Here is a 47,885-nt window from a genome sequence, read left to right as displayed (position 1 = left end):
GGGCGAACGAGATGCCCGAGGCGGGGCAGGGGCCGGCGGTCGGTGAGGTCACCATCCACAACCTGAGGACGAGCGACAACGCCGTGACCGCCGCCGGCCGGCCACCACCGGCGCCCGTCCACCGGCGCGGCCCGGCACCGCCGCCCGTCAGCGCCACGCCAGGACGTTCGTCCGTCCCGGGTCACGCTTGTGTCACAGAATATCGACAAACCCCAATTGTTTTCCGGCCCGCGACACGCCCGCCGTTCAAGCGCATTGGAATCCTTTCCGAAGCCCTCTGCCGAACCGCTGGAATTCCGGTGGGAGATTGCCACGGGGCCGCTGGACCAGACCAGATGAATCCCCCTCAGGTCCGCCACATTTCCTTCACCTCGGCCGCTCCACGGCCCGCCCCAGCAGATCCCGCGCGGCCCTGATCCGATCCGACAGCTCCGGCGGCTCGACCACTTCGAACTCACAGCCGAGCAGCATGATGTGAATCACCATGACGTCCAGACTGACCGCCCCGGTGCGCAGCAGGCAGCTCCGGCCGTCGACCGGTTCCAGTACCCCGTCGCTCGGTCCGACGGTCCGGGCCGCCTCCTCCGCGGAAACCATCAGCCGCACCACCGCCCGGGCCGCGTACACCCGCTGGGACACGCCCTGCGAGACGTACGCGGCGAGGTCCGCGGCGGGCGGCTCGCGCGGGGTGAACCGCGGTCCGTGCGGCGCCTTGGGCTCGATCCGGTCCGCGCGGAAGGTCCGCCAGTCCTCCCGGTCCAGGTCCCAGGCGACCAGGTACCAGCGCCGCTCGGTGCACACCAGCCGGTGCGGCTCGACGGTCCGGCGGGTGACGTTGCCCTCGTGGTCGCGGTAGCCGAAGCGCAGCCGCTCGGTGTCGCGGCACACGGCGGCCAGCTCGGTGAGGACCGCGGGGTCCACGGTGGAGCGCTCGGCCCCGCGCAGCATCGGCACGGTGAACTCGTTGAGCGCGGACACCCTGCGCCGCAGCCTCGACGGCAGCACCTGCTCCAGCTTGGCGAGGGCCCGTACGGAGGCCTCCCCGATCCCCTCGACACCGTTCCCGGCGGCCGTCCGCAGCCCGACCGCGACGGCCACGGCCTCGTCGTCGTCCAGCAGCAGCGGCGGCAGCTCGGCCCCGGCCCCCAACTGGTACCCGCCGCCGGTCCCGGGGCTGGCGTTGACCGGGTAGCCCAGCTCCCGCAGCCGGTCCACGTCCCGGCGTACGGTCCGCGGCGTCACCCCGAGCCGGTCGGCGAGGTCCGCCCCGGTCCATTCGCGGTGGGCCTGCAACAGGGACAACAGGCGCAGCAGTCGCGCGGAGGTCTCGAGCATGCCCGCAGTCTGCCAGCGCGCCCGCCGGCGGGTCGCGGCCGTCCCGGAGCCCGGTACGGCGGCGGGCGGGGCGCCGCGGTCAGCAGGGGCTCAGCAGACCGGTGTCCTCGCTGCCGCTGAGCTCGATCAGCGCGCAGAGCGTCTTGGCCGACACCTTCCAGACGCCGTCGTCGAGGACCGCCGTCCCCTCGGTCTCCGGCATGACCGGGACCCCGCCGAGCAGCAGGTCGTAGGTGACCTGCGCCTCGGTGGGCGCGGTGAAGGCCACGTCCGTGACCTCGGCCGAGGACACGGCCGCGTCCGTGTTGCCCGCGAAGCCGCTGAGCAGCGGCTCGAGGAGCTCGCCGTTCTCCAGGACCTTGGCCTTCTCCTCGACGGAGACCTTGGAGTCGAAGAAGGCGGCCCAGTTCTTCTCGATCTCGGCCTTGGCCGCGGCCGGGTCCGCCGGGCCGTCGACGGCGGGCGCGGCGGCCGCGACGGCCGCGTGGGGTGCGGCGGGCACGCCCGCGGAGGTCGTCGTACCGCTGCTGCCCCGGTCCGCGTCTGAGGAGCATCCGACCAGGGCGGGCACGGCCGCCAGTACGGCTGCCGCCGCCCACACTCCGATACGAGGGTGTCCGCCCAGGTCCATCTGGCTCACCACCGGTCTCCGAGCGAGCCGTTCGGCTCCTTGGTTCCAGGGTCGACGCCTTCGGGGCGGAGTGCAATCGGGGTGGAGCGGGGATGCCGCGGGTCCCGTGCCCGGTTGCGGCCGGAGCGCCGCTGTGCGGGGCCGTCCTCCGCCGCCCCCGCCCCGGCCCTTCCCGGCCTCCCGGCCCGCCAACTGTGCGGCGGAGCCCACGGGTTGGTTCAGCGGGGACGCTGCGCACCGACCGAGGCACCGGCGGAGGCACCCGCGGAGGGAACCGCCGACGGCGCGGGAGCCGGGCCGGCCGGCTCCGGCTTCGGGCTGGGAGCCGGGGTGGGCCGCCCCACCGGGGCCGGCGGGACCGTCGGCGCAGGTTGCCCCACCTGGGCGGGCGGCGCCACCGGGGCCGGCGGGTCCACCGGCCGCGGCGGGCGGGTCGGCTCCTGCTCCGGGATGACCAGCATGGTGCCCAGGACCAGCGCGGCGGGCCGGGCCCCGACCACCGTCCGGTTCGCCTCGTACAGCGCCTGCCACCCGCCCCGCACCCGGTGCTTGCGCGCGATCGACACCAGCGTGTCCCCGCTCCTCACCACGTGCATCCGCCCGGCCAGCCCGTACCGCTTCGAGCACGTCGGCCAGGCGTCCCAGCCCTGCGCTCCCAGCACGTCCTCCGCCACCCGGATCTGCTGGACCCGGCTCGCCAGGTCGGCGCGCGGCGCGAACACCAGCCCCCCGTAGCCCTCCCACGTCGGCTGCCAGAACTGCAGCCCGCCGTAGAAGCCGTTTCCGGTGTTGACGGCCCAGCGCCCGCCGCTCTCGCAGTCGGCGACGCAGTCCCAGGGCCACTCGCCGCCCGGTCCGCAGTCCCCCGGCCCCGTCCCGATCACCCCCGGCGAGCCGGGGTGCGCGGCCCCCGCCGGACCGGGCGCGGGCGGCGGCGGGGCCTGGGCCGCCGCCGCACCGGCGGGGAGTACGAGGGCCAGCGCGGCGGCGGCGGCAGCGGCGCCCAGACGGGCCCTGGCCCGTCGGCACCGGATCCGGAGGTGGGGCATCGCGTCACGCTACGCAGCGCCCTCGCCCCTCCCGGCCCGGCGCGCCCGGCGCCCTCCCGCGCCCACCCGGTCGGCCGACCGGCCGCCCTCCCGCAAACGGCCAATCACGACCATCAACTGCGCACAAGCAGAAAACAGTTGGCACGAATCGAAGCCCCGGCCGGACGGTTCACTCATACGGGGGCCCGGTTCGAATCCGTTCCCTCCAATGGCGTGACCCCGGCCGCCGCTCCCCCGTTGAGCCCGGCGAGCCGGGAACCCCCCGGCCCCTGCACCTATGCCGAGGAGCCACCCCGTGCCGCGCATGCTCGACGTCAGTGATGAGGTACGTGCCGAGATCGGTGACGAAGAAGCCGACAGGCTGCTCGTCGGCGAGGACGCGCCGCGCAGTTACGACTGCACTTCCTGCCGCACCCCCGGCGACCCCGAGAACGACCGCACCAGCACGGTGCTGTTCGTCGGCGAGGAGACCGCCGTTCTCGCCTTCGCCCACGCCACCTGCATCCCCTCCCAGGTGGTCAAGGTCTCCGAGGAGCAGCTCCAGGGCGCCGTCGCCAGCATCACCGGTGACAGCCCGGCATCGCCCGCCGCCGGTGACGGCCCGCAGAACGTGCCGGGCGGCCAGGCCGTCCTCGGCATCACCAGCGGCCTGGTCCTGATCGGCGGTGAGCTGCACCCCGCCCTGGTGGTCGAGCCGACCGCGCCGATCGCCCGCCCCGGCAGCGACGGCCCCGGCGACGACTTCCTCCCGCTCCTCATCGAGCAGGGCTTCATCCCCGTCATGGACACCGCGCAGCTCCCCACCGCGCTGAGCGGCTGGTCGGTCCTGCTCGCCGCCGGACAGCTGCACGCCGTCCTCCAGCCGGGCCCCGACGGCGGCCGCCCGGTCGCCTGGTGGCAGGCGCACCAGGCGCTGTCGGTCACCGACGGCTGGCGCAACGCCGTCAACAAGACCCAGCGCGTGCTCATCTACGCCGCCCCGGTCGGCTCCATCGGCCAGCAGCCCCGTGAGGACCTGCTCCGCGACGCCCTGGACAAGGCCGCCGCCGCGGGCAAGCTCGTGGCCGCCTCCATGCCCCTGGCCGGCACGCCGGGCGCCTGACCCGCGCACCGCTGATCGCCGCCGGGGAGGCCCCGGCGGCGATCTGCGTTTTCCGCCCGACACCCCGCATCCGCAGGGCGCCGGTTTCGTTGGCTGATACGTGCATCCATACGACTCCTCCCGCGCCCCGTCCCGTACGAGCCCCGTCTCGCACACCCCGATCTACGACGCCCTGTACTCGGAGTACCTGCGCGCCTTCCGGGCGCTGCCGGGCGACCGTACGGGCGAGGAGGACCTCGGGTTCACGGCCTTCTCGTACGGGGGCGGCTACACCGGCACGGGCGGCTCGTACGACAGCGGCTGGAGCGGCTCCTCGTGGCAGCGGACCGACGGCTGGCAGCCCACGTACGTGGCGCAGCCCCAGCCGGCGTACTCGTACGCGGGCGGCTCCGGATACGCCGACGGGCGGCCGCGCCAGACCGGGATGACGCCCATCCCGGCGGCCCTGCCGCCCGCTCCGCGCCGGGGCTACTGACCCCGGGACCGCGTACCGCCCGTACTACTTCTTCTTCTTGTACTGGGCGCCGCGCTTCTCGCGCACCCGCACCGAGATGTGGATCGGGGTGCCGTCGAAGCCGAACTCCTCGCGCAGACGACGCTCGATGAAGCGCCGGTAGCCGTGCTCCAGGAAGCCGGAGGCGAAGAGGACGAACCGCGGCGGCTTGCTGCCCGCCTGGGTGCCGAACAGGATGCGGGGCTGCTTGCCGCCGCGGATCGGGTGCGGGTGGGCCGCGACGACCTCGCCGAGGAAGGCGTTCAGCCGGCCGGTGGGGACGCGCGTCTCCCAGCCCGCGAGGGCGGTCTCGATCGCCGGGACCAGCTTCTCCATGTGGCGGCCGGTGAGCGCCGAGACGTTCACCCGGGGCGCCCAGGAGACCTGCTGCATCTCGGTCTCGATCTCGCGCTCGAGGTAGTAGCGGCGCTCCTCGTCGAGCTCGTCCCACTTGTTGTACGCGATCACGATCGCGCGGCCCGCCTCGACGGCCATGGTGATGATGCGCTGGTCCTGGACGCTGATCGTCTCGGTGGTGTCGATCAGGATGACCGCGACCTCCGCCTTCTCGACGGCGGCGGCCGTGCGCAGGGAGGCGTAGTAGTCGGCGCCCTGCTGGAGGTGCACCTTCTTGCGGATGCCGGCGGTGTCGACGAACTTCCAGGTGACGCCGCCGAGCTCGATCAGCTCGTCGACCGGGTCGCGGGTGGTGCCGGCCAGCTCGTTGACGACGACACGGTCCTCCTTCGCGACCTTGTTGAGCAGCGAGGACTTGCCCACGTTCGGGCGGCCGATCAGCGCGATGCGGCGCGGACCGCCGGGGGCGGCGCCGCCGAAGGTCTGCTCGGGGGCTTCCGGCAGGGCCTCCAGCACCGCGTCCAGCATGTCGCCGGTGCCGCGTCCGTGCAGGGAGGAGACCGGGTGCGGCATGCCGAGGCCCAGGGACCACAGGGAGGCCGCGTCGGACTCGCCGCTCTGGCCGTCGACCTTGTTGGCGCACAGGACGACGGGCTTGCCGGCCTTGCGCAGCAGGCGGACGACGGCCTCGTCGGTGTCGGTGGCGCCGACCTTGGCGTCGACGACGAAGACCACCGCGTCGGCGGCCTCGATGGCGTACTCGGCCTGGGCGGCGACGGAGGCGTCGATGCCGAGGACGTCCTGCTCCCAGCCGCCGGTGTCGACGACCTTGAAGCGGCGGCCGGCCCACTCGGCCTCGTACGTGACGCGGTCGCGGGTGACGCCGGGCTTGTCCTCGACGACCGCCTCGCGGCGGCCGATGATGCGGTTCACCAGGGTCGACTTGCCGACATTCGGCCGGCCGACGACGGCGAGGACGGGGAGGGGGCCGGCAGCGGCCTCCTCGAGGGCACCTTCGACGTCCTCGATGTCGAAGCCCTCTTCCGCGGCGAGCTCCATGAACTCCGCGTACTCGGCATCGCCAAGTGCTCCGTGGTCGTGCTGGTCGTTCATGAAGTCCGTTCCTCGTCGTTCGTGGTGATCGGTGGTACCCGCGCAGCGCGGTTCCACTACTAGGTCAAGTCTCGCTCAGCGCCCGGTGAGGCGCTTGGCGTCGGCCAGGTGGGCGGTCAGCCGGTCCTGGATGCGTACGGTGGCCTGGTCCAGGGCGGTGCGGGTACGGCGGCCACTGCCGTCCCCGGCGTCGAAGGCCGAGCCGAACACGACGTCGACCCGGCTCTTGAAGGCGGGCAGGCCCTTGACGAGCCGGCCCTTGGTGTCGCCGCTGCCGAGCACGGCCACCGGCACGATGGGCGCGCCGCTGCGGACCGCGAAGTACGCGAGACCGGCGCGCAGCGAGGCGAAGTCGCCCTCGCCCCGGGTGCCCTCGGGGAAGATGCCGAGGGCCCCTCCATTGTCGAGCACGCCGAGGGCGCGGGTGATCGCCGCCCGGTCGGCGCCGGTGCGGTCGACCTTGACCTGCCCGATCCCTTCGAGGAAGGGGCCGAGCGGGCCGACGTACGCTTCCTTCTTGATCAGGAAGTGCAGCGGCCGGGGCGCGGTGCCCATGACCATCGGGCCGTCTATGTTGTGCGAGTGGTTCACGGCGAGGATGACGGGGCCGGAGGCGGGCACCTTCCAGGCGCCGAGCACGCGGGGCTTCCACAGCCCGTACATGAGCCCGATGCCGATGCGCCTGCCGACCGCCGCACCCTTGAGGGAGGGCGCTTCGCTCACTTGCGGCCCGCCCGCTTCTCCTCGACCAGGGTCACGACGCACTCGATGACCTGCTCGAGCGTGAGCTCGGTGGTGTCCACCTCGACGGCGTCGCCGGCCTTGGCCAGCGGGGAGGTCTTGCGGCCGGAGTCCGCGGCGTCGCGCTTGATCAGCGCCGCCTTGGTGGCCGCGAGGTCGGCGGCCTCCTTGCCGCGGAGCTCACCGCTGCGCCGGGCCGCGCGGGCCTCGGCGGAGGCGGTCAGGAAGACCTTGAGGTCCGCGTCGGGCAGCACGGTGGTACCGATGTCGCGGCCCTCGACGACGATGCCGTCGGCCTCGCCGGCCGCCTTCGCCGCGATGGAGCGCTGCAGCTCGGTGATCAGGCTGCGCACCTCGGGGACGGCGCTGACGGCACTGACCTTGGCGGTGACCTCCTGGGTGCGGATGGGCCCGGCGGCGTCCAGCCCGTCCACGGTGATCGTGGGCGCGGCCGGGTCGGTGCCGGAGACGATCGACGGCTTGCCGGCGGCGACGGCGATCGCGTGCGGGTCGTCGGTGTCGACGCCGTTGGTGATCATCCACCAGGTGATGGCCCGGTACTGGGCGCCGGTGTCGAGGTAGCGCAGCCCGAGCTTGGCGGCCACGGCCTTGGAGGTGCTGGACTTGCCCGTGCCGGAGGGACCGTCGATGGCGACGATCACGGCTGCCGGAGCTGCGGTTTCCACGGTGCGGGCACCTTCCTGGTTGCGCGTACGTGTCCGGGCGCACGAAAACGCCCCTCCTCCAGGTTACCGGCCCCCGAGACCCCCCGTCCCCGCCTGCCCGGCCCCCGCCTCCACCAGACACCGCCGGCACCCCAGCCCTGCCCGGCACATCCAGCCCCGCCGGCCAGATCCAGCCCCGCCGGCGTTTGAGGCGCGGGGTCCGGGGCGGAGCCCCGATGCGGGGCCCCCGCCCGACAACCCAGCCCCACCCGGCACATCCAGCCCCGCCCGGCACATCCAGCCCCGCCGGCCACATCCAGCCCCGCCGGCGTTTGAGGCGCGGGGTCCGGGGCGGAGCCCCGATCCGTGACCTCCGCCCGACACCCCAGCCCCACCCGGCCCATCCAGCCCCGCCGGCCACATCCAGCCCCGCCGGCGCTTGAGGCGCGGGGTCCGGGGCGGAGCCCCGATGCGGGGCCCCCGCCCGGCGGCCCGGGGCGGAGCCCAGGCGGCGGCTACTGCTGCCGCAGCGCCCAGCCCCGGTCCCGCAGCTCGGCCGTCAGGCCCGCCGCGGCCCGCGGCTCCACCATCAGCTGCACCAGCCCGGCCTGCTGCCCCGTCGCGTGCTCGATCCGCACGTCCTCGATGTTGACCCCGGCCCGCCCCGCGTCCGCGAAGATCCGCGCCAGCTCCCCCGGCTGGTCGGAGATCAGCACGGCCACCGTCTCGTACTGCGTCGGCGCCGCGCCGTGCTTGCCCGGCACCCGCACCCGCCCCGCGTTCCCGCGCCGCAGTACGTCCTCGATGCCGGCCGCGCCGCCCCGCCGCTTCTCCACATCCGCCGACTGGAGCCCCCGCAGCGCCTCGACGGTCTCTTCCAGGTCGGCCGCGATCCCGGCGAGCACGTCGGCGACGGGCCCCGGGTTCGCCGACAGGATCTCCACCCACATCCGCGGGTCGGAGGCCGCGATCCGGGTGACGTCCCGTATGCCCTGCCCGCACAGCCGCACGGCCGTCTCGTCGGCCTCCTCCAGCCGCGCGGCGACCATGCTCGACACCAGCTGCGGGGTGTGGGAGACGAGCGCCACGGCCCGGTCGTGCGCGTCCGCGTCCATGACCACGGGTACGGCCCGGCACAGGGACACCAGCTCCAGGGCGAGGTTCAGCACCTCGTGGTCCGTGTCCCGGGCCGGGGTCAGCACCCAGGGGCGGCCCTCGAAGAGGTCCGCGGTGGCGGCCAGCGGCCCGGACCGCTCCTTGCCCGCCATCGGGTGCGTGCCGATGTACTCCGTCACGTCCACGCCGAGCGCCTCCAGCTCCCGGCGCGGCCCGCCCTTGACGCTGGCCACGTCCACGTAGGCGCGGGCCGCGCCCCGGCCGATCGCGTCCGCCAGGGTCGCCGCCACGTGGGCCGGGGGCACGGCGACGATCGCGAGGTCGACCCGGCCCTCCGGGGCCTCGTCCGTGCCCGCGCCGAGGGCCGCCGCGGTGTGGGCCTGGGCCGGGTCGTGGTCGACGAGGTGGACGGTGATCCCGCGGGCGGTCAGCGCGAGCGCCGCGGAGGTGCCGATCAGTCCGGTTCCGATGACGACGGCGGTTCTCACGAGGCACTCCAGGGTTGCGTTCGGCGAGGTGACGGGCTGTCGGGCCAGGGTAGCCAGCCCGGACGGCGCGAGGGCCCGGCGCCCGCCCAGTGGGACGGCGGCCGGGCCCCGGCGGGCAACCCGCGTCAGAGCTGCTGGGCCTTGATGATGTCCTCCAGCGAACCGGACGGCACCGAGCCGTTCGGCGTCAGCTTGTCGACCGCGGTCGGCAGCGACTGCGCGATCTCCGCCGCGGCGGCGTCCGGAGTGACGCCCGCCTGCTCGGCGACCTTCTGGAGGGTGCCGTCCGGCAGCGCCTCCTTGATCTGGTCGGCGCTGACCGGCTGGTTCTGGCCGGTGCCGACCCAGGACTGCGCCTGGTCGACGAGGCCGGACTTGGTCAGCATCTCCAGCAGGCCGGCGAGCGGGTTGTTCGCGGCGCCTCCGGCCGCCTGCGCGCCGCCCGCTCCGCCGCCGCCCATGAGGGCGCCGAGCAGCGAGCCGAGGATGTTGCCTCCGCCGCCGGCGCCGCTCTGGCCGCCGCCGAGGATGCCGCCGAGAAGGGAGCCGAGGTCGTTACCCGCCATGGTCCTGCCTTTCGCAGAGGGACCGGGCCGCGCGAAAGCGGCGTACCCGGCTTCGAGACACGGACAATGTCACCCAACCCGGGCATGGCCGCCACTTGGCGCACACGCCTCCGGCCCTGCGGTAGAACGATCGGCATGATCTTCCACCTCGTTCCGCTCGCCGACTGGACCGCCGCACCCGAGCGGCCGTACGCCCCGCCCTCGCTCGACTCGGAGGGTTTCGTGCACTGTTCGGCCGACCGGCCCACGGCGCTCGCGATCGCCGACGCGCACTACCGGGCGGTACCGGGGATCCTGCTCGCGGTGGAACTCGACGAAGGTGCCCTGACCGCCGAGGTCCGCCGCGAGAGTGAATCCGACGGCCGCTACCCGCACGTCCACGGCCCGTTGAACCGGGAGGCCGTGATCCGCGTGTGGGAGGTGCTACGCACACCCGGCAGCCCTGCCTCACTGGCACCTTGGGACCCGGGCCACCGAAACGGCGCGGCAGGCTTCTCCTGAGGCCCGCCGCAGGCCAGGATGCTCTCGCCGATCCGGCCACGAAGCGAGGAGAAACCATGAGCGACCCCACGCGCACCGCCCGGCGTACGGTACTGACGGCCGGCGCGGCCGCCCTGGCAGGCGGCGCGCTCACCGCGTGCGGCGGCGGTGACGGCGAGAAGACGCCCGCGAACGGGTCGGCGTCCGCGCCCGCCCCGTCGGCGTCCCAGCCGGCCACCTCCCAGGAGCCCGCCGGCGCCGACAAGGTCATCGCCAAGGCGACCGAGGTGCCGGTGGGCGGTGGCAAGATCCTCAAGGAGGAGAAGCTGGTGATCACCCAGCCCACCGCAGGGAACTTCCGCTGCTTCTCGGCGGTCTGCACCCACCAGGGCTGCCTCGTGAACAAGGTGGCGGACAACACCATCGTCTGCCCCTGCCACATGAGCACGTTCGAGGCCACGGACGGAGCCCCGACCAAGGGCCCGGCCACCAGCCCGCTGCCGGAGAAGAAGATCAAGGTCGCGGCGGACGGCGGTATCTCGCTCGCCTAGCGGCGAGGCCCGCGCCTAGGCTCCCCGGATGGACGAACTGACACTGGTACGGGACCACACGGTCTACCAGTGCGTGATGGGCTCCCGGGCGTTCGGGCTGGCGACGGAGGCGAGCGACACCGACCGGCGCGGTGTCTACCTCGCCCCGACGCCGCTGTTCTGGCGGTTCGAGAAGCCCCCCACGCACGTGGAGGGCCCGCGGGACGAGGAGTTCTCGTGGGAGCTGGAACGCTTCTGCGAGCTGGCCCTGCGCGCCAACCCGAACATCCTGGAGTGCCTCCACTCCCCGCTGGTCGAGCAGGTCACCCCGGTCGGCGAGGAGCTCCTCTCCCTCCGCGAGGCCTTCCTCTCCCGCCGGGCCCACACCAGCTTCAGCCGGTACGCGGCCTCCCAGCACGGCAAGCTCCTCGCGGACGTCCGCATCCACGGCGCCCCGCGCTGGAAGCACGCCATGCACCTGCTGCGGCTGCTCCTGCCCTGCCGCGACCTCCTGCGCACGGGCCGCCTGACCCTCGACGCGGGCCCGCACCGCGACCGCCTCCTGGCGGTCCGCCGCGGCGAGCTCACCTGGGCCGAGGTGGACACCTGGATGTCCCGCCTGACCTCCGAGACGGACGCGGCCCTGACCACGACCCGCCTCCCCGAACACCCGGACCACGCCCGCGTGGAGGACTTCCTCGTCCGCACCCGCCGCGCCTCGCCGGCCTAGTCCCAGAGCGCGCCGAAGGCCAGCAGTTCCTCGCGGTACTCGATGCGCCCCTCCCAGTCGCGGGGCCAGACGTCCGCGCCGAGGTGGGCGCCCGCGAAGGCGCCGGCCAGGCAGGCGAGGGAGTCCGAGTCGCCGGCCGTGCAGGCGGCGCGGCGCAGGGCCAGGAGGGGTTCCTGCGGGAAGAGCAGGAAGCACTGCAGGGCCGTGGCGAGGGCTTCCTCCGCGATCCAGCCCTCGCCCGTGGTCAGGCAGGGGTCCGTCTCCGGGGACGGGGTGCGCAGGGCCGCGGCGAGGCGGTCGAGGACGGCCAGGCACTCGTCCCAGCCCCGGGCGATGAAGGACTCCGGGGAGGTGTCACTGGCCGTCCGCGCCCAGAGGTCGCCGAGCCAGCGCTCGTGGTAGCGGGTGCGGTTCTCCAGGGCGTACGAGCGCAGCCGCCCGACCAGGCCCGTCACCTCGGTGCCCTGCGCGAGCAGGTGCACCGCCCGCGCGGTGAGGTCGGAGGCGGCGAGAGCCGTCGGGTGGCCGTGGGTCAGGGCCGACTGGAGCTGGGCGGCCCCCGCGCGCTCCTCCTCGGTCCAGCCGGGGACCAGCCCCACCGGCACCACCCGCATGTTCGCGCCGCAACCCTTGGAGCCGAGCTGGCTGGCGTCCCGCCAGTCCCGCTCGGGGTGGTTCAGCAGCGAGCAGGCCTTCAGGCAGGTGTTGCCCGGGGCCCGGTTGTTCTCCGGCGAGTGGTACCAGTCGACGAACTCCTCCCGGACCGGGCGGGCGAGCCGCAGCGGGCCCACCCGGCCCCGGTCGGCCGCGGTCCGTATGCCGCGCGCCAGGGCGAGCGTCATCTGGGTGTCGTCCGTGACGATGGCCGGCCTGGGCAGCTTCATCTCGCGCCACGGGCCGGTCTTGGCGAGGATCGACGGCACGTCGTTGAACTCGGTGGGGAAGCCCAGGGCGTCCCCCAGGGCGAGGCCGATCATCGCGCCGGTCGCCGCGCGCTTCGGGGTCGTCGTCATGGTGTGCTTCCTTCCGAGGGGCGGAGCAGGGGCGGGTGCAGGGCGGTCGCGGGGCCCGGCCGGTACAGCGCGGCCGGCTTGCCGCGGCCTCCGGTGAGCCGGGCGGCTCCCGGTACGGCCTCGACGAAGCCGGGTGTCGCCAGGACCTTGCGGCGGAAGTTGGGGCGGTCCAGGGCGGTGTCCCAGACCGTCTCGTAGACGGCCCGGAGCTCCCCGAGGGTGAACTCGGGCGGGCAGAAGGCGGTGGCCAGGCAGGTGTACTCGAGCTTCGAGCCGACCCGCTCCCGGGCGTCCGCCAGGATCACGGCGTGGTCGAAGGCGAGCTGCCCGGCCTCGGCCACGGGCACCCAGCGGGCGTGCGCCGCGTCCCCGCCGCCCTCCGCCGCCGGCTCCGGCAGGTCGGCGACCAGTGCGGTGAAGGCCACCGAGACCACCCGCATCCGGGGGTCCCGGTCCGGCTCGCTGTAGGTGCGCAGCTGCTCCAGGTGCAGGGCCGCCACCAGGTCGGGCGCCAGCCCGGTCTCCTCGGCCAGTTCGCGCCGCGCGGCGTTCTCCGCGGACTCGCGCGGCGCGACGAAGCCGCCGGGGAGCGCCCAGTCCCCCGCGTACGGCTCCTGCCCGCGCCGGATCAGCAGTACGTGCAGCCGCCCGCCGCGCACGGTGAAGACCGCGAGGTCGACGGTCACCGCGAACGGGACGAAGGCGGAGGGGTCGTAGCCCGGGGGCGGCGCCGCGCTCATCGGGTCTCCGGCAGCGGATCGGCGAAGTGCCGGCCCTCGGCGAGCAGTTCGTCGACCGCCGCCACCGCGGCCGCCAGCCGCTGCTCGCGGTCGCCCCGTACGAGGAGGAAGCGCCTGCCGGTGCTTTCCAGTTCCTCCCTGAACCGCCCGGTCATCCAGGGCCGCAGGTGCGGGCCGTCGCGCAGTCCGTCGTCCTCGAACGGGACGTCCGCGTGGTCGGTCAGCAGGTACAGGTCGCGCCGCGTCAGGGAGGCGGTCTTCTCGACCTCCTCGTTGCGCCCGCCCGTGTACCGCTCGTGCCAGATGCCGGTGGCGAAGGAGTCGGTGTCGCAGAAGAGCACCGGCGAGCCCAGCCGGGCCTGCCTCTCCTCCTCCGCGTCCTGCCGCCGCGCGATGACCGGGAACTCCTCCGAGGCGAAGGTGATGTCCGCCCAGGTGGCCGCCGGGTCGGCGGCGCGCGCGGCCGCCAGCTTCTCCTCGCTGTAGCGGCGCCCGTACTCCGCGACCCAGCCCGTCCCGGCCCACACCCCGCCGCGTCGCCGGTAGTGCTCGGCCAGCGCCCGCGACAGCGTCGTCGTGCCGGTGGACTCGGCGCCGAGTACGACGACCCGCCGGGCCAGGGCGGCCCGTACGGCCGGTCCCAGGTAGTCCCAGCAGCCCACGGGGTCGGCCCGCACCGCCGTCCCGGAGACCGGGTACCGCGTCCGCGCCGGGTCCACGCAGACCTCCTCGGCGCCGAACCGCCGCGCGAGTTCGGCCCCGTACGCCTCCGAGGTGAAGACGGCGTCGACCGGCCCGGCGACCGCGCCCCGGAAGACCGCCATGTGGGCCTCCCAGACCGCCGGGTCCGTCAGGTCGACCGGGATGTCGTCGACCGCGCCGACGACGTCCGCGCCGGGGTGCTCCTCGCGCATCCAGGCGACCCGGTCGGCGAGCGGCACCGACTCCACGGAGGCCGCGCAGACCAGTACGGTCAGCCGGTCGCAGCGGTCCTGCGCGGTGCGCACCAGGTGGTGGTGCCCGGCGTGCGGCGGGTAGAACTTGCCCAGCACCAGCCCGTGCCCGTAGCGCTTCACGCCGTCGCCCCCAGGGCCGTACGGGCGCCCGCCGCGGGGAGCGTCCGGCGCCAGCCGGCCAGCCCGGCCGCGCAGAGCGCGAGGAAGCCGACGTAGAGGGCGGCGGTCAGGTAGAGGCCCTTGTGGGCGTAGAGCGGGATGTACACGAGGTCGGCGGCGATCCACAGCCACCACGACTCGAGGAGCTTGCGGCACTGGCCGTAGGTGGCCGCGAGGGAGAGACCGGTCGTCAGGGCGTCCCAGAAGGGGACGGTGGAATCGGTGGCGCGGCTCAGCAGCAGGGTGAGGGCGAGCACCCCCACCGCCCCCGCCGCGGCCAGCCAGACCCATTCGGTGCGCGTGGTGCGGCGCACCGGCAGGGCTTCGGCGGTTCCCGGTCCACCCCCGTGGGTCCAGGACCACCAGCCGTACGCGGCGAGGGCGATGAAGACGATCTGCAGCCCGGCGTCGGCGTAGAGGCCGGCCTGGGCGAAGAGAACGATGAAGAAGACGTTGTTGGCGATGCCGATCGGCCAGTTGGCGATGTGCTGGCGGGCCACGAGCCACACGCACAGGGCACCAGTGGCGAATCCGAGTACCTCGGTCCAGCTCATGACGAGCCCCCACTCCCTTTAATAGTCAGGTTGACTATAAACACTCCGGGGGGCGCCGGGCAAGCGAAAAGCCCGCAGCGCCGGAGGGCACTGCGGGCTTTTCGACCCGGGATCGGGGGTACTACAGACCGACCTCGCGCATCAGCATGCCGACCTCGGTGTTGGTCAGGCGGCGCAGCCAGCCGGACTTCTGGTCGCCGAGCTCGATCGGCCCGAAGGAGGTCCGGACGAGCTTCTCGACCGGGAAGCCGGCCTCGGCCATCATGCGGCGCACGATGTGCTTGCGGCCCTCGTGGAGGGTCACCTCGACCAGGTAGTTCTTGCCGACCTGGTCGACGACGCGGAAGTGGTCGGCGCGGGCGTACCCGTCCTCCAGCTCGATGCCGTCCTTGAGCCGCTTGCCGATCTCGCGCGGCAGCGGGCCGGTGATCGCCGCGACGTACGTCTTCTTCACGCCGTACTTCGGGTGCGTGAGGCGGTGGGCCAGCTCACCGTGGTTGGTGAGCAGGATGATGCCCTCGGTCTCGGTGTCGAGCCGGCCGACGTGGAAGAGGCGCGTCTCACGGTTGGTGACGTAGTCGCCCAGGCACTGGCGGCCGTCCGGGTCCTCCATGGTGGAGACGACGCCGGCCGGCTTGTTCAGCGCGAAGAACAGGTACGACTGGGTGGCGACGGTCAGGCCGTCGACCTTGATCTCGTCCTTCGGCAGGACGCGCTTGCCCTGCTCCAGCACGATCTCGCCGTTGACCTCGACGCGGGCCTGCTCGATCAGCTCCTCGCAGGCGCGGCGCGAGCCCATGCCGGCGCGGGCGAGCACCTTCTGCAGGCGCTCACCCTCCTCCTCGGCACCCGGGAAGGTCTTGGGGGTCTTGATGACCGGCTTGTCCGCGTACCGGTCGCGCACGCGCTCCTCGATCCGCGCGTCCAGCTCGCGCGGCCGGGACTGGCCGCTGCGGCTGCCGGGGCCGCGGCGCGGGCCGCCGGCCCCGCCGATGCCGGGGGTCTTGGCGGGCTTGGGGCCGCCCTTGGCGCCGCCGCGCGCCGCCGCGCCGCGGGCACCGCCGCCGCCGGCCTTGGGGCCGCTGCGGCCGGAGCGCTCGCCCTCGGGGCCCACGTCGTAGCGGCGCTCCTCGGGGCGGGGGTTGCGGGGGCGCTGGGGAGCCTGGTCGCGGTCCCGGTCGCGGTCGCGCGAGCCGGAGCCGCCGCCCTGGTAGCCGCCGCCGGAGGAACCGCCGCGGTAGCCGCCGCCGGAGGAGCTGCCGCCCTGGTAGCCGCCGCCGGAAGAGCCGCCGCGGGAGCCGCCCCCGCCGGAGGAGCTTCCGCCGCGGGAGCCACCACCGCCGGAGGAGCCGCCGCCGCGGTAGCCGCCGCCGGAGGAGGAGCTGCCGCCGCGGGAGCTACCGCGTCCGCCACCACCGCCGCCGCCGCTGTTCCTGTTGCCGCCGCCGTTGCCGTTGCTTCGCATCAAATGTCCGTCGTCTTGTCGTCGTCTTCATCAGTGTCCGGTGCGTCCGGATCGAACGACGGCACACCTTCTTGCGTCTCGGCTTCGATCGCGTCCGCCTCGGGGAGGAAGGGCGCGAGCTCCGGGAGCTCGTCCAGGCCGCGCAGGCCCATCCGCTCCAAAAAGTGGTTCGTCGTCCTGTACAGGATCGCACCTGTTTCGGGTTCCGTCCCCGCCTCCTCCACCAGACCCCGCTGGAGGAGGGTCCGCATGACCCCGTCGCAGTTGACTCCACGGACCGCCGACACCCGGGAACGGCTCACCGGCTGGCGGTACGCGACGACCGCCAGGGTCTCCAGCGCCGCCTGGGTGAGACGGGCCTGCTGGCCGTCCAGGACGAAGCCCTCGACGGCCGGGGCGAACTCCGCCCGGGTGTAGAACCGCCACCCGCCGGCGACCAGGCGCAGCTCGAAGCCGCGCCCCTGGAGCGTGTACTCGTCGGCGAGCTCGCGCAGCGCGTCCGCGACCTCCCGCGGGGTGCGCTCCAGCACCTTGGCCAGGTGCGCCTCCGTCGCGGGCTCGTCCACGACCATGAGGACGGCCTCCAGCGCCGGCTTGAGGGCCAGCACGGCCACGTCGCTGCTCATTCCTTGGCCTCCACGATCTGGTCGAACTCGTCGGTCACGGTCGGCATGCCGTCGCCGTCCCCGCCGCTCCAGCGCACGGTGAGGGTCTTCAGGGCCTCCTCCTGGTCCAGCACCACCGCCTTCTCGCGGTAGAGCTCCAGGAGGGCCAGGAAGCGGGCGACGACGGTGAGGGTGTCCCCGGCGTCCTCGGTGAGCTCCTGGAAGGTGGCCTCGCCGCGGGCCTTCAGCAGCCGCACGACGAGGGCCGCCTGCTCGCGGACGCTGACCAGCGGGGCGTGGATGTGGTCCACGTACACCTGGGGCTTGGCCTTGGGCTGCATGGCCTTGACGGCGAGGCGGGCGAAGCCCTCCGGTCCGATGGTGATGACGACCTCGGGCAGCAGGTCGGCGTGGTGCGGCTCGAGGCCGACGGTGCGGGGGTAGCGCCGGCCCTCCGCCTCCGCGCGGTCCTCGAAGATCGTGGCGATCTGTTTGTACGCCCGGTACTGCAGGAGGCGGGCGAACAGCAGGTCCCGCGCCTCCAGCAGGGCGAGGTCGGCCTCGTCCTCGACCTCGGCGGCCGGCAGCAGCCGGGCCGCCTTCAGGTCGAGCAGGGTGGCGGCGACGACGAGGAACTCGGTGGTCTGGTCGAGGTCCCAGTCGGGCCCCATGGCCCGGATGTGCGCCATGAACTCGTCGGTGACCTTCGACAGCGCGACCTCGGTGACGTCGAGCTTGTGCCGCGAGATCAACTGCAGCAGCAGATCGAAGGGCCCCTCGAAGTTGGCGAGCCGCAACGTAAACCGCCCCTCGCCTCCGGCGGGGGTGAGGCTTTCGGGCAAGCCCGGGGCCGTGCGGCCTGCGGCGAAGCCGGCGGTCTCGGGCGGGCCCGCAGGTCCGCCGCCGATGGCGGGGGTGACGGGTTCGGGCGAGCCCGGGGCCGTGCCGCCTGCGACGGGGCCGACGGAATCGGGCGAGCCCGCAGGTACGCCGACGGCGGGGGTGACGGGTTCGGGCGAGCCCGGGGCTGTGCGGCCTGCGGCGGGGCCAGCGGTCTCGGGCGGGCCCGCAGGTCCGCCGGCGGCGGGGACAACGGTTCCGGACGAGCCCGAGGCCGTGCCGCCTGCGGCGAGGCCGACAGATACGGGCGGGCCCGCAGGTCCGCCGACGGCGGGGGTGACGGGTTCGGGCGAGCCCGGGGCTGTGCGGCCTGCGGCGGGGCCAGCGGTCTCGGGCGGGCCCGCAGGTACGCCGGCGGCGGGGACAACGGTTCCGGACGAGCCCGAGGCCGTGCCGCCTGCGGCGAGGCCGACGGATTCGGGCGGGCCCGCAGGTCCGCCGGCGGCGGGGGTGACGGGTTCGGGCGAGCCCGGGGCTGTGCGGCCTGCGGCGGGGCCGACAGATACGGGGGAGCCCGGGGGTACGCCGCCGACGGCGGGGCCCTCGGGCTCGGGCTCGCCCCCGTTCGCACCTCCAGCGGGGCGGCCGACTGCGGGAGCAGCCGCGCCCCGGGCCGCGGCGTCGCCCGCGGCCTCGGTGCAGGCCCCGTCGCTCGCGTCGCCCGCGGCGGAGCCTGCGGAACCGGAGGCGTCTCCGGCCGCGGCCGCCGCGGGGCCGGCGACGCCGGGGGCGCCTCCCGCCCTGTCCGCCGTGCCGCCGCTCGACTGATTCGGAGGTTCGGAGGCGTCGTCTGAACCCCAGGCCGGGGGTTCGGCAGCATCCGGGGCAGTGGCGGGCACGCCGGAGCCGGCGGGGCGTACCGGCGCCGGCCCGTCCGCTACCGCGGCCCCCGCATCGCCTTCGGCGGGGTCAGCGACCACGGGGGGCGTTCCGGCTGCCGCGCCGACTGCAAGGGGGTCGGCGGTGACGGAAGCGCCCGCAGGGTGCGAGGTCTCCAGGGCGTCGGCCGAGGCCGGTGTGCCGGCATGCGGGAGGACCGCCTCCGGCCCGGTACCGCCGTCCGGCTCTCCGCCGTCACGGCCTTCCCCGCCCCCCGAGGGGTCATCGCGGCCCTCGGCGGGGGCGTCAGCGGCGGCGGGGGTGTCCTGGGGCTCTTCCCCGGGCTTGGGGGCCCCGGGGCGCTCAGCGGGCGCCCCGGGGGCCTTCCCCGGCGCACCGGGGCCTCGTCCCAGGAGTCGGCGGGCGGGACGGCCGGGTTCGGCGGGGAAGGGCATCGCGGTCCATGGTCGTGCGGAGGCGGGCTGCGCGGCGGCCTACGGGCCGGGGCGTGCCCCCACCCTAGGCTGCGACCCGCCCCCCGGACCGGACCGGCCCGAGGCATCCCCCCTCCGCGCGCCGAGGCGCCACAACGGTCGGACGCCTCACCAGGGGCCCCGGGCGTACCCGGAAGCCAGGCGTAGCGGCGCCGGGGCGTTCCAAGCCCGTGCGTGCGCCGCCGGGCCGGTGGTGGAGCCGGGCCCCGCCGCCAGACGGCGAGGGCGGCGCCGAGGCCGGGCGCCGGCATGAGGGGCGCCCCAATCCGGGCGACCCAAGCCGGGGCACAGGGAGATGGGGGCGAGCCGGGCCCGCGGCCAGACGGCGGAGGCCGGCGCGGGCCGTCCCCCTTCGGGGGCGCCGCCGCCAGGCCGAGCGGCCGGGCCAGGCCCTGCGAAGCCGGGGCGTGCCGTGGCGGGGCGCCGCGGGGGTCGGCCAGGCCCTGCGAAGCCGGGGGCCGCGGAGCCGGAGCATGCCGTGACGGGGCGCCACTGGGGCCAGGCCACGCGGCCAAAGCCGGCGCCGAGTCGTCCCGCGCCAGGGGCGCCACCAGGCCGAGCGGCCCGGACCAGGCCCTGCGAAGCCGGGGGCCGCAGAGCCGGAGCATGCCGTGCCGGGGCGCCACTAGGGCCGGGCCAAGCGGCCAAAGCCGGCGCCGAGTCGTCCCGCGTCAAGGGCGCCACCAGGCCGAGCGGCCCGGACCACACCCTGCGAAGCCGGAGCATGCCGTGACGGGACGCCACTAGGGCCGGGCCAGGCGGCAAAAGCCGGCGCCGAGTCGTCCCGCGTCAGGGGCGCCGCCAGGCCCGCTGGCCCGGACCAGGCCCGGCGAAGCCGGAGCGTGCCGTGACGGGGCGCCGCTGGGGCCGACCGGGCCCTGCGAAGCCGGGGGCCGCGAAGCCGGAGCATGCCGTGCCGGGGCGCCACTAGGGCCGGGCCAGGCGGCCAAAGCCGGCGCCGAGTCCTCCCGCGTCAGGGGCGCCACCAGGCCGAGCGGCCCGGACCAGGCCCTGCGAAGCCGGGGGCCGCGGAGCCGGAGCATGCCGTGCCGGGGCGCCACTGGGGCCAGGCCACGCGGCCAAGGCCGGCGCCGAGTCGTCCCGCGTCCGGGGCGCCGCCAGGCCGGGCGGCCCGGACCAGGCCCTGCGAAGCCGAGGCGTGCCGTGACGGGGCGCCGCTGGGGCCGGCCAGGCCCTGCGAAGCCGGGGGCCGCGGAGCCGGAGCGTGCCGTGCCGGGGGGCCACCGGGGCCGGGCCAGGCGGCCAAGGCCGGCGTCGGGTCGTCCCGCGTCGGGGCGCCGCCGGCCCGGGCATCCGGAGCCGGCCCTGCGAAGCCGGGGGCCGCCGGGAGGGGCGGAACCGGGGCCGGACCTGTGGAGGCGGGGGCGTTGGGCGGGGGTGCCGGGGCGGCGGGGGCGGAGTGTGGTCGGCCGGGGCCCGTGGGGGTCAGCGGCCTCGGAGGCGGCGGACCAGGATGCTCGCGTCCCCGCGGGACTCCAGGTCGGCGAGGACGACCGCCACCGCCTCGCGGACGATGCGGCCGCGGTCGACCGCCAGGCCGTGCTCCCCGCGGAGCACCAGCCGCGCGTGTTCCAGGTCCATGAGCTCCTCGGCGGAGACGTAGACCGTGATCTTCTCGTCGTGCCGCTCGCGCCCGCTGGGCCGCCGGTTCGCGCCCCGGCCCTGCCCCTTGCCGCGTCCGCCCGCCCCGGGGGCCGCGGAGGTTCCGTTGACAGAACCTTCCTGCGGCCGCCGGGGTGCTCCCACCACGGATTCCGTGCCGGCCTCGGCCTCCCGGCTCCGGCCCTCCCCCGCCGCACCCTCGGCCGAGGAGGCCGCGTGCTCGGCGGCGGGCGCCTCGTCGGCGCCCCGCCTCGGCGAGGAGGACTGGAGGGCCATCCCGCCGGTCGTACGGAACAGTTCGTCGGCTCCGGGCAGACTCACTCGGCGTGACACCGGGCGAGCACCTCCCTGGCGAGCTGGCGATACGCGGCGGCGCCGACGGAGTTGGAGGCGTACGTCGTGATCGGCTCACCGGCGACCGTGGTCTCCGGGAAGCGCACCGTGCGGCCGATGACCGTGTGGTAGACGTGGTCGTCGAAGGCCTCGACGACCCGCGCCAGCACCTCGCGGCTGTGCACCGTGCGGGAGTCGTACATCGTGGCGAGGATGCCGTCGAGCTCCAGCTCGGGGTTGAGCCGCTCCTGCACCTTCTCGATGGTCTCGGTCAGCAGCGCCACGCCGCGCAGCGCGAAGAACTCGCACTCCAGCGGGACGATGACCTTGTGAGCCGCCGTCAGGGCGTTCACGGTCAGCAGACCGAGCGAGGGCTGACAGTCGATCACGATGTAGTCGTAGTCGGCCATCAGGGGCTTCAGGGCCCGCTGCAGCGTCGACTCGCGCGCGACCTCGCTGACCAACTGCACTTCGGCAGCGGACAGGTCGATGTTGCTCGGCAGCAGGTCCATGTTGGGGACCGCCGTCTTGAGCAGCACCTCGTCGGCCGACATGCCCCGCTCCATGAGCAGGTTGTAGACCGTCAGGTCGAGTTCCATCGGGTTCACGCCGAGACCCACGGACAGCGCGCCCTGCGGGTCGAAGTCGACGAGCAGCACGCGGCGCCCGTACTCGGCGAGCGCGGCACCCAGGTTGATGGTCGACGTGGTCTTGCCCACGCCGCCCTTCTGGTTGCACATCGCGATGATCTTCGCCGGACCGTGGTCGGTCAGCGGACCGGGGATCGGGAAGTACGGGAGCGGGCGTCCGGTCGGGCCGATCCGCTCACGGCGCTGGCGGGCAGCGTCGGGGGCGAGGGTGGCCGCGTACTCGGGGTCCGGTTCGTACTCCGCGTCGGGGTCGTAGAAGTGCCCTTCGGGCACGTTGTCGTAGTCGGCGAAACCAGTGGGCTTTTCGCCGCTCAGGTCGCCGGCCCTGGAGTTCACGTCTAGGCCGTCCATGCTCTTTTGGGGCGTCGTCATGTGCTGGTGGTTTGCGAAGGTGCGGACTGCGACGGAGCCGACAGCCTCGAGCCCGGCGGGGTTCTGGCCCCGCTCCGGCGCGCCTGCTCGACCACCCCCAGGAGCAAATGTCGACTCATTCACAAGTCGTCTTACCTCCTCGGACGTGACCAGGACACTTATCGATAGGTCAGCGTGGCACCATGCCGACGGTTGGCGACTCTATGGCGTGTCACCGCTCAGCGGCAACACAATCCACCGGACCCGGCACGATGTGTCGGCAACCGAACACCACTCTGTCAAGGGCGCACGAGCTGTCACCGCGAAGTTTCGCGGGTGTGCGAAAGGGTTAAAGGGTTACGTTCGAGGCGAGTTGAGCGGCTCTCCGGCGCACCCCGCGAACGCGTCCGGCCGGACCTTGCGGGCAAGGTCCGGCCGGATACGTGAGATTGACGTCAGTCGTTGACGTGTCAGCCGAGCAGGGTGCTCAGCTCGAGGGTCTCGAGGCCGTGGGCCTCGGCGACGGGACCGTAAACGACCTGGCCGTCATGGGTGTTGAGGCCCAGCCCGAGCGCGGGGTCGCGACGCAGCGCCTCGACCCAGCCGAGGTTCGCGAGCTGCACGATGTAGGGCAGCGTGGCGTTGGTCAGCGCGTAGGTGGAGGTGTTCGGCACCGCGCCCGGCATGTTGGCGACGCAGTAGAAGACCGAGTTGTGGACCTGGAAGGTCGGCTCGGCGTGGGTGGTCGGACGGGAGTCCTCGAAGCAGCCGCCCTGGTCGATCGCGATGTCGACAAGGACACTTCCGGGCTTCATCTTGGCGACGAGCTCGTTGGTGACCAGCTTCGGGGCCTTCGCACCCGGGATCAGCACCGCGCCGATGACGAGGTCGGCCTCGACGACGGCCTTCTCCAGCTCGTAGGCGTTGGAGACGATCGTCTTGATCTTCGTGCCGAAGATCTTGTCGGCCTCGCGGAGCTTGTTGATGTCGCGGTCGAGCAGGGTCACGTGGAAGCCCATGCCGATGGCGATCTGCGCGGCGTTCCAGCCGGAGACGCCGCCGCCGATGACCACGCACTCGCCGGCGTGGGTGCCGGGGACGCCGCCCGGGAGCACGCCGCGGCCGCCGGCCGAGCGCATCAGGTGGTAGGCGCCGACCTGCGGGGCCAGCCGGCCCGCGACCTCGGACATCGGGGCGAGCAGCGGCAGCGCGCGGTTGGCGAGCTCGACCGTCTCGTACGCGATGGCGGTGGTGCCGGACTCCAGCAGGGCGTCCGTGCACTCACGGGAGGCCGCCAGGTGCAGGTAGGTGAAGAGCGTCTGGTCCTTGCGGAGGCGGTGGTACTCCTCCGCGATGGGCTCCTTGACCTTCAGCAGCAGGTCCGCGGTCGCCCAGACCTCGTCCGCGGTGCCGAGGATCTCGGCGCCGGCCGAGACGTACTCGGCGTCCGTGATCGAGGAGCCGACACCGGCGTTCTGCTCGATGAAGACCTGGTGGCCGTTGCGGACCAGCTCATGCACACCGGCGGGCGTGATGGCGACCCGGAACTCGTTGTTCTTGACCTCGCGGGGGATGCCGACCTTCATCGTCGATCACGGTCCTTGGCTCAGGGGAAAATACGGGGCACTTCCATACATACCCGCCCACAAGAACGCGCAACGGGATGCACCACGGGATGACGTGGTGAACCCAGTTTAATGAAGGATGAACGCGTGTCTAGCCTTGCAAACAAATAATCTTAGTCGGATCCACTACGGATTTCGCAGGCCGCGGGATCGTCTCCCAGCAATCTGTCGGCCGCGGACCGGTGCAGCCTGGCGGCCGCCGGGTCCCCCAGCCGGTCGAGCGTGTCGGCCAGCCGGACCTGCAGCGCGGCCTGCAGCCGCTGGTCCCCGGCACGGCGCGCCAGCTCCACCGCCTCCCGGCAGGTGTGCAGCGATTCCTCGGGCCGGCCGGCGTACTCCTGGACCCGGGCCATCTCGCTCAACGCCTTTGCCTGGCCCGGCACATCGGCCAGCCGCCGGTAGCCCGCGGCGGCGGCCCGCCAGCTGCGCAGCGCGTCCCCGTAGCGGCCCGCGTACGTGTGGACGTTCCCGAGCCGCCCGTACAGCCGGGCCTCGTCCGCACGCTCCCCCCGCGCCAGGGCCTGGGCGAGCGCCCGGCCGAACCAGTCGGAGGCCCGGTGCCAGTCCGCCAGCTCCTGGTAGGCGCCTCCTACGGATTCCATCGCGCGGCCCGTCGCGTACGGATCGTTCGCGGCCCGTCCCGCGTCCAGCGCGGCCCGGTAGCGGTCGAGCGCCTCCTGGGTCCGGCCGGTCTCGGCGTCCAGGTCGGCCAGGTTCAGCAGGGCGGCCGCCTGCTCCCGGTGCAGCTCGCGCCGCTCGGCCACGTCCAGGACCAGCCGGTGCAGCCCGTACAGCTCGGGGGCGGCCCCGGCGGTGCCGCGGTGCTCGGCGAGGGCCCGTACGAGCGCGGCGATCAGCCGGCGGGCCAGGGTGTCCAGCTCCCCGTCGGCCACGGCCAGGGAGGCGGCCGCCGAGAGCGCGGGCAGCCGGGTGTCGAGCCAGGTGGCGGCGGCGCGCCGGTCGGGGAAGCGCAGGGTGCGCGGCACCCCGTCGAGCTTCTCGCGCAGGCCGCCCCCGTCGAGCCCGCCGTCCTCGTCCGTTTCGGCCATGGCCCGGCAGGAGTGCAGCAGCCGTACGGTGCGCTCCAGCATCCGGGCCCGGGCGAGCTGGACCTCGGCCGGGCGCTCCTTGGCCTCGAGCAGGGCCTGGAGCAGCGGTGCGAGGCAGCCGGGCAGCAGGAACAGTCCGTTGTGCGCGTGGTGCAGGAGGCCCAGCCCGGCGAAGTCGTCCAGCGTGGACTGGGCCGCGGCCACCGAGCAGCCGGCGAGGGCGGAGGCGGTGTGCGAGTCGACGATCCCGGCGGGGGCCAGCGGCAGCAGCCGCAGGGTCCGCTGGGCCGGCTGCGGCAGGGACTCGTAGACGAGGCGGAAGCCGCGGGCCAGCGGGCCGCCGACACCGGCGGGCGTGTCGTGCAGCTGCTTGGCGACGTCGGCGACGGAGGCCTTGGGGTGGGCGGCCAGCCAGCCGCCGACGAGGGCGAGCGCGGCGGGCTGGCCGCCGCACTCCTCGGCGAGGCTCTCGGCGGCCCGCGGGTCGGCGCTGACGCGGGTGTCGCCGATGCGCTGCACGAGCATCTCCACGGCGGAGGGCGTGTCGAGTCCGCCGAGGGTGCAGGGCCGTACGTCGGGGATGCCGGTGAGCGGCCCTTCCGCGGTGACCACGACGAGGCACTCGGGGGTGTCCGGCAGCAGGGCGTCGACCTGGTGGGGGTCGGCGGCGTCGTCGACCAGGATGATCACGCGGCGCCCGTCGAGCGCGGTGCGCAGGGCCGAGCTGAGCTCGTCCTCGCCGGCGCCGGGCGGGGTGGTGCGGCCCAGTCCTTCCAGCAGGCCGCGGACGGCGCGCTCGGTGGGCAGGGTCTCCCCGCCGGGTGCGGTGAGCCGGGTCCGGAGCAGGCCGTCGGGGTACTGGTCGGCGACCTCGCGCACGAACGCCTCGGCGAGCGCGGTCCGCCCGGACCCCGGCCGCCCGGCGACCAGCAGCACGCGGGCGCGGGGGGCCTTGGCCTTGCGGCCCGAGAGGGTGTCGAGCCCGGTCCGTGCGATGTCCTCGCGCAGCTCCTTGAGCTCACGCCGCCGCCCGACGAAATCCGCCACGGATCCGCTCCTCTCCCTGCCTTCGGATTGCGAGCGTAGTTCACGCAGAGCGACGAGCCGGGTGGAGCGCGGCGGGCATATCCCCTGATCGGATCAGCGGATCGTCCGCTTTTCCTCCCAGGGCCCCGGCTTTCCCTCCCCGGGGGGCCCGACCCGCGCGCCGGGCGGGGCCGGTAGGCCGCACCGGGGCACGGCGCCGGGAGCGGGCGGGCGGGGGCTCAGGGGCACGGCGCCGGGAGCGGGCGGGCAGGGGCCAGGGGCACGGCTCCGGGAGCCGGCGGGCAGGGGCCAGGGGCGGGCGCGGCCCCGGCGGCGGCCGCGGGCCCGGGGCCGCCGCCGGGGCGCAGGGGCCCGGCTACGCCTCGTACGGGCGGGCCGGCCAGGGGGCCGTGGCCGGGCGCAGGGCGTCCAGGCCGTCACCGGCCAGCGCGGCGGCGAGGGCCAGGACCCCCGTGACCAGCCCCGGATTGCCCAGCTCGCCCGCCAGTACGCCGCGTACCAGGTCGGCCAGCGGAACCCAGGCCACCTCCATGTCCGCCTCCTCCGATCCGGTCTCGGCGTACCGCTCGCCCTCGGCATCGGAGACGCCCCGCGCGAGGAAGACCCGGACCGCCTCGTCCGACCCGCCCGGCGAGGCGTAGAAGTCGGCCAGCACCCGCCAGTCCTCCGCCTTGACGTGCGCCTCCTCGTACAGCTCCCGCTCCGCGCCGAGCTGCGGGTTCTCCCCCGGCACGTCCAGCAGTCCGGCCGGCAGCTCCCACAGCCGGCGCCGCACCGGGTGCCGGTACTGGCTGAGGACCAGCACCCGGCCCTCCTCGTCCAGTGCCAGCACGCACACCGAGCCCGGGTGCACCTGGTAGTCGCGGCGGGCCGTCGACCCGTCCGGCATCCGGACCTCGTCGGAGTTCACCGCCGTCTTCGCACCCTGGAACGGCCGCCGGCTCGACCGTGTCTCCCAGGATTCCGACGTGTCCTTGACGTTCATGCCCCGACCCTCCACAACGCGCGACAGCCGGGGTACGGCAACTCCGTACCCCGGCTGTCTACGTTATGCCGTCAGGCGATCACTTCGCGGACTGCTGCCGCTCCACGGCCGCCTTGACCAGACCCGCGAACAGCGGGTGCGGGCGCGTGGGGCGCGAGCGCAGCTCCGGGTGGGCCTGGGTGGCCACCAGGTAGGGGTGCACCTCGCGCGGGTACTCGACGTACTCGACGAGCTTGTTGTCCGGGGAGGTTCCGGAGAAGACGAGGCCCGCCTTCTTCTCCAGCTCGCCGCGGTAGGCGTTGTTGACCTCGTAGCGGTGGCGGTGGCGCTCGTCCACGTACGCCTGATCGCCGTAGACCTCGCGCACGATGGAGCCCTCGGCCAGCTTCGCCGGGTACATGCCCAGGCGCATGGTGCCGCCCAGGTCGCCCGCGCCCTCGACGAAGGCCAGCTGCTCCTCCATGGTCGAGATGACCGGGTGCGGGGTGGAGGCGTCGAACTCGGTGGAGTTGGCGTCCTCGATGCCCGCGAGGTTGCGCGCGGCCTCGATGACCACGCACTGCAGGCCGAGGCACAGGCCGAGCAGCGGGATCTTGTTCTCGCGGGCGTAGGTGATCGCGCCGACCTTGCCGTTGACGCCGCGGTCGCCGAAGCCGCCGGGCACGCAGATCGCGTCCACGTCGCCGAGCACCGCGGCGGCGCCGGCCGGGGTCTTGCAGTCGTCGGAGGTGACCCACTTGATCTGCACGCGGGCCTTGTTGGCGAACCCGCCGGCGCGCAGCGCCTCGGTCACCGACAGGTAGGCGTCGGGCAGGTCGATGTACTTGCCGACCAGCGCGACCTTGACCTCGTGGTCGGGGTTGTGGACGCGGTCCAGCAGGTCCTCCCAGACCGTCCAGTCCACGTCGCGGAAGGGCAGGTCGAGCTTGCGCACGACGTAGGCGTCCAGGCCCTCGGTGTGCAGCACCTTCGGGATGTCGTAGATCGACTTGGCGTCGATCGCGGCGACCACCGCGGCCTCGTCGACGTCGCACATCAGCGAGATCTTGCGCTTGATGGACGTCGGGACGTCACGGTCGGCGCGCAGCACGATCGCGTCGGGCTGGATGCCGATGTTGCGCAGGGCCGCGACCGAGTGCTGGGTCGGCTTGGTCTTCAGCTCACCGGACGGGCCGATGTAGGGCAGCAGCGAGATGTGCACGACGAAGACGTTGTCGCGGCCGACCTCGTGGCGGACCTGGCGGACGGTCTCCAGGAACGGCAGCGACTCGATGTCGCCGACCGTGCCGCCGACCTCGGTGATGACGACGTCGACGTCGTCGGTCGCCATGCGGCGGATGCGGTGCTTGATCTCGTTGGTGATGTGCGGGATGACCTGCACGGTGTCACCGAGGTACTCGCCGCGCCGCTCCTTGGCGATGACCTGCGAGTAGACCTGGCCGGTGGTGACGTTGGCCGAGCCGTCGAGGTCGACGTCGAGGAAGCGCTCGTAGTGGCCGATGTCCAGGTCGGTCTCGGCGCCGTCGTTGGTGACGAACACCTCACCGTGCTGGAACGGGTTCATCGTGCCGGGGTCGACGTTGAGGTACGGGTCCAGCTTCTGCATGGTGACCCGCAGGCCGCGCGCCTTCAGCAGCGCACCCAGGCTGGAGGCCGTCAGGCCCTTGCCGAGGGACGAAGCGACACCCCCGGTGACGAAGATGTGCTTGGTCGTCATGGCTGTGCTGTTTCGAAAAGCAGCGGGCGGCGTCGCCAAGAGGGGGCTCCCGTGGTCGCGAGGTGAGGTGCGTCCGGCGCCGGCCACCGTCGATCCGGAAGGGTCTCAGGGGGCGCCGAAGCTGCGGTTTCGGGGCTCCTGATTCGCACAGGCAGACCACCGGTCCACGGGGTACCAGCCTATCAGCGCCCGGGCCGGTCTGCCTCCGGCCACGCGGCGCGGGGGTCCCGCACGGGGCGCGGGAGGGGCGGCACGGCGGCGTACCGGCAGGTCACCCGTTTGGCCCAGTCGCATTCTTCCGCGGCATAAGGAGATCACTAGGGTGCCGTCATATCCTGCTCGGATACCGCGCACATCACCGCCGGGCAGTCCGTCGCACGGCACCACCGAGCCGATATACGGAATCATGGGCTCGACGCGGAGATCCCCACCCACAGGAGACCGCGCAACCGCGCAATGCAAGCGCCCTTCGGGGCGGACGTGGCCGTTCGACTGGAGATGCAACGTGTCCGGGCGCATCGAGGATTACGCACTGATCGGGGACATGCAGACCGCCGCGCTGGTCTGCCGGGACGGGGCGGTGGACTGGTTGTGTCTGCCACGTTTCGACTCCCATGCCGTGTTCGCGAGCATTCTCGGCACCGAGGATCACGGGTTCTGGCGGATCGGCCCGGCCTTTCCACCGGGTACCGAGCCGCCGCGGGCCACCCGGCGCCGCTACCGCGGCGACTCGCTGGTGCTGGAGTCGGAATGGGACACCCCGCGCGGCACCGTCCGCGTGATCGACTTCATGCCGCCCCGCGAGGGGCACGCCCCCCAGCTGATCCGGATCGTCGAGGGGGTCAGCGGGCGCGTCAAGATGCGCTCCGCGCTGCGCATGCGCTTCAGCTACGGGCGGGTCGTGCCCTGGGTGCACAAGGTCGACGGGCGCACCGTCGCCGTGGCCGGGCCCGACTCCGTGTGGCTGGACACCGACGCGCAGACGTACGGCAAGGACCTGACCACCTACTCCGACTTCACCGTCGGCCCGGGTGACCGGATGGCCTTCAGCATCAGCTGGCAGCCCTCGCACCGCGGCGCGCCGGAGGCCCCCGACGCCGAGGCGGCCCTCGACTCCACCACCGAGTTCTGGCGCGAGTGGGTCGAGCAGTGCACGTACCACGGGCCCTACCGGGAGGCGGTGGTCCGCTCCCTGATCACCCTCAAGGCCCTCACGTACGGCCCCACGGGCGGGATCGTCGCCGCGCCGACCACCTCCCTGCCGGAGGAGATCGGCGGGGTCCGCAACTGGGACTACCGCTACACCTGGCTGCGCGACGCCGCCATCACCCTGTCCTCGCTGCTGCGCACCGGCTACCGCGAGGAGGCCCGCGCCTGGCGCGAGTGGCTGCTGCGCGCCGTGGCCGGCGACCCCGAGAACCTCCAGATCATGTACGGGATCGCGGGCGAGCGGGAGCTCGGCGAGACCGAGCTGGACTGGCTGCCGGGCTACGAGAACTCCCGCCCGGTGCGCGTCGGCAACGGCGCCGCCGGGCAGCTCCAGCTCGACGTCTACGGCGAGGTCACCGAGGCCCTGCACCTGGGCCACATGACGGGCCTGGCCCGCAGCGACTACGCCTCGCTGCTCCAGCTCAAGCTGATCCGCTACCTGGAGACCCACTGGGACCAGCCCGACGAGGGCATCTGGGAGGTGCGCGGCCCGCGCCGCCACTTCGTGCACTCGAAGGTGATGGCCTGGGTGGCCGTGGACCGCACGATCAAGCTCATCGAGAGCGGGGACGCGGACGGCCCGCTGGAGCGCTGGCGGGAGCTGCGCGACGAGATCCACCAGGACGTGTGCGAGAAGGGCTACGACAAGGAGCGCAACACCTTCACCCAGTCGTACGGGTCGAAGGAGCTGGACGCCTCCCTGCTGCTGATCCCGCAGATGGGCTTCCTGCCGCCGGACGACAAGCGGGTCATCGGCACCATCGAGGCGATCCAGCGCGAGCTGTCCACGCCCGACGGCTTCATCCTGCGCTACCCGACGGCGGGTGACGAGGCCGGTGTGGACGGCCTGGAGGGCGACGAGGGGGCCTTCCTCGCGTGCTCCTTCTGGATGGCCGACGACCTGGCGATGATCGGGCGGGTGGACGAGGCGCGCCGGCTCTTCGAGCGGCTGCTGTCGCTGCGCAACGACCTCGGGCTGCTGGCGGAGGAGTGGGACCCGCGCCTCCAGCGGCAGGTCGGGAACTTCCCGCAGGCCTTCAGCCACGTCCCGCTGATCGACACGGCGCTGCGGCTGACCGCGAGCGGGGCGTACGGCGGGTAGCGCTGTGGGCGATCACCGGGGTGACGCGTCTTCGGCGCGCCCCGGTGATCGCCGCCGCCTACCCTGGAAGGGTCCTATGCCCTTCTCGGAAGGGGGAGGCCATGGCGCCCCTGTCGAAGGCGGGCACGGCGCTCGCCGCGCTCCGCGAGGACCTGGCCGGTGATGTCTTCGCCCCGGAGGATGCGGGCTACGACGAGGCCCGGTCGGTCTTCAACGCGATGATCGACCGCAGGCCCGCCGTCATCGCGCAGTGCGCGAGCCGGGCCGACGTCGTGACCGCCGTACGGTTCGCCCGGGACCTGGACCTGAAGATCGCGGTCCGCGGCGGCGGGCACAGCGTGTCCGGCTCCGCTCTCGGAGACGGGGCCCTGGTGGTGGACCTGCGGCGGATGCACGAGGTCACCGTCCACCCGGCGGCCCGCGCGGTGCGGGTCGAGGGCGGGGCGACCATGAGCCACCTGGACCGCGCCTGCGCCCCGTACGCACTGGCCACCACCGGCGGCCGGGCCTCCACCACGGGCGTGGGCGGTTTCGTCCTGGGCGGCGGCAGCGGTTGGCTGGACCGCACGTGCGGGCTGGCCGTGGACAACCTGCTGGGCGTGGAGCTGGTGACGGCCGACGGCACGGTCGTGGAGGCCACGGCCGAGGAGCGCCCCGAGCTGTTCTGGGCGCTGCACGGCGGCGGCGGGAACTTCGGGGTGGCCACCGCGCTCACGCTGCGGCTGCACGACCTGCCCGCGATGTCGATCGCCTTCCTGCTCTACCTGCCGGAGTACGGACCCGAGGTGGTGCGGACCTACCGGGACCTCATCGAGGGCGGCCCGGTGGAGGCGAGCGGGGGCGTGATCTACCTGACCGGCCCGCCCGACGACGAGTTCGTGCCGCCCCATCTGGCCGGGCGGCTGATCTGCGCGGCCCTGGTCACCTACGCGGGCCCCGAGGACCGGCTGCACCGGCTCGCCGAGCCGCTGATGGCGCTGCCCCACGAGGCGGCGATGGTCACCGCGATCCCGTACGCCGATCTCCAGTGCATGATCGACGACCCGCCGGGGCTGCGGAACTACTGGTCGGCGGAGTACCTGACCGGGGCGCCGGACGCGTTCGTCGACGTGTTCTGCGCGCGGGCCGGCACGATGCCGGTGCCGACCGGGACGCAGCACATCCTCTTCCCGCAGGGCGGCGCCATCGCCTCGGGGCCGGCCGACTACCCGGTCCCGTACCGGGACGCGTCCTGGGCGGTCCACCCCTTCGGGATCTGGGAGGACACCGCCGACGACGAGCGGTGCCGCCAGTGGGTGAAGGACGTCCGCGCCGACGTCCAGCCGTGGAGCACGGGTGCGGTCTATCTGAACTTCACCGGCGACGAGGGCTCGGAGCGGGTCGTCTCGGGCCTGGGCGCCGAGAACATGCGGCGGCTGGGGCAGGTCAAGCGGGAGTACGACCCGGACAACGTCTTCCGCTTCAACCACAACATCCGGCCGCTCTGACATTCGTGACCCATGGGTGATGTGATCGGAACAGGGCGGCGGGTACCGTCCCGCGATATGGACGATCAAGGCGGAATCACGGTTCAGCGGGCACTGGAACTGCCAGGGCTGCGCAGCGGGCTGCCGGAGGTGGTGGCCTGCGCCGACCGGCTGGGCCGGACCGTCCGCTGGGTGCACGCGGGCGAGGTCCCCAACATCGCCTCGCTGCTCAAGGGCGGCGAGCTGCTGCTGACCACGGGTCTGGGCCTCGGGACCCGGCCGGCCGAGCAGCGCGCCTTCGTACGCCGTCTCGCGGACCGGGGGATCGCGGCGCTGGTCGTCGAGCTGGGCCCGCGCTTCACCCGGCTTCCGGCCACGCTCGTGGAGACGGCCCGCGCGGCGGGCCTACCGCTCGTCCAGCTCCACCGGGAGGTCCCCTTCGTCACCGTCACGGAAGAGGTCCACACCGAGATCGTCAACCACCACTACGCGCTGCTCCAGCGGGCCGAGGAGGTCCACCGGCGGTGTACGGAGGCGCTGCTGGGCGGCGGCGGCATCCCGCAGGTGCTGCGGATCGTGGCCGACTTCACGGGCAACCCGGTCTTCCTGGAGACCCCCGACGGGCAGCTGCTGTACGCGGCCGGCAGCTCGGGCGCGGACGCGGGCGCCGACCCGCTCCAGGTCTGGGAGGGCCTGCGCGGCCAGCGCGAGGCCGAGCCCTCGGCGAACACGGTGGTGATCGACGTACCGGGCGGGGGCCACGGCACGGGCTCGGTCCGGGCCCGGGTGGTGCTGGTCGGGGTCTCGGCCCCGCTGCTGCCGGTGCACCGGATGGCGGCGGAGCGTACGGCGGGCGTCCTGGCGGTCGTCCTGATGCAGGCCCGGCAGGAGGACGAGCTGGCGGCGCGCGGCCGCGGCGACTTCCTGACGGACCTCGCGGAGGGCCGCATCTCGGCCGAGGACGCCCCCGCGCAGGCCCGCGTCCTCGGCTTCAAGCCGGGCGCGGGACCGCTGCTGCCGATCGTGATGCGGCTGTCGACGGACCTGGGCCCGTCGGGGAACTGGGCCGTCCTGGCCCGCGCGGTGCTGGAGGAGCTGTCGTCGGTCGGGGTCCCGGTGCTGCTGGGGGTGCGGCCCGTGGAGGGCCGGGTGCCCCTGCTGGTCTCCCTGCGCGCGGAGTCGGAGCGCACGTCGGTGGCGGACCGGGTGGCGGCGGCCCTGCGGGCGGGCGTGGAGCGCGCGGGCCTGGACCGGGCCTCGGCGCCGCCGGCCGTGGTCGTCGGGGTCGCGGGCGGCTGGGCGGCGGCCTCGGCCGGGCTGCGGCACGCGGCGGAGACCGCCACGGCGGCGCACGGCCTTCCGGCCCGCCCCTGGTACGACGCCCGGCGGCTGGACATCGACCTGCTGCTGTGGCGCCTGCGCGAACATCCGGACCTGGCGGCGTTCGTGGACCGCGCGATCGGCCCGCTGCGCACCCATGACGCGGCCTCGCGGCCGCCGCTGCTGCCCACGCTGGAGACGTACCTGGCCCACGCGGGCCGCAAGGCGGAGACGGCCCGCGAGCTGCACCTCAACCGCCAGACCCTGTATAACCGCCTGGCCCGCATCTCGGAACTCCTGGGCACGGACCTGGACGACCCCGAAACGGTCCTCTCCCTCAGCCTGGCCCTGCGCGCCCGCCGCCACGCCCCCACTCCGTCCTGACGCGCCGCTCGCCGCCCCTCGGACTCCGTCCGTCGGCCCCGGGCGGGACCATCCAGCCCCGCCGGCGATTGAGGCGCGGGGCCCGGGGCGGAACCCCGGCCGCGGCTACCGCCGTCCCCGCTCCATCAGCTCGTCGTAGACCGACAGGACCTGCGCGACCGTGTCGTCCTCCGAGGGCCAGGTCGCGGCCTGGGCGCGCCCCGCGGCGACCAGCTCGGCCCGGTGGCCGGCATCGGCCAGCAGCCCGGACACGGCCGCGGCGAAGGCGGGCGCGTCCCCCGGCGGGACCAGGACGGCCCCCCGCCCCACCAGCTCCGGCACGCCCCCCACCGCCGTGGCGACCAGCGGCACCCCCACCCGCAGCGCCTCCTGCGCCAGCAGGGCCCGTTCCTCCCAGCGGCTGGGCAGCACTGCCAGGTCCGCCGCCGCGAGCAGCTGCGCCGCGTCCCGGCGCCGCCCCAGCAGCCGTACCGGAAGCCCTTCCTCCACGATCCGCCGGGACAGTTCGGTCCGCAGCGGCCCCTCCCCCGCGATCACCAGCAGCGGCAGCGGTTCCAGCGTGCGCCACTCCCGGGCCGCGTCGAGCAGGACGGAGTACCCGCGGTGCGCCACCAGGCTCCCGACCGCGATCAGCAGCGGCCTTCCCACCGCGCCCAGTTCCGCCCGCACCTTGCCGGGATCGGCGCCCGGCGCGGCCGCCGGCACGGCCACCGGGGCCAGCCGCGCGTCCCGCGCACCGCGCAGCCGGGCCCGGTCCACCAGGTCCGAGGAGGCGCCGAGCACCACCGCCGCCGCCCGCGCCACGTGCCGTTCCAGGAGCCGGCTCAGCCGCCCGAGCGCGGCGCCGGCCGCACCGGCCTCGGCCGGGCCGTCCGCGTGCCAGCTCACGACCAGCGGTACCCGCCGCCCCCGCAGGGCCAGCGCGGCCCGCATCCCGGCCCGTACCCCGTGCGCGTGCACGACGTCGGCCCCGGCGCAGGCGGCCCGCAGCGCGTTGGCCGCGTCGGGCGCGAACTGCGCCCCGGCGCCGGTGAAGTCGTACTCGCCCTCCGCCTCGACGGGCGCGCACACCGTGACCCGTACCCCGCGCGCGGCGAGCCCGGTCGTGAGCGACCGCACGTGCGCGCTGCTGCCCGCGCCCGCACCGCCGCCGAGCACTTGGACGGTACGCAGCGGGGGCCGCCCGTAGGGCTGTGCCGGGACGGACGGGAAGACCGGGGAGCTGCTCACGGGCCGAAGCTCCAGGGTGAGGGAGTCAGAGACGTCGCCCAGGATGCCAGTCCGCACGCGCGTTCCGGGACCATACGGGTGCGGATCCCGTGAGAGATACCGCAGGACACCCCCGAGCCTCACCCACACGGGCTACGGCGCGTCAACCGCGGCCGCCGTCGGCGCGTGCCGCCGCGAGGAGTTCCTCGGCGTGTGCCCGCGCCGAGACGGAGTCCTCGTGGCCCGCCAGCATGCGGGACAGCTCGCGCACCCGGTCCTCGCCCTCCAGGACGGTGACACCGCTCCGGGTGACCGATCCGTCGTTGGTCTTCTCGACGAGCAGCTGCCGGTCCGCGAACGCCGCCACCTGCGGCAGGTGCGTGACGACGACCACCTGGGCCGACTTGGCGAGCTTCGCCAGCCGCCGGCCCACCTCGACGGCGGCCTTGCCGCCGACGCCCGCGTCGACCTCGTCGAAGAGGTACGTGGGCACCGGGTCGGAGCCCGCGAAGACGACCTCCACGGCCAGCATCACCCGGGAGAGCTCGCCGCCGGAGGCGCCCTTGGCGATCGGCCGCGGCTGGGCCCCGGGGTGCGGGGCGAGCAGCAGTTCCACCTCGTCCGCGCCGGAGGGCCCGTAGGCGACCGGGCGGCCGTCGACGTCCACTCCTTCGGGGTCCTCGGTCTGCCGGACGTCGATGGTCACCCGGGCGTGCGGCATCGCCAGCGAGGCCAGCTCCTCCGTCACGGCCGAGGCGAACCGGGTCGCCGCCTCCACGCGTGCGTCCGTCAGCGCCTGTGCCAGGGAGGACAGTTCGGAGCGCAGTCCGTCCCGCTCGGCGGTCAGCTCGGTGATCCGCTCGTCGTCGCCGTCCAGCTCCAGCAGCCGCGCGGCGCCCCGCTCCGCCCATTCCAGCACCGCGTCCACGGTGCCTTCGGAGCCGTACTTGCGGGTCAGCTGGGTCAGGGCGGCGCGCCGCTCCTCCACCGCGGCCAGCCGCAGCGGGTCGGCGTCCAGGTCGTCGGCGTAGCCCGCCAGCTCCCCGGCCACGTCGGCCAGCAGGATGCCCAGTTCACCGATCCGCTCGGCGAGCGCGCCGAGGGCCGGGTCGTGCGAGCGTACGGACTCCAGTGCCCGGTGGGCGCCCGCGACGAGGGTGTTGGCGTCGATGGCCTCCGGGTCCTCCGGGTTGCCGGCCAGCGCGGCGTGCGCCAGCTGGGCGGCCGAGGACAGCGATTCGGCGTGCCCGAGCCGCTCGGCCTCCGCCGCCAGCTCGGCGTCCTCGCCCGCGACCGGCTCCACGGCGGCGATCTCGTCCAGCCCGAAGCGCAGCAGATCGGCCTCCTGGGCGCGTTCACGGGCCCGGGTGGTGATCTCCTCGAGTTCGACGGCGACCGCGCGCAGCCGGCGGTAGGCCGAGCCGTACTTCTCCAGCGGTACGGCGACGGCGTCCCCGGCGTACCGGTCGAGCGCCTGCCGCTGCCGGGCGGGCCGCAGCAGGCCCTGCTGGTCGGTCTGCCCGTGTACGGCGACCAGGTCGTCGGCGAGCTCTCCGAGCAGGCCGACGGGCACGGAGCGGCCGCCGACGTGGGCGCGCGAGCGCCCCTCGGCGGACACCGTCCGGCTGATCAGCAGGGCGCCGTCGTCGAGCTCGGCTCCCGCCTCCTCCGCGCGCACGGCGGCGGGGGCGTCCGGGCGCATGACGATGCGGCCCTCGACGACCGCGGCCTTGGCCCCGATCCGTACCAGGGCCGGGTCGGCGCGACCGCCGAGCAGCAGCCCGAGGCTGGTGACGACCATCGTCTTGCCCGCGCCGGTCTCGCCGGTCACCGCGGTGAAACCGGGCGACAGCTCGACCACCGCGTCGTCGATGACCCCGAGCGACCGTATCCGCATCTCCTCAAGCACGGGACGACGATACCGAGGTTTCACTGGTGCCATGTGACCTCACCCGCCCGAAGTTCTCCGAACGGACGTGCTATTTAGAGGGTCGGGCGGGCCTGGGCCAGCCTCAGTGGGGCGCCCCGCGCCATCCGGACACCGGAAGCGCGAACTTCGCGACGAGCCGGTCCGTGAACGAGGCGTGGTGCAGCCGGGCGAGCCGCACCGGCACCGCCCCCCGCCGGACCTCCACCCGGGCCCCGGACGGCAGCTCCAGCATCCGCCGCCCGTCACACCACAGCACCCCGTGCGGGGTGCCGCTCTGCACCTCGACCGCCAGCACCGAGTCCGGCGAGGTCACCAGCGGCTTCGCGAACAGCGCGTGCGCGCTGATCGGCACCATCAGCAGCGCCTCCACCTCCGGCCAGACCACCGGCCCGCCCGCGGAGAACGCGTACGCCGTAGAGCCGGTCGGGGTCGCGCAGACGATCCCGTCACAGCCGAAGCCGGTCACCGGACGCCCGTCGATCTCCAGCACCACTTCGAGCATCCGCTCCGGCGAGACCTTCTGGACCGCGGCCTCGTTCAGCGCCCAGTCCTGGTGGACCACGTCGCCGTTCGTGCGCACCGTCACATCGAGGGTCATCCGCTCCTCGACCTCGTACTCGCGCGTCACCACCCGGTCGACGACCTTGTCCAGGTCGTCGCGCTCCGCCTCGGCGAGGAACCCCACCCGCCCGAGGTTGACGCCCAGCATCGGCACCCCGGAAGCCCGCGCGAACTCCGCGCCGCGCAGCAGGGTCCCGTCACCGCCCAGCACGATCAGCAGCTCGCAGCCGTCGAGCACGCCCGGCGTGGACTCGGTGACGAGCTCCACCTCGGGCGGCAGCGGCAGGTCGGCCGCCTCGTGCGCGAAGACCCGTACGCCCAGCCCGCAGCGCAGCAGCCCCTTCACGACCAGCTCGGCGCTCCGGATGGCCGCCGGCCGACCGGTGTGCGCGAGCAGGAAGACCGTCCGCCCCGTCGCCGAACCCGACCCTGAACCCGCTGAATCTGTCACTGCGGCCCCTCCGCCACTGCACGGTCAACATCCGCCGGGTCGAGTGCCGGTGCCCCCGCCCGCAGCCACAGAAAGTACTCGACGTTCCCCGAGGGCCCCGGCAGCGGACTCGCGGTCACCCCGACCACGCCCAGCCCCAGCTTCGCCGCCTGCGCCGCGACCTCGCGCACCGCCTCCGCCCGCAACTCGGGGCTGCGCACCACGCCGCCGCTTCCCAGCCGGTCCTTGCCCACCTCGAACTGCGGTTTGACCATCAGCACCAGGTCCGCGTCCGGCGCGCAGCACCGTACGAGCGCGGGCAGCACCAGCCCGATCGAGATGAAGGACAGGTCACCGACGACCAGGTCGACCGGAACCCCGTCGATCAGCTCGACCGTCAGTTCCCGGACGTTCGTGCGGTCCTTGACCGTGACCCGCCCGTCGCTCTGCAGGGACCAGGCCAGCTGCCCGTAGCCGACGTCGACGGCCACCACGTGGGCGACTCCCGCACGCAGCAGCACATCGGTGAACCCGCCCGTGGAGGCCCCGGCGTCCAATGCCCGCCGGCCCTCGACCCGCAGCCCCTCGGGCTGGAAGGCCGCGAGCGCCCCCGCGAGTTTGTGGCCGCCCCGGGAGACGTAGTCCGGATCGCTGTCGTCCTTGAGGACGACCAGCGCCGCGCTCGTCTCGACCTGGGTGGCGGCCTTGGTCGCGGTGCTACCGCCCACGGTCACCCGGCCCGCGGCGATCAGCTGCGCGGCGTGCTCGCGCGAGCGGGCCATGCTGCGGCGCACCAGTTCGGCGTCCAGGCGGCGGCGTGCCACTCCTGCCACGTTCGGTTCAGCTCCTGTTTTCGTGCGGTCCAGGGACGGGCGGTGCGTCCAGCGCGGTCAGCGCCTCGCGCAGCCCCCGGTGGACATCCTCGTACACCGTGAGGTGTCCGTCCGCCGCGAGGTGGTCGGCCTCCGCCAGCCGCGCCAGGTGCGCGTCCACTGCGTCGTGCCCGGTGGGCGTGCGTACGATGCCCAGCGCCGCGGGCCCGGCGGCGGACTCGGCCGTGGGCTCGGCAGCTTCGTCGGTCATGCCCCGACGCTACCCCGAAGCGCCCCGCGACCACGCAACGGCTCTGCGGTACGGTCGTGATCACGATGGCTACGATCCAGGAGTGCCGAGACGCACTCGACCGACTCTCCGACAACCTCGCCGGGGCCGACGGCGGCGTGCGCGGCGCGGCGGCGCTCGACCGCTCGCTGAGCTGCCACATTACGGACCTCGACCAGACCTTCACCGGCCGCCTCGACAACGGCCGGATCCGGGTGGACACGGTCACGCCGGGCCCGCCCGCGGCGAAGGCCGAGATCAGGCTCGCGATGACCGGCGACGACCTGGTCGCCCTGGTCGCGGGCGACCTCAAATTCGCCAAGGCCTGGACCGCGGGCCGCGTCCGCCTGGAAGCGGGCTTCCGCGACCTGCTCCGCCTGAAGAGCCTGCTCTAGGGGGCGCTGCCGGCCCCGCCCGCCGATCCCCGCCGGGCCGGCCCCGGCCCCGCCGGCGTTCGAGACGCGGGGCCCGCCCCGGCGCCGTACCCACGCCACGGCATCCGGGGGGCCCGCCGCCCCCGCTACACCGCCTGCGCGACCCGCGACCGCCGAGCCGCCGGAACCACCAGCGGCGTCCCCGTCTCCGGGTCGGCGATGACCTGGCACTTCAACCCGAACACCTGCTCCACCAGCTCCGCGGTGACGATCTCCCCCGGCGCCCCCTCGGCCACGACCTCCCCATCCCGCATCGCGATCAGATGCGTCGCGTAGCGGGCCGCGTGGTTCAGGTCGTGCAGCACCGCCACCAGCGTCCGCCCCTGCGACTCGTGCAGCTCCGCGCACAGGTCGAGCACGTCGATCTGGTGCTGGATGTCCAGGTACGTCGTCGGCTCGTCGAGCAGCAGCAGCGGGGTCTGCTGCGCCAGCGCCATCGCGATCCACACCCGCTGCCGCTGACCGCCCGACAGCTCGTCCACGGCCCGGTCGGCGAGCTCCGCGACCCCGGTCGAGGCCATCGACTCCGTGACGATCCGCTCGTCCTCCGGCGACCACTGGCGCAGCAGCCCCTGGTGCGGGTAGCGGCCGCGCGAGACCAGGTCGGCCACCGTGATGCCGTCCGGCGCGATCGAGGACTGCGGGAGCAGACCGAGGGTCTTGGCGACCTTCTTCGCCGGCATCGACCCGATGGCCTGCCCGTCCAGCAGCACCCGCCCGGCGGACGGCTTCAGCATCCGCGACAGGGCCCGCAGCAGCGTGGACTTGCCGCAGGCGTTGGGGCCGACGATCACGGTGAAGGAGTGGTCGGGGATCTCCACCGACAGGTTCTCGGCGATGACCCGCTGGTCGTAGCCGAGGGTCACGTTCTCCGCGGTCAGCCGCTGCACTTGGGTACTCCTCGGGTTCCGGAACATCGCGGTCGTGGTGGAGGCGGTCATATGCGTCCCGCCTTGCGCTCAGTGACCAGCAGCCACAGCAGGTAGACGCCGCCGACCAGCCCGGTCACCACGCCCACGGGCAGCTGGTCGGCGCCGAAGGCCCGCTGCGAGGCCCAGTCGGACACCAGCAGCAGCACCGAGCCCATCAGCGCGGCGGTCAGCAGGTTCGCGCCCGGCGAGCGGGTCAGCCGCCGGGCCAGCTGCGGCGCGGCCAGCGCGACGAAGGAGATCGGGCCGGCCGCGGCACTCGCCGCCGTGGTCAGCAGGATCGCCGCGAGCATCAGCAGCAGCCGGGTACGTTCCACCCGTACCCCGAGGGCGTACGCGGCGTCGTCGCCCATCTCCATCATCCGCAGGGCCCGGCCCTGGCCGAGCACCAGCGGGAAGAGCACCGCGCAGACCGCGAGCAGCGGCCACACCTGCGCCCAGTCCCGGCCCGCCAGCGAGCCGGTCAGCCAGACCATCGCCCGGGTGGCCTCGACCATCTGGGCCTTCGTGATCAGGTACTGGATCAGGGCGATCAGGATGGCCGAGGCCCCGATGCCCACCAGCACCAGCCGGTACCCGTGGATCCCCTGCTTGTAGGCCAGCAGGTACACGGCCAGGCCGGCCAGCAGCCCGCCGAGCAGCGCGCCGCCGGCCACCTCGGTGGCGCTGCCCTTGAACAGGATGATCACGACGAGCGCGCCCACCGCCGAGCCGTACCCGAAGCCGAGCAGGTCGGGCGAGCCGAGCGGGTTGCGCGAGACCGACTGGAAGACGGCCCCGGCCATCCCGAGGGCCGCGCCGACCAGCAGGGCGACCAGGACCCGCGGCAGCCGCAGGTCGTTGACGATGAAGTCATTGGCGGGGGTGCCGTTGCCCAGCAGGGTCTGCACGACGTCCCAGGGCGCGATCCGGAAGTCGCCGGTGCCGATGAGCACGACGGCCAGCGCGAACGCGGCGACGGCCAGCAGCACCCCGGCGGCCAGGGCCCGCCGCTCGACCCGCAGCGAGATCCCGCCGGGGAGGTTCATCCGACGGGCTTTGGCGGTCGCGGTCACAGCTGGGCCATCCTCTTGCGCCGAACCAGGTAGATGAAGACGGGGCCGCCGACGAGGGCGGTGACGATGCCGACCTGGAGTTCGGCGGGCCGGGTCACGACCCGCCCGACCACGTCGGCGCCGAGCAGCAGCACGGGCGACAGGACGGCCGAGTACGCGAGCACCCAGCGCATGTCGGGTCCGGTGAACGCCCGCACCAGGTGCGGGATCATCAGCCCGATGAAGACGATGGGCCCGCAGGCGGCCGTGGCCGCACCGCACAGCAGGGTGATGGCGAGCATCGCGCCGATCCGCGTCCGGGTCAGGTTCGCGCCGAGCGACCGGGCGGTGTCGTCGCCCATGGCCATCGCGTTGAGCGGTCGGCCGAGGGACAGCGCAAGCACCGCGCCGACCAGCAGGAAGGGGGCGACCTGGCGGACGGTGTCCATGTTGGCGGAGGCCAGCGACCCCACCGTCCAGAAGCGCAGCTTGTCCAGCGCCTTGCTGTCCATCAGCTGCACGGCGTTGATGTAGCCGACCAGGGCCGCGCTGGCCGCCGTACCCGCCAGCGCGAGGCGTACCGGGGTGGCGCTGCGGCTGCCGCCGAGCACGTAGACGACGACGGAGACGAGGGCGGCGCCCAGGAAGGCCCACCACACGAACTCGCTCAGCGAGCTCGCGCCCAGGAAGCTGATCGCGGAGACCACGGCGGCCGCGGCGCCGGCGTTGACGCCGAGGATGCCGGGCTCCGCCAGCGGGTTGCGCGTCAGGGCCTGCATGACCGCGCCCGACAGGCCGAGCCCGAGCCCCACCATCAGCCCGAGCAGGGTGCGCGGCACCCGCAGGTCCCGCACCACCACGTCGGAGGGGGTCCCCGAGTACTCGAAGAGGCCGTGCCAGACCTCGTCGAGGGGCATCTGCTTCGCGCCGACGGCGATGCTCAGCACCGCGATCAGCGCCAGCACCGCGAGGGCGCCCAGCAGCCCTGCGGCACGCGCGCCGTGGCGTGGACGGGCGGCGGCGACCGGCGCCGCGCTCTGTTCGGGGGGACTCTCGGGACTCTCGACCAACACGGAGGTTAGGCTAACCTACCCTGCGTCTTTTCAGATCACCCGAACGGTCTACAGCCCCAGCCGGACCAGGGCCTTCTCCGCATCCTGCGCACAGACCCCGTCCCCGGCGGCCGTCCAGGCCGCCGCGCACAGCGCCCGCAGCCCGTCGATCGGATCCCCGTCGCCGCGCAGTTCCAGTACCTCGTCCAGCGCGAGCGCCGTCCATCCCCCGCAGCGGAACCCGGCCCCGTCCGCCGCCACCTCGGGCTGACCGGTCAGCAACCCCCGCAGATCCCGGTCCACATACGTCGGCCGGTGCCGGGGCTCGGCCCGCACCAGCTGCTTCGCGTCCGTCACCCCGGTCAGCACCAGCAGCGAGTCCACCTCCCCGTTGAAGGCGCCCTCGATGTCGGTGTCCAGCCGGTCCCCGACCACCAGCGGCCGCTTCGCACCCGTCCGCAGCACCGTCTCCCGGTGCATCGGGGGCAGCGGCTTGCCCGCCACCTGCGGCTCGGCGCCCGTCGCGATCCGCACGACCTCCACCGCGGCCCCGTTGCCCGGCGCGATGCCCCGCGCCCCCGGAATCGTCAGGTCGGTGTTGGAGGCGTACCACGGCACCCCCCGGTTGATCGCGTACGAGGCCTCCGCGAACCGCCCCCACGCCAGGTCCGGCCCCCCGTACCCCTGGACGACCGCCGCGAGCCCCTCCTCCTCGGCCGAATCCACCGGCACCAGCCCGCGCTCGCGCAGCGCGACCCGCAGCCCCTCCCCGCCGATCACCAGCACCTTGGACCCCGCGGCCACCTGCTCCGCGATCAGCCGGGCCACCGCCTGCGCCGAGGTGATCACCTCGGCCGGCTCGGTCGGGACGCCCAGCTCGCCCAGATGCCGCGCCACGGCTTCCGGAGTGCGCAGCGCGTTGTTCGTGACGTACGCGAGGTGCATCCCGTCGGCCCGGGCCGCGGCGAGCGACTCGACCGCGTGCGCGATGGCCTGCCCGCCCGCGTAGACCACACCGTCGAGGTCCAGCAGAGCGGTGTCGTAAGCCTGGTGGAGGCTCCGCTCGCTCGGCGCGGGGCTGGTCCTGCTCTGCCGGGTCATCTGTCCGCTCCTCATACCTTTTCGCACGACCGATCTTGTCCGGATCCGAACTCCCCCGATCATCCCGCATCCCGAGACGGGTCTTACCATGCACCAATGACCACATCTGGTACCGCGGACCGAGGGCTGCGCCTGATCCCGTTCCACGGCCTGCGCTATGTCCCGGAGCGCGTCGGCAGCCTCGCCGCCGTCACGTCACCGCCGTACGACGTGGTCGTGCGCCCCGACGGAGTCGACCACCTCGAATCCGCCGACCCGCACAACATCGTCCGGCTGATCCTTCCGCAGGCCGGCACCCCCGCCGCGCGCAACGAACAGGCCGCACGGACCCTGCACGACTGGCTGGCCGAGGGCATCCTCAGCGCCGACCCCGAGCCCGCGCTCTACGTCTACGAGCAGCGCCGGGCCGGCCTGCTCCAGCGCGGCATCATCGGCGCCCTCGCCCTGTCCACCGCCGATGCCGGCATCGTCCTGCCCCACGAGGACGTCATGCCCGACGTGGTCACCGACCGGGCCGGTCTGATGCGGGCCACCTCGGCCAATCTCGAACCGCTCCTCCTCACCTACCAGGGCGACGACCCCGGCGCCGGCACGGCAGCGGTCGTCGAGCGGACCGCACGGCGTGTGCCCCTGCTGTCGACGACCACCGAGGACGGCTTCCAGCACCGCCTGTGGGCCATCACGGACCCGGCCGAGCTGGCCACCGTCACCGCCGACCTCAGCCACCGACAGGCACTCATCGCCGACGGCCACCACCGCTGGGCGACGTACCTGCGCCTCCAGGAGGAGCACGGCTCCCCCACCCCCTGGGACTTCGGACTGGTCCTGCTCGTGGACACCGTCCGCTACCCGCTCCAGGTCCGCGCCATCCACCGGATGCTGCGCCGCCTCCCGGTCCGGGACGCCCTGGCCGCCCTGCACGGCCACTTCCAGGTCCGCCCGGTCGACGGACCGCTCCCGCTCGCCCTGGAGGTCCTCTCGGACGCGGCGGAACGCGGCAACGCCTTCCTCCTCACCGGCGACGGCGGCTTCCACCTGGTGACCGACCCCGACCTGGCCCTCCTCGACCGCACGGTCCGCCGCGACCGCCCCGAGGCCTGGCGCCGGCTGGACGCCACGGTCCTGCACGCGACCCTGCTGGACGCCCTGTGGGACATCCCGGACACCCCCGACCAGATCACGTACATCCACGACGCGGCGTCGACCGTGGCCATGGCCGAGCGCCACGGCGGCACCGCGGTCCTGCTGCACCCCGTACGGGAGGAAGTCGTACGGGACCTGGCCCGCCAGGGCGTCACCATGCCGCGCAAATCCACCTCGTTCGGCCCGAAGCCGGCCACCGGCCTGGTCCTGCGCGGCCTGGACTGACCCGCCCCGGACATGCGAAAGGGCGGTACCCCGACCGGGGTACCGCCCTTCTTCACACCACGGCTCAGGCCTTGTCGCGACCCGCGTCCCGCTCTTCATCCTCGTCGTCTTCGTCGTCCTCGACGACCACGATCTCGTCGGTGGCGTCGAAGTCGGCCTCGGACTCCTCCAGCGGCTCGTACTCGTCGTCGTCCTCGTCGTAGTACTCGGCGACGTCCGAGGCCCGCTCGGCCGCGGCGACCTCGGCCGGGTCCTGGTCCTCATCGTCCTCGTCGTCCTCGACGAGGTCGTCGGCCGGCTCCACCGAGGCGTCGACGAACTCGACGCCGTCGAGCTCGGCGAGACGGTCGGAGGCGTCCGTGGAGCCGTCCTTGTCCGCCTCGAGGGTCTTGCCGAACCACTCGCGCGCCTCGTCCTCACGACCGGCCGCCAGCAGGGCGTCGGCGTAGGCGTACCGCAGGCGCGCGGTCCAGGGCTGGACGGAGTGGGAGGCCAGCTCCGGGCTCTGCAGGGTCACGATGGCGGCCTCGAGCTGCCCCTGGTCCCGGCGGGCACCGGCAGCCACCAGCCGCATCTCGACCTGACCGGCCTTGTCCAGCTTCTGCACCTCGGGCTCGCCGGCCATGGCCAGAGCCCGCTCCGGACGGCCGAGGCCGCGCTCGCAGTCGGCCATCACGGGCCACAGCTCGACGGAGCCGGTCATGCGCTTGGCGGCTCGGAACTCCGCGAGCGCCTCGCTGTACTTCTGCGTGGCGTACGCGGCGAAGCCGGCGGCCTCGCGGACGGCGGCGACGCGGGAGGCCAGTCGCAGGGCGATGCGCGAGTACGCGTACGCCTGCTCGGGGTCATCGTCGATCAGCCGCGCGACCATGACGAGGTTCTTGGAGACCTCCTCGGCCAGGCCCTTGGGCAGGCTCAGCAGCTCCTGACGCACGTCGGCGTCGATCTCGAGGCCGGTGACGTCCTCGTCGATCGGGAGCCGCTTGACCGGGTCGCGGTCGCGGTCCCCGCGGTAGTCGCGGTCGCCGCCACGGTCATCGCGGCCACGGTAGCCACCACGGTCACCACCGCGATCGTCACGGCCACCACGGAACCCGCCACGGTCGCCGCCGCGGTCGTCACGACGGGGGTAGCTGGGGCGGTCGCCCCGGTCACCGCGGTCGTCACGGCGGAAGCCGCCGCCGCCACCCGAGGGACGGTCGCCACCCCGGTCATCGCGACGCGGGTAGGACGGACGGTCCCCACCACGGTCGTCACGGCCGCCACGGAACCCACCACGGTCGTCATCACGACGCGGGTACGACGGACGGTCCCCACCACGGTCGTCACGACGGAAGCCGCCGCCGCCCGAGGGACGGTCGCCACCACGGTCATCGCGACGCGGGTAGGACGGACGGTCGCCGCCACGGTCGTCACGGCCGCCACGGAACCCACCACGGTCGTCTTCACGACGCGGGTAGGACGGACGGTCCCCACCCCGGTCGTCACGGCGGAAGCCGCCACCGGCGGGACGGTCGCCACCCCGGTCGTCACGACGGAAGCCGCCGGCACCGCCGGAGGGACGGTCGCCACCTCGGTCATCGCGACGCGGGTACGAAGGACGGTCCCCACCACGGTCGTCACGACCACCACGGAACCCACCACGGTCGTCATCACGACGCGGGTACGAGGGACGCCCGCCACGGTCGTCGTCACGACGGGGGTACGACGGACGGTCGCCACCCCGGTCATCGCGGCGGAACCCGCCGGCGCCCCCGGAGGGACGGTCGCCCCGGTCATCGCGACGCGGGTAGGACGGACGGTCCCCACCACGGTCGTCACGACCACCACGGAACCCACCACGGTCGTCATCACGACGCGGGTAGGACGGACGGTCGCCACCACGGTCGTCGCGGCGGAAGCCGCCGCCCGAGGGACGGTCGCCACCCCGGTCGTCACGACGCGGGTAGGACGGGCGGTCCCCACCACGGTCGTCACGGCGGAAGCCGCCGCCACCACCCGAGGGACGGTCACCCCGGTCATCACGGCGGAAGCCACCGCCGGAGGGACGGTCGCCACCCCGGTCGTCACGGCGCGGGAAGCTGGGACGGTCGTTGTCCCGGCGGAAACCGCCACCGCCACCGGCGGAAGGACGGTCACCACGGTCATCACGACGGAAGCCGCCACCGGCGGGACGGTCGCCACCCCGGTCATCGCGACGCGGGTAGGACGGACGGTCCCCGCCACGGTCGTCACGGCCGCCACGGAACCCACCACGGTCGTCATCACGACGGGGGTAGGACGGACGGTCCCCACCCCGGTCATCACGACGGAAGCCGCCGCCACCACCGCCGGCGGGACGCCCGCCGCGGTCGTCGCGCCGGAAGCCACCGCCACCGCCACTGCCACTGCCACTGCCGGCCGGTCGGCCACCACGGTCGTCACGACGGAACGGGGGACGGTCGCCACCACGGTCGTCACGGCCCCCGCGGTAGCCGCCCCTGTCACCGCCGTCGTTGCGCCGAGGCTCGCGCTCCGGACGATCGTCGGGAGAGTTGGACATGGGTGTGACTCCTGTCTTCGGGGTACCGCTAGTCATTCTCGCGCAACCAACCCATGGCCGCGCTTCGGCGTAAAGAGGTCAAAAACAAAAAAGACCCCTGGTCCAGCGTTGAACGCTGGACCAGGGGTCCTTTGAAAGATTGTTCGGCGGCGTCCTACTCTCCCACAGGGTCCCCCCTGCAGTACCATCGGCGCTGAAAGGCTTAGCTTCCGGGTTCGGAATGTAACCGGGC

At 74.0% G+C, this 47,885-nt stretch carries 40 protein-coding genes, 1 rRNA gene and 2 pseudogenes; 10 read left to right on the top strand and 33 right to left on the bottom strand.

What is annotated here, in order from left to right; all coding sequences use genetic code 11:
* Positions 1-366 precede the first annotated feature (366 nt).
* The 3 genes from AB0D66_RS28640 to AB0D66_RS28630 all read right to left on the bottom strand — a co-directional run bounded on the left by AB0D66_RS28640 (position 367) and on the right by AB0D66_RS28630 (position 3,015).
* A complete protein-coding gene (locus AB0D66_RS28640; protein WP_362309556.1) occupies positions 367-1,335 on the bottom strand; it encodes a YafY family protein in 969 nt (322 codons plus the stop codon).
* A 79-nt stretch (positions 1,336-1,414) separates the two neighbouring features.
* A complete protein-coding gene (locus tag AB0D66_RS28635) occupies positions 1,415-1,966 on the bottom strand; it encodes a hypothetical protein (RefSeq protein WP_362309569.1) in 552 nt (183 codons plus the stop codon).
* A gap of 218 nt (positions 1,967-2,184) precedes the next feature.
* Complete coding sequence (locus tag AB0D66_RS28630; RefSeq protein ID WP_362309553.1) at positions 2,185-3,015, bottom strand: transglycosylase family protein; 831 nt, start codon at positions 3,013-3,015, stop codon at positions 2,185-2,187.
* 295 nt (positions 3,016-3,310) lie between these two features.
* Between AB0D66_RS28630 and AB0D66_RS28625 the strand changes: the two genes are divergently transcribed.
* Both AB0D66_RS28625 and AB0D66_RS28620 read left to right on the top strand, forming a co-directional pair.
* Positions 3,311-4,117, top strand: coding sequence for a hypothetical protein (locus tag AB0D66_RS28625; protein WP_362309550.1), 807 nt, complete (start codon positions 3,311-3,313; stop codon positions 4,115-4,117).
* 100 nt (positions 4,118-4,217) lie between these two features.
* Complete coding sequence (locus AB0D66_RS28620) at positions 4,218-4,592, top strand: hypothetical protein (RefSeq protein ID WP_362309548.1); 375 nt, start codon at positions 4,218-4,220, stop codon at positions 4,590-4,592.
* Positions 4,593-4,616: 24 nt separating this feature from the next.
* Here AB0D66_RS28620 and der read toward each other — a convergent pair whose 3' ends face one another.
* From der to AB0D66_RS28595, 5 genes are all read right to left on the bottom strand, one after another.
* Positions 4,617-6,080: a ribosome biogenesis GTPase Der gene (gene der, locus AB0D66_RS28615; RefSeq protein ID WP_362309545.1), complete on the bottom strand. Its 1,464-nt coding sequence runs from the start codon at positions 6,078-6,080 to the stop codon at positions 4,617-4,619.
* A 75-nt stretch (positions 6,081-6,155) separates the two neighbouring features.
* Positions 6,156-6,743, bottom strand: coding sequence for a lysophospholipid acyltransferase family protein (locus AB0D66_RS28610; protein ID WP_362309567.1), 588 nt, complete (start codon positions 6,741-6,743; stop codon positions 6,156-6,158).
* A 56-nt stretch (positions 6,744-6,799) separates the two neighbouring features.
* Positions 6,800-7,507: a (d)CMP kinase gene (gene cmk, locus AB0D66_RS28605; RefSeq protein ID WP_362309542.1), complete on the bottom strand. Its 708-nt coding sequence runs from the start codon at positions 7,505-7,507 to the stop codon at positions 6,800-6,802.
* A 494-nt stretch (positions 7,508-8,001) separates the two neighbouring features.
* Positions 8,002-9,090, bottom strand: coding sequence for a prephenate dehydrogenase (locus tag AB0D66_RS28600; protein WP_362309539.1), 1,089 nt, complete (start codon positions 9,088-9,090; stop codon positions 8,002-8,004).
* 125 nt (positions 9,091-9,215) lie between these two features.
* Positions 9,216-9,656, bottom strand: a complete 441-nt coding sequence (locus AB0D66_RS28595; RefSeq protein ID WP_362309536.1) for a YidB family protein — start codon at positions 9,654-9,656, stop codon at positions 9,216-9,218.
* Positions 9,657-9,791: 135 nt separating this feature from the next.
* On the opposite strand from AB0D66_RS28595, the gene AB0D66_RS28590 reads away from it, so the two are divergent.
* The 3 genes from AB0D66_RS28590 to AB0D66_RS28580 are packed head-to-tail and all read left to right on the top strand — an operon-like array spanning position 9,792 to position 11,396.
* Positions 9,792-10,157: a DUF952 domain-containing protein gene (locus tag AB0D66_RS28590; protein WP_362309533.1), complete on the top strand. Its 366-nt coding sequence runs from the start codon at positions 9,792-9,794 to the stop codon at positions 10,155-10,157.
* A 56-nt stretch (positions 10,158-10,213) separates the two neighbouring features.
* Positions 10,214-10,687: a Rieske (2Fe-2S) protein gene (locus AB0D66_RS28585; protein ID WP_362309530.1), complete on the top strand. Its 474-nt coding sequence runs from the start codon at positions 10,214-10,216 to the stop codon at positions 10,685-10,687.
* Between the two features lie 28 nt (positions 10,688-10,715).
* Positions 10,716-11,396 carry a nucleotidyltransferase domain-containing protein gene (locus tag AB0D66_RS28580; protein WP_362309527.1) on the top strand — a complete coding sequence of 227 codons (681 nt, stop codon included), beginning with the start codon at positions 10,716-10,718 and terminating at the stop codon, positions 11,394-11,396.
* On the opposite strand, the gene AB0D66_RS28575 is transcribed toward AB0D66_RS28580, so the two are convergent.
* The 13 genes and pseudogenes from AB0D66_RS28575 to AB0D66_RS28515 all read right to left on the bottom strand — a co-directional run bounded on the left by AB0D66_RS28575 (position 11,393) and on the right by AB0D66_RS28515 (position 28,481).
* A complete protein-coding gene (locus AB0D66_RS28575; RefSeq protein WP_362309524.1) occupies positions 11,393-12,409 on the bottom strand; it encodes an ADP-ribosylglycohydrolase family protein in 1,017 nt (338 codons plus the stop codon). The genes AB0D66_RS28580 and AB0D66_RS28575 overlap by 4 nt on opposite strands.
* Complete coding sequence (locus AB0D66_RS28570; RefSeq protein WP_362309521.1) at positions 12,406-13,149, bottom strand: NUDIX domain-containing protein; 744 nt, start codon at positions 13,147-13,149, stop codon at positions 12,406-12,408. The genes AB0D66_RS28575 and AB0D66_RS28570 overlap by 4 nt, the downstream gene beginning before the upstream one ends.
* Positions 13,146-14,225, bottom strand: a complete 1,080-nt coding sequence (locus AB0D66_RS28565; protein ID WP_362309518.1) for an AAA family ATPase — start codon at positions 14,223-14,225, stop codon at positions 13,146-13,148. The genes AB0D66_RS28570 and AB0D66_RS28565 overlap by 4 nt, the downstream gene beginning before the upstream one ends.
* Positions 14,222-14,818, bottom strand: a complete 597-nt coding sequence (gene pnuC / locus AB0D66_RS28560; RefSeq protein WP_362309515.1) for a nicotinamide riboside transporter PnuC — start codon at positions 14,816-14,818, stop codon at positions 14,222-14,224. The genes AB0D66_RS28565 and pnuC overlap by 4 nt, the downstream gene beginning before the upstream one ends.
* Before the next feature lie 121 nt (positions 14,819-14,939).
* Positions 14,940-16,283, bottom strand: a complete 1,344-nt coding sequence (locus AB0D66_RS28555; RefSeq protein WP_362309512.1) for a pseudouridine synthase — start codon at positions 16,281-16,283, stop codon at positions 14,940-14,942.
* The gene (gene scpB, locus AB0D66_RS28550) at positions 16,283-16,909 is read right to left on the bottom strand and encodes an SMC-Scp complex subunit ScpB (RefSeq protein WP_362309510.1); all 627 of its coding nucleotides are present in this window, start codon (positions 16,907-16,909) and stop codon (positions 16,283-16,285) included. Before scpB ends, AB0D66_RS28555 begins: the two co-directional genes overlap by 1 nt.
* Positions 16,906-17,700, bottom strand: a pseudogene (locus AB0D66_RS28545) (segregation/condensation protein A); the annotation flags it as partial. The pseudogene AB0D66_RS28545 and the gene scpB, both read right to left, overlap by 4 nt.
* A 2,847-nt stretch (positions 17,701-20,547) precedes the next feature.
* Positions 20,548-21,057 (bottom strand): hypothetical protein, encoded by a 510-nt coding sequence (locus AB0D66_RS28540; protein ID WP_362309507.1) that lies wholly within the window; start codon positions 21,055-21,057, stop codon positions 20,548-20,550.
* Complete coding sequence (locus AB0D66_RS28535) at positions 21,042-22,202, bottom strand: ParA family protein (RefSeq protein ID WP_079154105.1); 1,161 nt, start codon at positions 22,200-22,202, stop codon at positions 21,042-21,044. Before AB0D66_RS28535 ends, AB0D66_RS28540 begins: the two co-directional genes overlap by 16 nt.
* 326 nt (positions 22,203-22,528) lie before the next feature.
* The gene (ald, locus tag AB0D66_RS28530) at positions 22,529-23,644 is read right to left on the bottom strand and encodes an alanine dehydrogenase (RefSeq protein WP_327386192.1); all 1,116 of its coding nucleotides are present in this window, start codon (positions 23,642-23,644) and stop codon (positions 22,529-22,531) included.
* A 152-nt stretch (positions 23,645-23,796) separates the two neighbouring features.
* A complete protein-coding gene (locus AB0D66_RS28525; RefSeq protein WP_362309502.1) occupies positions 23,797-25,779 on the bottom strand; it encodes a tetratricopeptide repeat protein in 1,983 nt (660 codons plus the stop codon).
* 355 nt (positions 25,780-26,134) lie between these two features.
* Positions 26,135-26,764 carry an NUDIX hydrolase gene (locus AB0D66_RS28520; protein ID WP_362309499.1) on the bottom strand — a complete coding sequence of 210 codons (630 nt, stop codon included), beginning with the start codon at positions 26,762-26,764 and terminating at the stop codon, positions 26,135-26,137.
* 79 nt (positions 26,765-26,843) lie between these two features.
* Positions 26,844-28,481, bottom strand: a complete 1,638-nt coding sequence (locus AB0D66_RS28515) for a CTP synthase (RefSeq protein ID WP_362309496.1) — start codon at positions 28,479-28,481, stop codon at positions 26,844-26,846.
* A gap of 505 nt (positions 28,482-28,986) precedes the next feature.
* On the opposite strand from AB0D66_RS28515, the gene AB0D66_RS28510 reads away from it, so the two are divergent.
* The 3 genes from AB0D66_RS28510 (at position 28,987) to AB0D66_RS28500 (ending at position 33,962) form a co-directional block, all read left to right on the top strand.
* The gene (locus tag AB0D66_RS28510; protein ID WP_362309493.1) at positions 28,987-30,792 is read left to right on the top strand and encodes a glycoside hydrolase family 15 protein; all 1,806 of its coding nucleotides are present in this window, start codon (positions 28,987-28,989) and stop codon (positions 30,790-30,792) included.
* Positions 30,793-30,893: 101 nt separating this feature from the next.
* Positions 30,894-32,279, top strand: a complete 1,386-nt coding sequence (locus tag AB0D66_RS28505; RefSeq protein WP_362309489.1) for an FAD-binding oxidoreductase — start codon at positions 30,894-30,896, stop codon at positions 32,277-32,279.
* A 57-nt stretch (positions 32,280-32,336) separates the two neighbouring features.
* Positions 32,337-33,962 (top strand): PucR family transcriptional regulator, encoded by a 1,626-nt coding sequence (locus AB0D66_RS28500; protein WP_362309486.1) that lies wholly within the window; start codon positions 32,337-32,339, stop codon positions 33,960-33,962.
* A gap of 105 nt (positions 33,963-34,067) precedes the next feature.
* On the opposite strand, the gene AB0D66_RS28495 is transcribed toward AB0D66_RS28500, so the two are convergent.
* The 5 genes from AB0D66_RS28495 to AB0D66_RS28475 all read right to left on the bottom strand — a co-directional run bounded on the left by AB0D66_RS28495 (position 34,068) and on the right by AB0D66_RS28475 (position 39,175).
* The gene (locus AB0D66_RS28495) at positions 34,068-35,192 is read right to left on the bottom strand and encodes a glycosyltransferase family 4 protein (RefSeq protein ID WP_362309483.1); all 1,125 of its coding nucleotides are present in this window, start codon (positions 35,190-35,192) and stop codon (positions 34,068-34,070) included.
* A 142-nt stretch (positions 35,193-35,334) separates the two neighbouring features.
* The gene (recN, locus tag AB0D66_RS28490) at positions 35,335-37,068 is read right to left on the bottom strand and encodes a DNA repair protein RecN (protein ID WP_362309564.1); all 1,734 of its coding nucleotides are present in this window, start codon (positions 37,066-37,068) and stop codon (positions 35,335-35,337) included.
* Between the two features lie 115 nt (positions 37,069-37,183).
* Entirely contained in the window at positions 37,184-38,113 is a 930-nt protein-coding gene (locus AB0D66_RS28485; protein ID WP_362309480.1) for an NAD kinase, read from the bottom strand.
* The gene (locus AB0D66_RS28480) at positions 38,110-38,925 is read right to left on the bottom strand and encodes a TlyA family RNA methyltransferase (protein ID WP_362309477.1); all 816 of its coding nucleotides are present in this window, start codon (positions 38,923-38,925) and stop codon (positions 38,110-38,112) included. Before AB0D66_RS28480 ends, AB0D66_RS28485 begins: the two co-directional genes overlap by 4 nt.
* Positions 38,926-38,932: 7 nt before the next feature.
* Positions 38,933-39,175, bottom strand: a complete 243-nt coding sequence (locus AB0D66_RS28475) for a hypothetical protein (RefSeq protein ID WP_362309474.1) — start codon at positions 39,173-39,175, stop codon at positions 38,933-38,935.
* 65 nt (positions 39,176-39,240) lie between these two features.
* Between AB0D66_RS28475 and AB0D66_RS28470 the strand changes: the two genes are divergently transcribed.
* The gene (locus AB0D66_RS28470; protein WP_362309471.1) at positions 39,241-39,588 is read left to right on the top strand and encodes an alkyl sulfatase C-terminal domain-containing protein; all 348 of its coding nucleotides are present in this window, start codon (positions 39,241-39,243) and stop codon (positions 39,586-39,588) included.
* Positions 39,589-39,713: 125 nt separating this feature from the next.
* Here the strand turns inward: AB0D66_RS28470 and AB0D66_RS28465 are convergent, their stop codons facing one another.
* The 4 genes from AB0D66_RS28465 to AB0D66_RS28450 are packed head-to-tail and all read right to left on the bottom strand — an operon-like array spanning position 39,714 to position 43,743.
* The gene (locus AB0D66_RS28465; protein ID WP_362309468.1) at positions 39,714-40,568 is read right to left on the bottom strand and encodes an ABC transporter ATP-binding protein; all 855 of its coding nucleotides are present in this window, start codon (positions 40,566-40,568) and stop codon (positions 39,714-39,716) included.
* Positions 40,565-41,584 (bottom strand): iron chelate uptake ABC transporter family permease subunit, encoded by a 1,020-nt coding sequence (locus tag AB0D66_RS28460; protein WP_362309561.1) that lies wholly within the window; start codon positions 41,582-41,584, stop codon positions 40,565-40,567. The genes AB0D66_RS28465 and AB0D66_RS28460 overlap by 4 nt, the downstream gene beginning before the upstream one ends.
* A 23-nt stretch (positions 41,585-41,607) precedes the next feature.
* Entirely contained in the window at positions 41,608-42,663 is a 1,056-nt protein-coding gene (locus AB0D66_RS28455; RefSeq protein ID WP_362309466.1) for an iron chelate uptake ABC transporter family permease subunit, read from the bottom strand.
* Between the two features lie 48 nt (positions 42,664-42,711).
* Positions 42,712-43,743, bottom strand: a complete 1,032-nt coding sequence (locus tag AB0D66_RS28450; protein WP_362309463.1) for an HAD-IIA family hydrolase — start codon at positions 43,741-43,743, stop codon at positions 42,712-42,714.
* A 96-nt stretch (positions 43,744-43,839) separates the two neighbouring features.
* On the opposite strand from AB0D66_RS28450, the gene AB0D66_RS28445 reads away from it, so the two are divergent.
* Positions 43,840-45,111 carry a DUF1015 domain-containing protein gene (locus AB0D66_RS28445; protein ID WP_362309461.1) on the top strand — a complete coding sequence of 424 codons (1,272 nt, stop codon included), beginning with the start codon at positions 43,840-43,842 and terminating at the stop codon, positions 45,109-45,111.
* A gap of 64 nt (positions 45,112-45,175) precedes the next feature.
* Here AB0D66_RS28445 and AB0D66_RS28440 read toward each other — a convergent pair whose 3' ends face one another.
* The 3 genes and pseudogenes from AB0D66_RS28440 to rrf form a co-directional block, all read right to left on the bottom strand.
* The gene (locus tag AB0D66_RS28440) at positions 45,176-46,045 is read right to left on the bottom strand and encodes a tetratricopeptide repeat protein (protein WP_362309558.1); all 870 of its coding nucleotides are present in this window, start codon (positions 46,043-46,045) and stop codon (positions 45,176-45,178) included.
* A 510-nt stretch (positions 46,046-46,555) separates the two neighbouring features.
* Positions 46,556-47,689 (bottom strand): annotated as a pseudogene (locus AB0D66_RS28435) (hypothetical protein); the annotation flags it as partial.
* Positions 47,690-47,794: 105 nt separating this feature from the next.
* A 5S ribosomal RNA gene (rrf, locus tag AB0D66_RS28430) occupies positions 47,795-47,885 on the bottom strand; the annotation flags it as partial.

The organism is Streptomyces sp. NPDC048270, from assembly GCF_040652335.1.
Lineage (GTDB): Bacteria > Actinomycetota > Actinomycetes > Streptomycetales > Streptomycetaceae > Streptomyces.
The sequence above is the reverse complement of the archived record's forward strand: the minus strand, read 5'-3'. Positions and strand labels throughout refer to the sequence as shown.

Excerpts from the sequence above, each read along its gene's own strand:
- AB0D66_RS28640 (WP_362309556.1), bottom strand. The coding sequence starts at position 1,335 with ATGCTCGAGACCTCCGCGCGACTGCTGCGCCTGTTGTCCCTGTTGCAG.
- AB0D66_RS28635 (WP_362309569.1), bottom strand. The coding sequence starts at position 1,966 with ATGGACCTGGGCGGACACCCTCGTATCGGAGTGTGGGCGGCGGCAGCC.
- AB0D66_RS28630 (WP_362309553.1), bottom strand. The coding sequence starts at position 3,015 with ATGCCCCACCTCCGGATCCGGTGCCGACGGGCCAGGGCCCGTCTGGGC.
- der (WP_362309545.1), bottom strand. The coding sequence starts at position 6,080 with ATGAACGACCAGCACGACCACGGAGCACTTGGCGATGCCGAGTACGCG.
- AB0D66_RS28610 (WP_362309567.1), bottom strand. The coding sequence starts at position 6,743 with ATGTACGGGCTGTGGAAGCCCCGCGTGCTCGGCGCCTGGAAGGTGCCC.
- AB0D66_RS28595 (WP_362309536.1), bottom strand. The coding sequence starts at position 9,656 with ATGGCGGGTAACGACCTCGGCTCCCTTCTCGGCGGCATCCTCGGCGGC.
- AB0D66_RS28590 (WP_362309533.1), top strand. The coding sequence starts at position 9,792 with ATGATCTTCCACCTCGTTCCGCTCGCCGACTGGACCGCCGCACCCGAG.
- AB0D66_RS28585 (WP_362309530.1), top strand. The coding sequence starts at position 10,214 with ATGAGCGACCCCACGCGCACCGCCCGGCGTACGGTACTGACGGCCGGC.
- AB0D66_RS28580 (WP_362309527.1), top strand. The coding sequence starts at position 10,716 with ATGGACGAACTGACACTGGTACGGGACCACACGGTCTACCAGTGCGTG.
- AB0D66_RS28575 (WP_362309524.1), bottom strand. The coding sequence starts at position 12,409 with ATGACGACGACCCCGAAGCGCGCGGCGACCGGCGCGATGATCGGCCTC.
- AB0D66_RS28570 (WP_362309521.1), bottom strand. The coding sequence starts at position 13,149 with ATGAGCGCGGCGCCGCCCCCGGGCTACGACCCCTCCGCCTTCGTCCCG.
- pnuC (WP_362309515.1), bottom strand. The coding sequence starts at position 14,818 with ATGAGCTGGACCGAGGTACTCGGATTCGCCACTGGTGCCCTGTGCGTG.
- AB0D66_RS28555 (WP_362309512.1), bottom strand. The coding sequence starts at position 16,283 with ATGCGAAGCAACGGCAACGGCGGCGGCAACAGGAACAGCGGCGGCGGC.
- scpB (WP_362309510.1), bottom strand. The coding sequence starts at position 16,909 with ATGAGCAGCGACGTGGCCGTGCTGGCCCTCAAGCCGGCGCTGGAGGCC.
- ald (WP_327386192.1), bottom strand. The coding sequence starts at position 23,644 with ATGAAGGTCGGCATCCCCCGCGAGGTCAAGAACAACGAGTTCCGGGTC.
- AB0D66_RS28520 (WP_362309499.1), bottom strand. The coding sequence starts at position 26,764 with ATGAACGTCAAGGACACGTCGGAATCCTGGGAGACACGGTCGAGCCGG.
- AB0D66_RS28515 (WP_362309496.1), bottom strand. The coding sequence starts at position 28,481 with ATGACGACCAAGCACATCTTCGTCACCGGGGGTGTCGCTTCGTCCCTC.
- AB0D66_RS28505 (WP_362309489.1), top strand. The coding sequence starts at position 30,894 with ATGGCGCCCCTGTCGAAGGCGGGCACGGCGCTCGCCGCGCTCCGCGAG.
- AB0D66_RS28500 (WP_362309486.1), top strand. The coding sequence starts at position 32,337 with ATGGACGATCAAGGCGGAATCACGGTTCAGCGGGCACTGGAACTGCCA.
- recN (WP_362309564.1), bottom strand. The coding sequence starts at position 37,068 with ATGCGGATACGGTCGCTCGGGGTCATCGACGACGCGGTGGTCGAGCTG.
- AB0D66_RS28475 (WP_362309474.1), bottom strand. The coding sequence starts at position 39,175 with ATGACCGACGAAGCTGCCGAGCCCACGGCCGAGTCCGCCGCCGGGCCC.
- AB0D66_RS28470 (WP_362309471.1), top strand. The coding sequence starts at position 39,241 with ATGGCTACGATCCAGGAGTGCCGAGACGCACTCGACCGACTCTCCGAC.
- AB0D66_RS28465 (WP_362309468.1), bottom strand. The coding sequence starts at position 40,568 with ATGACCGCCTCCACCACGACCGCGATGTTCCGGAACCCGAGGAGTACC.
- AB0D66_RS28460 (WP_362309561.1), bottom strand. The coding sequence starts at position 41,584 with ATGAACCTCCCCGGCGGGATCTCGCTGCGGGTCGAGCGGCGGGCCCTG.
- AB0D66_RS28450 (WP_362309463.1), bottom strand. The coding sequence starts at position 43,743 with ATGACCCGGCAGAGCAGGACCAGCCCCGCGCCGAGCGAGCGGAGCCTC.
- AB0D66_RS28445 (WP_362309461.1), top strand. The coding sequence starts at position 43,840 with ATGACCACATCTGGTACCGCGGACCGAGGGCTGCGCCTGATCCCGTTC.